Source organism: Arenicella sp. 4NH20-0111 (assembly GCF_040366405.1).
In the GTDB taxonomy this organism is placed as follows: domain Bacteria; phylum Pseudomonadota; class Gammaproteobacteria; order Arenicellales; family Arenicellaceae; genus Arenicella.
The window spans coordinates 173015-230685 of sequence record NZ_BAABWF010000005.1 but is presented as its reverse complement, the minus strand read 5'-3'; the positions used below and the strand labels follow the sequence as shown (position 1 = coordinate 230685).

The 57671-nt window shown below is 45.7% G+C and carries 54 protein-coding genes and 1 tRNA gene (2 of these 55 running past the window's edge); 17 read left to right on the top strand and 38 right to left on the bottom strand.

Going from position 1 to position 57671, the window contains the following annotated elements; genetic code table 11:
- A protein-coding gene (locus tag ABWW54_RS12540; RefSeq protein ID WP_353412645.1) for a nitroreductase family protein crosses the window boundary here: on the top strand, positions 1-258 show its 3' end. Its footprint begins 309 nt before the window's first position; only the last 258 of its 567 coding nucleotides appear in the window; its start codon lies off the left edge, out of view; the stop codon is at positions 256-258.
- 101 nt (positions 259-359) lie between these two features.
- On the opposite strand, the gene ABWW54_RS12535 is transcribed toward ABWW54_RS12540, so the two are convergent.
- The 4 genes from ABWW54_RS12535 to ABWW54_RS12520 all read right to left on the bottom strand — a co-directional run bounded on the left by ABWW54_RS12535 (position 360) and on the right by ABWW54_RS12520 (position 3222).
- Complete coding sequence (locus ABWW54_RS12535; RefSeq protein ID WP_353412644.1) at positions 360-680, bottom strand: 2Fe-2S iron-sulfur cluster-binding protein; 321 nt, start codon at positions 678-680, stop codon at positions 360-362.
- A gap of 102 nt (positions 681-782) precedes the next feature.
- On the bottom strand, positions 783-1652 hold the full coding sequence (panC, locus tag ABWW54_RS12530) for a pantoate--beta-alanine ligase (RefSeq protein ID WP_353412643.1): 870 nt from the start codon (positions 1650-1652) through the stop codon (positions 783-785).
- 82 nt (positions 1653-1734) lie between these two features.
- On the bottom strand, positions 1735-2526 hold the full coding sequence (gene panB / locus ABWW54_RS12525; RefSeq protein WP_353412642.1) for a 3-methyl-2-oxobutanoate hydroxymethyltransferase: 792 nt from the start codon (positions 2524-2526) through the stop codon (positions 1735-1737).
- 39 nt (positions 2527-2565) lie between these two features.
- Positions 2566-3222, bottom strand: coding sequence for a deoxynucleoside kinase (locus tag ABWW54_RS12520; protein WP_353412641.1), 657 nt, complete (start codon positions 3220-3222; stop codon positions 2566-2568).
- A gap of 113 nt (positions 3223-3335) precedes the next feature.
- On the opposite strand from ABWW54_RS12520, the gene ABWW54_RS12515 reads away from it, so the two are divergent.
- From ABWW54_RS12515 to ABWW54_RS12480, 8 genes are all read left to right on the top strand, one after another.
- Positions 3336-3965 carry a putative outer membrane beta-barrel protein gene (locus ABWW54_RS12515; RefSeq protein ID WP_353412639.1) on the top strand — a complete coding sequence of 210 codons (630 nt, stop codon included), beginning with the start codon at positions 3336-3338 and terminating at the stop codon, positions 3963-3965.
- Between the two features lie 78 nt (positions 3966-4043).
- Complete coding sequence (locus ABWW54_RS12510) at positions 4044-4769, top strand: VC0807 family protein (protein ID WP_353412638.1); 726 nt, start codon at positions 4044-4046, stop codon at positions 4767-4769.
- 143 nt (positions 4770-4912) lie between these two features.
- Entirely contained in the window at positions 4913-6985 is a 2073-nt protein-coding gene (gene metG, locus ABWW54_RS12505) for a methionine--tRNA ligase (protein WP_353412635.1), read from the top strand.
- 14 nt (positions 6986-6999) lie between these two features.
- Positions 7000-7638: an RnfABCDGE type electron transport complex subunit B gene (locus ABWW54_RS12500; protein ID WP_353412634.1), complete on the top strand. Its 639-nt coding sequence runs from the start codon at positions 7000-7002 to the stop codon at positions 7636-7638.
- 12 nt (positions 7639-7650) lie between these two features.
- A complete protein-coding gene (gene nth / locus ABWW54_RS12495; protein ID WP_353412632.1) occupies positions 7651-8289 on the top strand; it encodes an endonuclease III in 639 nt (212 codons plus the stop codon).
- Positions 8282-9403 carry an FIST C-terminal domain-containing protein gene (locus ABWW54_RS12490; protein WP_353412631.1) on the top strand — a complete coding sequence of 374 codons (1122 nt, stop codon included), beginning with the start codon at positions 8282-8284 and terminating at the stop codon, positions 9401-9403. Before nth ends, ABWW54_RS12490 begins: the two co-directional genes overlap by 8 nt.
- A gap of 172 nt (positions 9404-9575) precedes the next feature.
- Positions 9576-10625: an arsenosugar biosynthesis radical SAM (seleno)protein ArsS gene (gene arsS, locus ABWW54_RS12485; protein WP_353412630.1), complete on the top strand. Its 1050-nt coding sequence runs from the start codon at positions 9576-9578 to the stop codon at positions 10623-10625.
- Between the two features lie 9 nt (positions 10626-10634).
- Positions 10635-11705, top strand: coding sequence for a glycosyltransferase (locus ABWW54_RS12480; RefSeq protein ID WP_353412629.1), 1071 nt, complete (start codon positions 10635-10637; stop codon positions 11703-11705).
- A gap of 266 nt (positions 11706-11971) precedes the next feature.
- Here the strand turns inward: ABWW54_RS12480 and ABWW54_RS12475 are convergent, their stop codons facing one another.
- The 4 genes from ABWW54_RS12475 to msrA (ABWW54_RS12460) form a co-directional block, all read right to left on the bottom strand.
- Positions 11972-12613 (bottom strand): response regulator, encoded by a 642-nt coding sequence (locus tag ABWW54_RS12475; RefSeq protein WP_353412628.1) that lies wholly within the window; start codon positions 12611-12613, stop codon positions 11972-11974.
- A gap of 163 nt (positions 12614-12776) precedes the next feature.
- Entirely contained in the window at positions 12777-14189 is a 1413-nt protein-coding gene (locus ABWW54_RS12470; protein WP_353412627.1) for a sensor histidine kinase, read from the bottom strand.
- 115 nt (positions 14190-14304) lie between these two features.
- A complete protein-coding gene (locus tag ABWW54_RS12465; protein WP_353412626.1) occupies positions 14305-14691 on the bottom strand; it encodes a DUF423 domain-containing protein in 387 nt (128 codons plus the stop codon).
- A 3-nt stretch (positions 14692-14694) separates the two neighbouring features.
- Complete coding sequence (gene msrA / locus ABWW54_RS12460) at positions 14695-15339, bottom strand: peptide-methionine (S)-S-oxide reductase MsrA (RefSeq protein WP_502907810.1); 645 nt, start codon at positions 15337-15339, stop codon at positions 14695-14697.
- A gap of 152 nt (positions 15340-15491) precedes the next feature.
- Here msrA (ABWW54_RS12460) and msrA (ABWW54_RS12455) point away from each other — a divergent pair, with 152 nt between their 5' ends.
- Positions 15492-16121, top strand: coding sequence for a peptide-methionine (S)-S-oxide reductase MsrA (gene msrA / locus ABWW54_RS12455; RefSeq protein ID WP_353412624.1), 630 nt, complete (start codon positions 15492-15494; stop codon positions 16119-16121).
- 130 nt (positions 16122-16251) lie between these two features.
- Here the strand turns inward: msrA (ABWW54_RS12455) and ttcA are convergent, their stop codons facing one another.
- Positions 16252-17166 carry a tRNA 2-thiocytidine(32) synthetase TtcA gene (ttcA, locus tag ABWW54_RS12450; RefSeq protein WP_353412623.1) on the bottom strand — a complete coding sequence of 305 codons (915 nt, stop codon included), beginning with the start codon at positions 17164-17166 and terminating at the stop codon, positions 16252-16254.
- A 208-nt stretch (positions 17167-17374) separates the two neighbouring features.
- On the opposite strand from ttcA, the gene phoB reads away from it, so the two are divergent.
- The 4 genes from phoB (at position 17375) to ABWW54_RS12430 (ending at position 22213) form a co-directional block, all read left to right on the top strand.
- A complete protein-coding gene (gene phoB / locus ABWW54_RS12445) occupies positions 17375-18070 on the top strand; it encodes a phosphate regulon transcriptional regulator PhoB (protein WP_353412622.1) in 696 nt (231 codons plus the stop codon).
- 52 nt (positions 18071-18122) lie between these two features.
- Positions 18123-19424: a phosphate regulon sensor histidine kinase PhoR gene (gene phoR, locus ABWW54_RS12440; RefSeq protein ID WP_353412621.1), complete on the top strand. Its 1302-nt coding sequence runs from the start codon at positions 18123-18125 to the stop codon at positions 19422-19424.
- Positions 19425-19491: 67 nt separating this feature from the next.
- Positions 19492-20244 (top strand): sulfite exporter TauE/SafE family protein, encoded by a 753-nt coding sequence (locus ABWW54_RS12435; RefSeq protein WP_353412620.1) that lies wholly within the window; start codon positions 19492-19494, stop codon positions 20242-20244.
- A 118-nt stretch (positions 20245-20362) separates the two neighbouring features.
- Positions 20363-22213, top strand: coding sequence for a DUF885 domain-containing protein (locus tag ABWW54_RS12430; protein WP_353412619.1), 1851 nt, complete (start codon positions 20363-20365; stop codon positions 22211-22213).
- 147 nt (positions 22214-22360) lie between these two features.
- Here ABWW54_RS12430 and ABWW54_RS12425 read toward each other — a convergent pair.
- The 7 genes from ABWW54_RS12425 to ABWW54_RS12395 all read right to left on the bottom strand — a co-directional run bounded on the left by ABWW54_RS12425 (position 22361) and on the right by ABWW54_RS12395 (position 28847).
- A tRNA-Leu gene (locus tag ABWW54_RS12425) sits at positions 22361-22445 on the bottom strand.
- 22 nt (positions 22446-22467) lie between these two features.
- Positions 22468-22986 carry a preprotein translocase subunit SecG gene (gene secG / locus ABWW54_RS12420; RefSeq protein WP_353412618.1) on the bottom strand — a complete coding sequence of 173 codons (519 nt, stop codon included), beginning with the start codon at positions 22984-22986 and terminating at the stop codon, positions 22468-22470.
- Positions 22987-23065: 79 nt separating this feature from the next.
- Positions 23066-23854, bottom strand: a complete 789-nt coding sequence (tpiA, locus tag ABWW54_RS12415) for a triose-phosphate isomerase (RefSeq protein ID WP_353412617.1) — start codon at positions 23852-23854, stop codon at positions 23066-23068.
- 127 nt (positions 23855-23981) lie between these two features.
- On the bottom strand, positions 23982-25328 hold the full coding sequence (gene glmM, locus ABWW54_RS12410) for a phosphoglucosamine mutase (RefSeq protein ID WP_353412615.1): 1347 nt from the start codon (positions 25326-25328) through the stop codon (positions 23982-23984).
- A 15-nt stretch (positions 25329-25343) separates the two neighbouring features.
- Complete coding sequence (folP, locus tag ABWW54_RS12405; protein ID WP_353412614.1) at positions 25344-26177, bottom strand: dihydropteroate synthase; 834 nt, start codon at positions 26175-26177, stop codon at positions 25344-25346.
- Between the two features lie 25 nt (positions 26178-26202).
- A complete protein-coding gene (gene ftsH, locus ABWW54_RS12400; protein WP_353412613.1) occupies positions 26203-28104 on the bottom strand; it encodes an ATP-dependent zinc metalloprotease FtsH in 1902 nt (633 codons plus the stop codon).
- Between the two features lie 116 nt (positions 28105-28220).
- A complete protein-coding gene (locus ABWW54_RS12395; protein ID WP_353412612.1) occupies positions 28221-28847 on the bottom strand; it encodes an RlmE family RNA methyltransferase in 627 nt (208 codons plus the stop codon).
- 119 nt (positions 28848-28966) lie between these two features.
- On the opposite strand from ABWW54_RS12395, the gene yhbY reads away from it, so the two are divergent.
- Positions 28967-29263, top strand: a complete 297-nt coding sequence (yhbY, locus tag ABWW54_RS12390; protein ID WP_353412611.1) for a ribosome assembly RNA-binding protein YhbY — start codon at positions 28967-28969, stop codon at positions 29261-29263.
- A 36-nt stretch (positions 29264-29299) separates the two neighbouring features.
- On the opposite strand, the gene ABWW54_RS12385 is transcribed toward yhbY, so the two are convergent.
- Entirely contained in the window at positions 29300-30538 is a 1239-nt protein-coding gene (locus tag ABWW54_RS12385; RefSeq protein WP_353412609.1) for a winged helix-turn-helix domain-containing protein, read from the bottom strand.
- Positions 30539-30683: 145 nt separating this feature from the next.
- On the opposite strand from ABWW54_RS12385, the gene ABWW54_RS12380 reads away from it, so the two are divergent.
- Complete coding sequence (locus ABWW54_RS12380; RefSeq protein WP_353412607.1) at positions 30684-32159, top strand: S41 family peptidase; 1476 nt, start codon at positions 30684-30686, stop codon at positions 32157-32159.
- On the opposite strand, the gene ABWW54_RS12375 is transcribed toward ABWW54_RS12380, so the two are convergent.
- From ABWW54_RS12375 to ABWW54_RS12275, 21 genes are all read right to left on the bottom strand, one after another.
- Positions 32130-33227 (bottom strand): hypothetical protein, encoded by a 1098-nt coding sequence (locus ABWW54_RS12375; RefSeq protein WP_353412606.1) that lies wholly within the window; start codon positions 33225-33227, stop codon positions 32130-32132. The two genes, ABWW54_RS12380 and ABWW54_RS12375, sit on opposite strands and share 30 nt — an antisense overlap.
- Before the next feature lie 16 nt (positions 33228-33243).
- The gene (gene greA / locus ABWW54_RS12370; protein ID WP_353412605.1) at positions 33244-33723 is read right to left on the bottom strand and encodes a transcription elongation factor GreA; all 480 of its coding nucleotides are present in this window, start codon (positions 33721-33723) and stop codon (positions 33244-33246) included.
- A gap of 37 nt (positions 33724-33760) precedes the next feature.
- On the bottom strand, positions 33761-36982 hold the full coding sequence (gene carB, locus ABWW54_RS12365; RefSeq protein WP_353412604.1) for a carbamoyl-phosphate synthase large subunit: 3222 nt from the start codon (positions 36980-36982) through the stop codon (positions 33761-33763).
- Between the two features lie 25 nt (positions 36983-37007).
- Positions 37008-38147, bottom strand: a complete 1140-nt coding sequence (carA, locus tag ABWW54_RS12360; RefSeq protein WP_353412603.1) for a glutamine-hydrolyzing carbamoyl-phosphate synthase small subunit — start codon at positions 38145-38147, stop codon at positions 37008-37010.
- Positions 38148-38473: 326 nt separating this feature from the next.
- Positions 38474-39277, bottom strand: a complete 804-nt coding sequence (gene dapB, locus ABWW54_RS12355; RefSeq protein WP_353412602.1) for a 4-hydroxy-tetrahydrodipicolinate reductase — start codon at positions 39275-39277, stop codon at positions 38474-38476.
- Between the two features lie 48 nt (positions 39278-39325).
- Positions 39326-40657 (bottom strand): hypothetical protein, encoded by a 1332-nt coding sequence (locus ABWW54_RS12350; protein ID WP_353412601.1) that lies wholly within the window; start codon positions 40655-40657, stop codon positions 39326-39328.
- A gap of 96 nt (positions 40658-40753) precedes the next feature.
- Positions 40754-41911 carry a tetratricopeptide repeat protein gene (locus tag ABWW54_RS12345; protein WP_353412600.1) on the bottom strand — a complete coding sequence of 386 codons (1158 nt, stop codon included), beginning with the start codon at positions 41909-41911 and terminating at the stop codon, positions 40754-40756.
- A gap of 17 nt (positions 41912-41928) precedes the next feature.
- Entirely contained in the window at positions 41929-42228 is a 300-nt protein-coding gene (locus tag ABWW54_RS12340; protein ID WP_353412599.1) for a LapA family protein, read from the bottom strand.
- 96 nt (positions 42229-42324) lie between these two features.
- Positions 42325-42630: an integration host factor subunit beta gene (locus ABWW54_RS12335; RefSeq protein ID WP_353412598.1), complete on the bottom strand. Its 306-nt coding sequence runs from the start codon at positions 42628-42630 to the stop codon at positions 42325-42327.
- 306 nt (positions 42631-42936) lie between these two features.
- Entirely contained in the window at positions 42937-44607 is a 1671-nt protein-coding gene (gene rpsA, locus ABWW54_RS12330) for a 30S ribosomal protein S1 (protein WP_353412597.1), read from the bottom strand.
- A 101-nt stretch (positions 44608-44708) separates the two neighbouring features.
- Positions 44709-45371 carry a (d)CMP kinase gene (gene cmk / locus ABWW54_RS12325; RefSeq protein ID WP_353412596.1) on the bottom strand — a complete coding sequence of 221 codons (663 nt, stop codon included), beginning with the start codon at positions 45369-45371 and terminating at the stop codon, positions 44709-44711.
- A gap of 4 nt (positions 45372-45375) precedes the next feature.
- Entirely contained in the window at positions 45376-46698 is a 1323-nt protein-coding gene (gene aroA, locus ABWW54_RS12320) for a 3-phosphoshikimate 1-carboxyvinyltransferase (RefSeq protein WP_353412595.1), read from the bottom strand.
- Positions 46699-46749: 51 nt separating this feature from the next.
- Positions 46750-47631 (bottom strand): prephenate dehydrogenase, encoded by an 882-nt coding sequence (locus ABWW54_RS12315; protein WP_353412594.1) that lies wholly within the window; start codon positions 47629-47631, stop codon positions 46750-46752.
- Positions 47632-47635: 4 nt separating this feature from the next.
- Entirely contained in the window at positions 47636-48757 is a 1122-nt protein-coding gene (gene pheA / locus ABWW54_RS12310) for a prephenate dehydratase (RefSeq protein WP_353412593.1), read from the bottom strand.
- A 26-nt stretch (positions 48758-48783) separates the two neighbouring features.
- Positions 48784-49953, bottom strand: coding sequence for a phosphoglycerate dehydrogenase (locus ABWW54_RS12305; RefSeq protein ID WP_353412592.1), 1170 nt, complete (start codon positions 49951-49953; stop codon positions 48784-48786).
- 18 nt (positions 49954-49971) lie between these two features.
- Positions 49972-51054 (bottom strand): 3-phosphoserine/phosphohydroxythreonine transaminase, encoded by a 1083-nt coding sequence (gene serC, locus ABWW54_RS12300; RefSeq protein ID WP_353412590.1) that lies wholly within the window; start codon positions 51052-51054, stop codon positions 49972-49974.
- Between the two features lie 258 nt (positions 51055-51312).
- On the bottom strand, positions 51313-52467 hold the full coding sequence (locus ABWW54_RS12295) for a M35 family metalloendopeptidase (RefSeq protein ID WP_353412588.1): 1155 nt from the start codon (positions 52465-52467) through the stop codon (positions 51313-51315).
- A 99-nt stretch (positions 52468-52566) separates the two neighbouring features.
- Complete coding sequence (locus tag ABWW54_RS12290; protein ID WP_353412587.1) at positions 52567-53058, bottom strand: hypothetical protein; 492 nt, start codon at positions 53056-53058, stop codon at positions 52567-52569.
- Between the two features lie 18 nt (positions 53059-53076).
- Positions 53077-55659, bottom strand: a complete 2583-nt coding sequence (gyrA, locus tag ABWW54_RS12285; protein WP_353412586.1) for a DNA gyrase subunit A — start codon at positions 55657-55659, stop codon at positions 53077-53079.
- Between the two features lie 256 nt (positions 55660-55915).
- On the bottom strand, positions 55916-56251 hold the full coding sequence (locus tag ABWW54_RS12280; RefSeq protein WP_353412585.1) for a hypothetical protein: 336 nt from the start codon (positions 56249-56251) through the stop codon (positions 55916-55918).
- A gap of 94 nt (positions 56252-56345) precedes the next feature.
- Complete coding sequence (locus tag ABWW54_RS12275; RefSeq protein WP_353412584.1) at positions 56346-56765, bottom strand: hypothetical protein; 420 nt, start codon at positions 56763-56765, stop codon at positions 56346-56348.
- Between the two features lie 279 nt (positions 56766-57044).
- Between ABWW54_RS12275 and ABWW54_RS12270 the strand changes: the two genes are divergently transcribed.
- A protein-coding gene (locus tag ABWW54_RS12270) for an ArnT family glycosyltransferase (protein WP_353412583.1) crosses the window boundary here: on the top strand, positions 57045-57671 show its beginning. It continues 1272 nt past the right edge of the window; only the first 627 of its 1899 coding nucleotides appear in the window; its start codon is at positions 57045-57047; the stop codon falls past the right edge of the window.

The following is a 57671-nucleotide window of genomic DNA, read 5'->3' as shown; positions in this document are numbered from 1 at the left end:
GATAAAGTACCAGAAATCGAACAGATACTGTCCGCTGGCGCCGCTGCTCAGATGATGATGACAGCAGCCTTTGCACAAGGGCTGGGCGCAATATGGCGATCCGGGAGCATGATGTTCGAGACCACGATGCAGGAAGGATTGGGCCTAACGAAAGACCAGAAAATAATTGGGTTTCTTTACATTGGGCAAATAAAGGCCTGTAAAAAAGTCCCGGATTTAAAAGTAAGCGACTTTGTTGAAGTTTGGGGTAGCAACTAAACATATTACTGCTCACTACCCAAACTCTCAGCTCAATAAACGATAACCTTTGAAACACGATTACTTTTGAGCGTCAAAATGGAAGTACCTCAGCCAACACCCTAGAACTGACTTTCAGGCGTTGTGATGATCAGGCCATCCATCTCATCACTAATATGCACTTGGCAAGCCAACCTTGAGGCCTCGGTTACCTCTTCAGCAACTTCAAGCATCTCCGCTTCCAGGTCACCGGGCTTCCCGACCACCTTCAGCCATTCTTCATTCACAAAGACGTGACAGGTGGCACAAGCGCACGCACCGCCGCAATCGGCATCAATTCCCGGTATATCGTTCGAAGTCGCCACCTCCATGACTGTATCACCAGAGCTTGCTTCGACACTCCTTTCATTGCCTTGATAGTCGACAAATGTAATTTTAGGCATTCTATAATCCGATATATTGGGTTGTTTTTTCTGAGGAGGAATTTTACGAGTAAGCATCGCTCGGTTCAAGGTATTGGCTCAAATAACCAAGCGAAGCTCAGCTCAGTCTGTTAGCTCAATCTCAAGATTATCGATTAATCTCGCTTTGCCCAGTTGGGCGGCCGCGACGACGACCAATGATCGATCCCCTTTTTTAGCGGGCATCAAGTCAGATTGACGGGCAATTGTTATATATTGAGGCTTAAAACCCACAGCCTTAAGCCTCAATTTGGCCTCGGATTCTAATACGTTTAAACTCTTTTTGGATTTTACAGAGGCAAATTCAGACAACTCCTTCTTCAGCCATTGAAGCGTACCTTGCAGCGTCGCAGCCGCCTCCACTTGCTCGTCCGTCAGATACCCGTTTCGCGAGGACAGTGCTAAGCCCTGTTCGTTGCGCACAGTATCCACGCCGACTATTTGAATTGGATACGCCAGATCTTTGGTCATACAACGTATGATTGCTAACTGCTGGTAATCTTTTTTACCAAAGACCGCTACGTCGGGCTGAACCATATTAAATAAACGACTCACGACCGTCGTCACGCCATAAAAATGCTCAGGACGATCCTTACCACAATAGAGATCACCGATATTAGGAACATACACAACCGTTTGCTTTTCCAGCTCAGTTGGATACATGGTTGTTTGCTCGGGCAAAAATAGAACATCCACTCCCAATTCAGCGAGTAAGCGCGCATCCTCATCCGGGGTGGACGGGTAGTTGGCCAGATCTTCATTCGCCCCAAATTGCGTTGGGTTAACATAAATGCTCACCACAACAAAATCAGCCCGCTGTTGAGCAGCGCGCACAAGCTCCAAATGTCCGTGATGCAAATTGCCCATGGTGGGCACAAACCCAACCGTTTTTCTGTCCTTTCTGGCTGCCTGAACCGCAGCCCTCAATGATGATACGCGTTGTACCTTATTCAAAACCAGCTCCTAAATTTTCCAGTTTGCACAGGCGTATTCCAACCCGAACAACCAGATAATACGTGAATTAAGACTAACAGAGTTAATTAAAACTATGTTGCTCTGTGGGGAAAACCCCTTGTTTCACTTCCGCAACGTAGTTCGAAACGGCCTCCTGTACCGAACCAGCACCCTCCATGTAGTTTTTAGAAAACTTAGGGCTCTTTTTAGGATAAATACCGAGCATGTCCTGGAGCACAAGAACCTGCCCATCGCACGCTGGGCCAGCCCCTATACCAATTGTGGGTATACTCAATCGATCCGTTATTTCTTGCGCAAGCGTTTGCGGCACTGCCTCTAGCACCACAGCAAAGGCGCCAGCTTGCTCCACTCCCAAGGCGTCCTCAAGCAACTGCTTGGCAGCAACACCGCGCCCTTGCACTTTAAACCCACCAAGCTGATGAACAGATTGTGGCGTCAGACCAATATGCGCGCATACGGCGATGCCACGCTCCACTAAGAACTTTATGGTTTCAACCTGCAGTTCTCCACCTTCAAGCTTCACCGTGTGCGCACCGGCTTGCATTAATTTCACGGCATTTTCGTAAGCCTGCTCTTTATTCATCTGATAGCTTCCAAACGGCAAATCGCCAACTATCATCGAATTCGATGCTCCGCGAGCGACACATTGCGTGTGATAGCAACTGTCTTCGATCGAAACAGGGATCGGCGTCTCATGCCCTTGCATTACCATGCCTAAGGAGTCTCCAACCAAAATTGCGTCAACCCCTTGGGCATCTGCCAATGCCCCAAAACTATAGTCATAGGCTGTAAGCCATGTGATTTTATCTTTGTCTGCCTTCATCTTTTTCATGCTTGTGACGGTAACAGCCATAGTGAACTCCTGAATTGTTTTATCGGCGCTTAATATAGATTAAGCAGCTAGAGGGTTAAAGAAATGCTTTCCAGCCTGTATCTTTGCTATCTGAGACATGAGTGCCGCAAAATGCTGATCATTTTCAATCGGATTAAAGTCCGCCGCATTCACGATCAATAAGGGCGCTGCGGTGTAGTTATGAAAATAGTCTGTGTACGCGCTAGAGAGCCTTCCCAAATAGTCTTCGTTGATTCTTTGCTCAAAACCTATGTTCCGTTTTTTAATTCGTGACTTTAAGACTTTTACCGGTGCTTGAAGATAGACAACCAAATCCGCTCGAGTTTCAGGAATAGCCAAACTGTTAAATACTTGCTGGTATAACGCCAGTTCTTCACTATTTAATGTTAATCGAGCAAATATAGGATCTTTTTCAATCATAAAGTCCGCCACCAGCAGTCTGGCGACATTCTTAGCGTCCGCACCGAGCTCTGAGAGCTGACTAACTCGCTGCATAAGGAAATAAAGCTGAGTATGCAATGAGTAACGCTCAGGATCCTTATAAAACTTAGCCAGAAATGGATTTTCAGCTGGTTTCTCCAAAAAAAGCTCTCCCCCGAAAGTGTCAGACATCTTTTTGCTTAGCGATGATTTACCAACGCCAATCGGTCCCTCAATAACAACGTACTTCTTATCTAGGTTGATCGTTTTCAGCATAAACTACTCACTGAGTTAACTAATTAATCGCATTAGTATAAATAACTTTGACTCTATTAAGCTCCTTTTTTAGTATCATTGCGAATTCTGAGAACCCATACATCCACTCAATCATGTCATTTGCCAAGTTAGTCACTATATGCAGTATTCTAGCTGCCACTGTTTACCCACATCAGTCTTTCGGCGATTCGCCGAGTTTTACCTATGTAGGCACTCAATACATAGCTAATGGCGATTTCAGTGTTGGTGATGGCAACTTGTCTGCCGACCTAGGCTTAGATGGTTTCGCGCTTGACGCAAGCCTAGAATTGGGCATTTTTTTTATTCAGGCGTCACGCTATGAACTAGAGAGTGATCAGCTGCTTGGTGGGAGCATCGAAGATAATATAAGCACAGTGGCTGCTGGTATGACATTCGAGTTACCTCAATCTCAGCTATATGGTCTTGTTCGTGCCAGACGTGACGAACTCAAAGGAAGGCTTGGCAACCTCACAGAAGAATTGGATGGAACAACTGTTGGGGTGGAAGCAGGATTAAGAATAAACATCACTAATCGTTTTGAATTGAATGCGAATGTTGGCGTTCCGAGCATCGATGAAGGAACGAGTTATGGAGCTGGCGCCCAGTTTTTTATAACAAACAACCTTGGATTAACCTTTGACATTAGAAGCATAGAGCTTGAAGAGGGTGATGTAGAAGCTAAATTCGACACTACTTCCATCGGCCTGCGCTTCTCATTCTAGCTCTTGAGAGAGCCACACTTTAGCGCCCTTCTCCGCCTTTTTTGGCTCCCTATTTAGTACTATCCAGCGACAACACTAATGACCGAACAAGAATTACCAAACTCAACTACTAAACCATCCTCTCAAAAAGGGTCTGGAGGTCTTCTTGTCGACCTCATTTTTTGCGTGATTATACCAACGATCATTCTAAAAAAACTCAGTGGACACGACATGCTTGGGCCTACCTGGGCACTCGTAGCGGCACTCTCCTTACCATTAGGAATCGGAGTGTGGGAATTTATTCAGAAGAAGAAGGTCGGCTTCGTCCCAGCGTTAGGCTTCATTAGCATCCTACTAACAGGAAGCATCGGAATATTGAAGCTACCAAAGGAATACATAGCTTACAAGGAAGCGTTAATACCCAGCATCATCGGAATTGCGACGATAATTTCGGCCTACACTCGATTTCCATTGGTTAAAACCTTTCTGTTCAACGATGCGTTTATGGACACGGAAAAGGTAGACTCCGTCTTACTTCAGCAACAGAAAACAGGCGACTTCAACTCCGTAATGAAGAACGCAACGTGGATGTTAGCGAGCTCTTTTTTACTTTCTGCCATACTCAATTTTTTATTGGCTAAGTGGATCGTTGTGAGCGAATCAGGCACTGATGCGTTCAATTCAGAATTAGGAACAATGAACCTCTATAGCTACCCTGTGATTGTCTTGCCTTGCATGGTAATCACAATATTCACCATGATCTATGTATTCAAACAGATAAAGCGTTTAACCGGTCTCGAGCTGGAAGAGTTAATGCGGCAATAGGCATACCGATAGTAAGTCACTTCATCATCCATAATCATTGAGAAGCCGCCTCAAAACGGGTACATTAGCGGGCTTGATTTACAGCTATTTCACTAGGCAAAAAGGCTGTTCAAATAGACAAAACTTAGGTCTCAGCGCTCCATATGTCGAACTCAGAACCAAACACAACAGATCGTAATTCTCCTACACGTAATATTCTTGTTACAAACGCTCTTCCGTACGCTAACGGCCCCCTTCATTTGGGTCACATGGTCGGATTTATGCAAGCCGACATTTGGGTCCGCTATCAAAAGCTGCGTGGAAACCACGTAACTTATGTTGGAGGGGATGACCAACACGGCACTCCAATAATGCTCGGAGCCGAAAAGCAAGGAATCAGCGCATCTGAATTGGTGGATCAAGTTGAAGCCTCTCATAAAGAGTCTCTGAACGGATTCATGATTGATTTTGATAACTACACTGGCACCCATCATCGGGAGAACGAAGACTTAGTAAAAAACATCTATTCCGTTCTGCGTGACAAAGGGCACATCGATGTAAAGACAATTAAACAAGCCTACGACGAAGAGAAAGGCATGTTTCTGCCTGACCGGTACGTCAAAGGAACCTGCCCAAAATGTAACGCTTCTGATCAATATGGCGATAACTGCGAAGTCTGCGGCTCAACCTACGACACGACAGACTTAATTAAGCCTTACTCTGTATTATCGGGCAAGCCCCCGATTGAAAAGGAAAGCGAACATTACTTCTTTAAAGTCAGTGAGTTCGCGGACATGCTCAGTGACTGGAAAGATTCGGGCGCGCTGCAGCCTGAGATAGCCAACAAACTCGAAGAATGGTTTGAGAGCGGCATCATCGATTGGGATATCAGTCGCGACAAGCCTTATTGGGGTTTCGAAATACCCGATGCGCCAGGAAAATACTTCTACGTTTGGTTAGATGCGCCTGTGGGATATATGGCCAGCCATAAAATTCACTGTGAGAACACTCAGCAAGATTGGGGTAAATACTGGCTGGCTGAACAAAGCCAAGACACGGAACTCTATCACTTCATTGGGAAGGACATTGTTCGCTTTCATACTCTGTTCTGGCCCGCCATGCTAGAGGCAGCGGGTTACAGACGCCCTACCGGAGTCTTCGTCCACGGTTTTCTCACGGTAGACGGCGCGAAAATGTCCAAATCTCGTGGTACATTCGTGATGGCTGACACCTATCTGAAGCACCTAAACCCTGAATATTTAAGGTATTATTACGCTGCTAAGCTCAGCAACAGCGTTGTCGATATGGACTTAAATTTAGAAGACTTTTCCGCACGAGTTAATTCTGATTTAGTCGGAAAAATGGTGAATATCGCATCGCGCTGTGCAGGTTTTATTGTTAAACGCTTTGATGGTCAGCTAGCAGATCAAAGTGCCGCTCCCGAGCTGCACCAAGCGTTTGCCGATGCCAGCAACAGTATTGCGTCTCGTTATGAAAAACGCGAATTTTCTCAAGCCATGCGTGAAATCATGGCATTGGCAGACAAAGCCAATCAGTTCATTGACGAACATAAACCGTGGGTTTTAATTAAAGATGAAACGCAACTGGAACTGGTACAACAAGTATGTACAGCTGGAATCAATGCGTTTAGATCACTGTGCATCTACCTCAAGCCCGTACTTCCAGAGCTTGTGACGCAAGCTGAGGCATTCTTAAATATCGCTCCTTTAACGTGGGATGATATCCAAGCCCCATTGTTAGAGCACCCAATCAATAAATTTAAACCATTGATGACCAGAATTGAAAAGGACGCCGTCGAAGCAATGATAAATGAAAGTAAAAAGTCTCTAGAAGTTATAGAAGCGCCTGCAATCGATGCAAATACACCGCTCGGCTCAGACCCAATTTCAACTGAAGTTAGCTTTGATGATTTTGCAAAAATAGACCTCAGAATCGCTAAAATAGTGAAAGCTGAGCACGTCGATGGTGCCGATAAACTATTGCAACTAACCTTGGATTTAGGGGGCGAAACAAAAAACGTCTTCGCAGGCATTAAGTCTGCCTACAATCCTGAAGACTTGGAAGGAAAACTAACCGTGATGGTCGCGAATCTAGCTCCCCGCAAAATGCGCTTTGGGATGTCAGAAGGAATGGTTTTAGCTGCGGGCCCGGGCGGCTCAGATCTATTTGTTTTGAACCCTGATGAGGGTGCGCAGCCAGGCATGAGAGTTAAGTAAGAAGCATCAGTCAAATGAATCGTGACGACAAAATTAAGGCCATTGACGAATGGTTACCACAAACTCAATGCACACAATGCAGCTATCCCAGGTGCCACGACTACGCGGTTGCGATTGCCGACGGAGACGCCGATATTAATCAATGTCCGCCCGGTGGTGATGTTACCATCAGGGGATTAGCTAGCGTCACGGGTAAAATTGGTAAAAAACTCAATCCACAGTATGGAGAGCATAAGCCCAAGCGTGTGGCTGTTATCGATGAAACCGTCTGCATTGGCTGCGTCATGTGCATAAAAGCATGCCCCACCGACGCCATTGTTGGTGCTGCCAAACTCATGCATACAGTAATCGAAAAGGACTGCACAGGATGCGAGCTGTGTATTGAGCCCTGCCCAGTGGACTGTATAGACTTGTTAGAGCAACCCCATAACAGTGAATTAACCTGGCGTTGGGATGATTATTCGCCCGACGCAACCGCTCGCGCCAGAAAGCTCACCAACGCTAAACTAGAGCGAGAAGCTAAGCGTAGACAAGATAAAAGTTCAATGAGCAAACTCAAAGAACTGAGAAGAGAGAAAGGCCGTGATCAGATTAAAAGTGATATCGCAGCGGCTCTTGAACGAGTGAAACAACGCAATACCCCCTCATCGTAACCACGATATGGTATGAATAAAGATAAGCGCTACGAAATATTCAGACGGTTTCGAGAAGAAAACCCCAATCCTGAAACAGAACTTAATTACACTTCCGAGTTCGAACTATTAGTCGCCGTCACCCTGTCTGCTCAATCGACAGACGTGGGTGTTAACAAAGCCACGGACAAGCTTTTTCCGGTGGCAAACACCCCTGAAAGCATTTACGCACTAGGGATTGATGGCCTAACGTCCTATATTAAAACCATAGGCCTATACAATAGTAAGGCCAAAAACGTCATCGCTGCTTGCAAAATGCTAATCGACTTGCACGACAGTAACGTGCCTGAAAACAGAGAGGCGTTAGAGGCCTTACCAGGCGTTGGGAGAAAGACGGCAAACGTTGTTTTAAACACCGCCTTTGGCCACCCGACAATGGCCGTTGACACGCACATTTTCAGAGTGTCTAACCGAACCAAGATAGCGCCAGGAAAGACCGTTCTCAGTGTAGAACAAGCACTACTAAAATTCATACCTAGAGAGTTTTTAGTAGATGCTCATCATTGGTTAATTCTTCATGGGCGCTATACTTGTGTTGCACGGAAACCGAGATGCGGATCATGCATTATCAGCGACTTATGCGAATTCAAGGAAAAGCTAATTGATGACTAACTACCCCCTCAGTACTCACCGAGTCGGTACAGGAGCAAGCTACGGAGCAATTGTGGATGACGAGCACGCCAAACGCGCGGTCGAATCAGCCATCGCCAATATGGAAGGCGATACCATCGGCAGCGTATTACTATTTTTAAGCAGCTCCTATGCACATTCACCGCAAAATGCCATTAAAGAAGCCGCTAAAGCCGCGAGCACGCCACAAATTTTTGGTTGTTGCGCCTTAAGCTTGTTAACGGAAGAAGAATGGTTAATGGATGTGGAAGGAGCGGTGGCAATGGTTTTTCCGCCCGACCTCGCATTACAGCCATTGGCTGTAATGGAACGCCTTGACGTAAAGCCGAGTATGGTGTTGACCCTGAGCTCGCCAAACGCTTCGACGATCGCTGTAAACTCGACCGATTGCTCTCAACTCGGCTCAATCGCAAGCGACGAATACGGTCACGGTCCTTTTTCTGTGTGGGGCGCTGGCCGCATAGAAGAACACGAATTCAGTCTCACTGCCTTCCCTAAGAAACTTGAAGCTCACATTTTAATAGCAAATGGCGTTAAGCGATTATCACCTACGCTGCAAATTAATCGAGCACAAGCTCACTCGTTAAAGGAAGTTGATCAAGGGCCTGCGTTCGCAAGCATTCCTAGTCAACTGCAAGAAATGGCCGTCAAACAACCGTATAACCTACTCTGCGCCATATCAGAAAACAGTAATGTAGATAGTATTGAGCAGGGGTTCTACAAACTTCATCATGTTGTTTCCATTGATCAGAACTCCGGCATCATCCAACTCTCTGGCTCGCCCAAATCAGGTCGACACTTATTTTGGGCCATTCGAGATGCCGATCAAGCGAAAGCTTCCATGCAGGCACAATTGTCAACCCTGACAGAGAAGCTCGAAAGTGCTCCCATATTCGGGCTATTGTTTCCCAACATGAGTCGCGGAGCCGAATTTTTTGGAGGTCGCGATTTAGATCATGACTGCGTAGTCGACTCCCTACCAGACGTTCCCATCATTGGTTTTTACGGAAACGGAGAAATAACCCCAGGCTATCTAGATTCAAGTTTGATTCGTCGCTATTGCACTGTCTTGGCTGTCTATACCGAATCCAATTAGGGTGCATGATATGCTACCGATAGCGGGTCTAATGGTTTACTAACGTTAGCTATCTAGCACCGAGAGTGAGAGAGATGGTGATCTCTCTCACTAAGGCTGAGAAGCGCAAGCGACGACTTTCGTTTTGAGTTTTCTGCGACACCATCAACATTTGAATTAACCACTTAACATTATGGCATTAGCTGAAATACCAATAGAAAACGTCGAACTCGAGACTTCGACGGACAGCACGTTTAAAATTTCTGACGAGCTTCTTATTCCCGACACTGGGCCTAGGTTTAGTGAAGTTTTGAAGCAACACAATCTTTCATTGACACATGACCGTCCAAATGAATTGCAAATAAATCTCGGTAAACTCTGCAATCTTGCCTGCCATCACTGCCATGTGGATGCAGGCCCCAAACGCACAGAGATTATGAGTTGGGAGACGATGGAGAAGATACTCTTATGGGCCGAAGAAGCCAACATAGAGAAAGTCGATCTGACCGGTGGAGCACCGGAAATGAATCCTCATTTCCGTAAATTCTGTGCTCGCTTGCTAAGTCTCGGGATTCAAATTACATCAAGATGCAACATAACCGTCTTATACGAACCGGGCCAGGAAGACCTGGCAGAATGGTACGCCAAGAACAATATTCGTCTCGTGTGTTCCCTACCATGTTATACCGAAGACAATGTAGATGCTCAGCGAGGCAAAGGGGTATTTGATAAAAGTATTTCCGGCCTACAGTTACTCAATAGTCTTGGCTACGGACTGGATCCCAAGCTAAGTCTGGACTTAGTATACAACCCCGGAGGCGCCTTTCTACCCCCACCTCAAGAAAGCCTTGAGGCCGATTATAGACGAATGCTAGGGGATAATTTCTCCATCACGTTTTCCAATCTTCTGGCGATCACCAACATACCAATCAATAGGTTCGCGCACGCGTTGAAGCGCGACGGCGACATCGAAGACTATCAGCACTTATTGGTTGAGAACTTCAATCCTTCTACGGTAGAACAACTGATGTGTCGGCATCTTATCAACTTAGACTGGGAAGCTCGTATATTTGATTGTGATTTCAATCAAATGCTTAACATTCCCATGAGCGGGGGACCTCAAAGACATCTTTGGGATTTAGAGATAGACAAAATCGACGAAAAACCGATAGCGACTAATCGTCATTGCTTCGGTTGTACCGCCGGAGCTGGCAGCAGCTGTGGCGGAGTGCTGACTGACTGAGCAAAACCGATGGTAAAAACCTCAAACACCTCAATCACGGCAAAGAAAGTAGGTGACATTGGGGTGAGCGTGGTGATGCCTGTTCGTAATGGGGGCTTCTATCTTCGGCACTCGGTAAACAGTATTTTGAATCAATGTCATGAGAAGTTAGAGCTACTGATTGTTAACGACAACAGCACTGACTTAGCGCTAGAATGGCTGACATCATCGAATCACGATAAGAGAATAAGAATAATCGATTCTCCCGGCGAGGGGATCATTGATGCACTCAACTTCGGAATCGATTCAGCTACCCACCCAGTGATTGCTCGCATGGATTGTGATGACATTTCACAGTCAAGCCGGCTTACAACGCAACTGACCTACATGGTCGATAATCCAAACATTGACGTTATTGGTTCGACAATCAGTCTTTTCAAAGACCATAAAGAGATTGGGCAGGGTTATAAACTCTATCAAAATTGGATAAATAGCCTGTGCGACCAAAATTCAATCGCCAATAACATATTCATCGAGAGCCCGATTGCTCATCCTTCAGCAATGTTTACCAAACAGATGATTCAAGAACTTGGAGGCTACCAAGACCAAGGCTGGCCAGAAGACTATGACTTATGGTGTCGAGCCTATTTGAAAGGCATGAAGTTTGGAAAACCTCAGAGCAACCCTCTCGTGCAATGGCGTGACCATGATCAGAGAACGTCTAGGCAAGATGAGCGGTACAACCAAAGCAGTTTTCTTAATTGTAAGGCGCACTATCTCAGCCAGTTCCTTCACGCAAAGGGGGTTAATCAATGTTCTATATGGGGCGCTGGTCGCGTCGGCGCGAAACTCCATGACCTATTAGAAGCCAACAAGCTTTCGATCAGTCACTTTTATGATGTAAATCCCAAGCTACTAGGAACCACTAAGAAGGGAAAACCCATCCACCTAATATCCTCAAATCAGACGTTAACTCCGCCGAAACCCGGACAGGGTGTTTGTATTATTGCTGTCGGGTCGCGCGGTGCACGAGAAAAAATTCAACGTTTTTTGCAGCGTAACGCTTGGTGCATCCAAGAACATTATATTTTGGCGGCCTGACCAACAAGATCGAATGAATTTTTAGCCAGGCACAAAAAAGGCCCCTTTCGGAGCCTTAAAACCTAATAAGTGATTAAAGAAGTATATAAACCGAACTCTAGCCAATAAAGAGTTACCCAACCCTACCCAAAACTTAAGCTAATACCAGAGTCGGTTTATACGCCCTACCTAACCATGGGTTAACTTTAGCGAATCAGCTTTGATAAACCTATTGTCATAGGTAGGTAATTTAGTCAGACTTAAGTCTGAAGTTCAATGGAGCCGTACTAGTTTCTCGTCATTTCGTAGGCCTTAATAGCAGCCTGTACCCGATTGCTCACATGTAACTTGGTCATGATATTAGTCATATAATGTTTCACTGTTTTTTCACTTAAACAAATATCATTGGCTATGTCTCGGTTACTTAAACCCTTCGCGAGTTTTTCGAGTATTTGTCGCTCGCGATCACTAAGATCGAAATCCTCCACCGCGTTCTTCTTAGTATCCTCTTGGCTACGCATTAATAAGTTCACAGCTAAGTTAGGGGAAATATAAGAGTCACCATTATAGATGTCGCGCAAAATAGAGATCAATTCAGATGACGCAACCCCCTTTAGAACGTACCCCCTAGCTTGGGCGCGCAACGCCGCTTGCACATCGTGCTCTTGCTCCGAAACGGTTAACATAATGACTTTAATTGCCGGACACTTCGCCGCCAATTCTCCAGCCGTTTCAATCCCTCCACCCGGCATACTTACGTCAACCAACATCAAATCAGGCATGTGTTTTTCAGCGAACATCATGGCTTGCTCTTTACTGCCTGCTTGTGCAACGACGTCAAAATACCCACTCTCGAGCAAAGTTGTGACAACGCCCTCTCTGAATAAGGGGTGATCGTCGACGACCACAATTGTAATCCTCTCAGCCATTTTTTTAATCTCTTTATTGTTTTCGTGGTTAGCTGACTTAATACTCTAAATGGGCACTGTAGCTAGGTAAATCAGATGAAATATTTAGTGATGTGCCCGTATGCTACCTAATTTATTCAGCAATAGACAGTGTAGACTTTCCAGGTTAAGCGAATTGGATTGGCTATTGGTCTAAAAGACTTACCTTTAACTTCAGCGTCGTCCCCACGCCCAATTCACTGTTTATCGCCAATCTGCCGCCCAAGCTTTCAATTCTATCCTTTAAGCCCACCAATCCTAAATGTTTGCCATCATTAGTCAGTTGTGACTTTCTAAAACCAACCCCGTTATCCTTCAAGGTTATCTGCAAAGCATCATTTTTTATGTTAACCGTGAGTTTGCACCGCTGTGCTTGGCCGTGTTTTTGTGCGTTATTTAAGCCCTCTTGAACAAAGCGGTAGGCGCATATTTTTATAGGGAGTGGGATATCCCTCTCAATATCTTGATAAAATTCGGCCACTTCTACAGGATTCACAGCTGTATGTAAGACCACAACTTTACGCATACATTGCTCTAAGTCCATCGATTCAAGTTCTGGTAAAACCAGACCCGACGAAATACCTCGGATTTCCTCAAGCGACTCTTCTAACGCTTGTTTTATGGCATGAAACTCAGGCCCAATCAAACCACTCTCATCTTTATCTAGCGCCTGATTTAGGCGCATAACCGAAAAGCCGATCATTTGAGCCGGTCCATCATGAAGGTCGGCTCCCACTCGCCGAAGAAATTGCTCATTCAACTCAACCGCACGTGCACTGGCCGTGCGAATGCTTCTCTGCATGCTCTTATTGATTGTTAACAGGTTAGAAAGACTGGATATTTGCTTATTGAGTTTTTGTTCTTGCTCTTCAATGGTTTTAATTCCGCGTAAAAACGTCACGTACAGCAAGGCAAACAGCAAGGACGTACTCAAAATCAAAAACAACATCAATCTCAACGCAACGTAGCGCTCTGTCTGCTGTTGATTTTGATTACCCACGCTCACCAAAACAATGATTGGCCTGCGTTGAAGAGGCAAAATACTGGCAAAGACAGAAGGTTTAAAATTGCCAGTGACAACGTTTAACAGTGTTGAGGTGCTGAATAATTGCGGCGCTATAGCCACGCTGGGGTTACTTGGACTAAGCCCTCGACCAATAACCGTCTGCTTTAGTTCAGCGTGATTGCCACCAAACCAAATCAATTTACCGTCAGCGGAAAATATTTTCACTCCTTTAACATGAGAAATTCGGTTTACAGCCAATGTTCCCATGGCCTCTAGCGCCCTTTTCTGAGAGGCGTCACTTTTGGCGGAAATAGATCGTGCGATGGCCTCAAGTTGTCCGTGCACTCGTTCATGCGCGGCTGATAGCTCGTTTACTTGAAGGCGAAAATACCCACCTAAGGATAACAATATAGAGATCGTAAGAACGCCGATCATTCCAAACACTAAAAAACGAGACGTTAATTGTTGCTTACGCTTCTCGATACTCTGCTCGATTGATCCGTTTTCGGCTTCAACTGTAATATGTTGACTATGTAGAACTGTATCGTTCATACGTATTTTTGCTCTTCATCATTAGGAGGCACGCGATACTATCGCGAAGTGGGTATATCCCAATGTTACATGACCGGCGAACTTTATGCTAAACGTGGTTAATGATTTTACTAAGTTAGATACGCTTATCAGTGAGCACACCCTTAATCAGCACCGACCAAGCTACAAGCAGTAAAAACCCACCAACTGGCGTAATGGCACCAAGCCAGCTGACGTTTGTCAAAGCGAGAATATAGAGTGAACCGCTAAAAACTAAGATTCCGAGAAGCATCGTAACAACGACAATCAATACCACGCTCTTAGACAACTCTATTTGTCCCGCCAAAATACCGACAAACAAAAGGCCAAAGCCATGGTAAAACTGGTATCGATTGGCCAGCGCGAACACATCCTGTCGATTATTCTCCGCAATGATATCGGCCAGCGCGTGCGCACCAAACGCACCGAACAATACCGCCAAAAGGCAAACCGTCGCACCGGAAATAAACGCAATTTTTCTCATTGTCTAAATCGGACAAGTAACACCAGTGCCGCCGATTCCACAATACCCGTTAGGGTTCTTCGCTAAATATTGCTGATGATAGTCTTCAGCATAATAATACTCAGGTGCAGAAATAATCTCAGTCGTGATCTTGCCGTGGCCAGCTTTATGGAGCTCATTTTGATACTCAGTTAACGTAGCATTGGCGATCTGGCCTTGAGCATCGCTGGTATAATAAATCCCAGAGCGATATTGGGTTCCCTTATCATTTCCCTGCCTCATGCCTTGCGTGGGATCGTGCAACTCAAAGAAAGACGTTAGCAAAGATTTAATACTAATCAGCGCAGGATCGAACACCACTTTGACCACTTCATTGTGTCCAGTCAAACCAGTACACACCTCTTCATAACTCGGGTTAGGAGTCAAACCGCCCATGTAACCGACGGATGTGCTCACCACACCAGCCATTTGCCAATACTTACGTTCAGCCCCCCAAAAGCAGCCTAACCCTAAATACACCACCTCAAGTTTAAGATCATTATCGCCGTAAGGCTCACTCAAAGGCATTCCGTTCACATAATGTTTATTCGTGAATGCCATCTTCTCAGCTCGGCCGGGAAGAGCTTGATCAGCCGTTGGAAGTGATAATTTAGTGTTTAACACGGTCATTCTCCAATGTGATGTTTTTAAATATCGTGTAAATATAGGTTCGCTGTCGCCGTTTACAAGTTACTGCGAGGCCTTACCGATCATTTTCATTTACTCTGTCTCTAAAGAATATCACCTAGCTTGTATAACAACCTTCAACACGACCAAAAAACATGAATAAAACTATTTTGCTGTTTTCCGTTATGACGCTCGTCGCAGGGGGACTATTCACCCCAATGATGCATGCTCAAGATGATGATATTAGAAAGGTCGACAATAAGTCTGAATCGGCCCTATTTGCAGGCGGTTGCTTTTGGTGCATTGAGTCGGACTTTGAAAAACTGAACGGCGTCATCTCGGTCGTTTCTGGGTACACGGGGGGCTCGAAAGAAACGGCGGACTATAAGACGGTAAGTTATAACGATACAGGGCATTTTGAGGCCGTGAGAGTTGATTACAACCCTGAAGCAATCAGCTATCGAGAACTTGTCGAGTATTTTTGGAGACATATCGACCCGACTGACCCTAATGGGCAGTTTTGCGATAAGGGTAGCTCATATAAATCGGCGATCTTTTACAGCTCCGACTCTGAAAAAGAGGCCATCGATTTATCGCTCAACGAGCTGAAAAATAGCAAGCCCTTCTCTGAGCCTATCGTCACGACAATAGCAGCGGCTAAACCATTCTATTTAGCGGAAGATTATCATCAAGACTATTACAAGAAAAATCCGATTCGATATCGATTCTATCGATCTGGCTGCGGGCGTGACGCGAGGGTGGAAGAACTCTGGGGCAAAAAATAGACAGCTAATTTACCCACAAGCCTATCTCTAGGCAAGTTCTGATCTTGCGAGGCAAAGACGTGTTTGCAACTCAATATCGGGCTCACTTATTAAGCCCAAGCTCGATATAAACCCTGAGAAAGCTCAGACACTAAGCATCATCTTGTTTTGCGCTCGCTAACTCTACGTTTAGCGTTGATCTATTAATCAGCGTCTCCATCGGCGACGCATCAAAAGCAATATCAAGTTCGGTCAATTGATCCACGCTGTCTGTTGTCAGGCCCTGGAAATCAAAAAGCCCGCGATCTGTCAAATGAGAAGTTGTAATTCGAGACATGGACTTAAACACATTCACAACTCTTCCGGGTTGCTCCCTATCCCAAGAGGCCAACATCTCTTTAATTTTTTTACGTTGCAAATTCTCTTGAGTTCCACACAAGTTACAAGGAATGATTGGGTATTGATTGTTCAATGAAAATTCAGCGATGTCTTCTTCCCGGCAATACGCTAAAGGCCTGATAACAACGTGCTTGCGGTCGTCGCTCACCAACTTGGGCGGCATACTCTTCATTCTTGCACCATGAAACATGTTCAAAAAAAGCGTTTCCACCATATCATCGAGATGGTGGCCCAACGCAATCTTAGTGGCACCTAACTCTGTCGCGGTTCGATACAAAATCCCTCTGCGCAAACGGGAGCACAGAGAACACGTGGTCTTACCCTCGGGCACCTTATCCGTAACGATACTGTAAGTATCTTCTTCGACTACTCGATACTCTACCCCTAAGCGATTTAGATACTCCGGCAATATATGCTCTGGAAAACCTGGCTGCTTTTGATCTAAATTTACCGCGACAATACTAAAGTCGATGGGTGCCCTAGACTGTAAACTCAATAGAATGCTCAACATCGAATAACTGTCTTTGCCTCCAGAGACACAAACCATAATTCTGTCTCCGTCAGAAATCATATTGAAATCCGCAATCGCCTCCCCCACTTTTCGATGGAGGCGTTTAGATAACTTATTATCACTGTATCTCTTTTTGTGATGCTGTTTCGCGGTCATTGCCTAAGTATGATGGTTACCAGTTGAATGTCGGCAATTTTACGCGATTCCAACCCCTAATTTAAGTAACATAATTCGACTTGTCATATTTCTTGTGAACTCATCACTTTTGTGTCATCTCAATGTAATATATGCTGGTTTTAATTACGATGTTCTTACGGCTGGGTAAACCGCCGTGTAATTAAGATTTACTCAATCCATAGGTAGCATGATGAGTTCTCATATTTTAGTGGTAGACGATGAAGCCGCGATCCGTGACATGGTTCGAATGGCGTTGGAAATGGAAGGCTTCACCGTGTCAGACGCAAGCAATGCACATCAAGCGTCCAAAATTTTGGAATCGGAGGACATCGATCTCATATTGCTAGATTGGATGATGCCAGGCATATCCGGCGTGGACTTTGCGGGCAGAATACGTCGCGAAGGAAATGCATCTGTGGGAATAATCATGGTAACCGCCAAAGACGATGAAAACGACCTCATTCGTGGTCTTGATGTCGGGGCTGATGACTACGTCAAAAAGCCGTTTTCAACTAAAGAACTCATATCGAGAATTAACGCCGTACTTAGGCGACTATCAGATAATGGCGTCACCTCGGACATAGTCAGCGCTGGCAAGATCACGATAGACTCCACCGAACACAGAATATCAATCGATGGCAGCAACGTGGATTTTAGCCCCACCGAGTTCCGTTTACTGCACTTTTTGTTGACCCACTCAGATAGAGTATTCGCCCGCGACCAGTTATTGGACAGCGTTTGGGGCAACCAAGTATACGTTGAAGATCGCACCGTCGATGTGCATATCCGTCGATTACGAAAAGTTCTAGAACCGTTCGAGTGCGACAGCTACATCAACACTGTTCGTGGTGTCGGTTACCGATTCTCGTTGCCAACGGCTTAGAGTCCCAACATTTTGATCAATCAATAGTCAAATAACTTACGAAAGCCCAACCATGAAGCGCGATCTCTGGAAATACGCAACCATTCTGTTAAGTGCCAGTTTACTGGGCTACGCGGTGGGAGCCACATTGCTGGTAACATTGTTTTTTGCAATCGCAATTATTGTATGGCAACTACACCGCGTAAATTTAATTCAACAATGGTTGGATAACCCAAAAGATAACCCGATGCCGGAGATGGGTGGGCTGTTTTATGTATTGCATAAAAAACTATCGAAACGCAACGCGCAGTACGGGAAACGCAAGAGGCAGCTTAGCGCCTATTTGACCCAATTTCGCAAGGCTGTCAGTGCACTGCCCGACGCTATCGTATTAATAGATGCTTTTGGAAAGATTGAATGGGCAAACGGTAACGCCGCCACGTTACTGGGGATTAGATGGCCAGAAGATGCCAATGTTCGCTTTGGTGATCTAATCAGATACCCCGAGGTTGAATCGATGCTGTTAGATGCGCAGGCATTAAGCTCGAGTTTGGAAATCAACTCCCTGGCGCATAACCATCAAACCATCAACCTGAAGTCGGTACCGTATTCTAAGTCCACACGGATGATTATCGCTCGGGACGTAAGCCAGTTAATTAAGGTTAACCAAATACACACTGACTTTGTCGCCAACGTTTCTCATGAATTAAAAACTCCGCTAACCGTTTTGAAAGGCTATGTCGAGATTATTCAGAGCGCGAAAGACTTGCCCACCAAATTTAAGAAACCCTTGGAGCAGATGCACCTCCAGGGAACGAGAATGCAGTTTATCGTCAGCGACCTACTTTACTTAGCGAAGCTTGAAGACAAAGCAAACTTAGCGCCTCATACCGACGTCGAGGTTACCCATGTTATCAATGCGATTATCGAAGCACTTCAGCCTTTGCTGGAAAACAAACGGCACAAAATCGAACTAGACATTGATCATCACGCTCGTATAAGAGGGGCAGAAACTGAGTTACACAGCGCGTTCTCAAACTTGATTGCAAACGCTATTAACTACACCGAACCTAATGGAAAAATCCACGTGCGCTGGGCCGCCGATTCCAGCGGCGCTATTTTTAGTGTGCGCGATAATGGACTGGGTATTCCGCCGCACCATCTAAGCCGATTGACCCAGCGATTTTACCGAGTAGACACAGACAGATCTAGAGAGGGCGGCGGGACCGGCTTAGGGCTTGCTATCGTTAAACACGTACTTCAACGCCACAATGCTGAGTTGGAAATTAACAGTGCAGAGGGCGTTGGAAGTACTTTTGCCTGCCACTTTCCCGACGCACAAATAGTACTCGTTGACCAAGCCCAAACAGGATAAGATGCGTTAACGGTATTAACACGACAATTGAGTCGCGTTTCATAAAAAGCAAACTATACCCGTCTACATGATAGATATACTTTCGTATCAATTTACTGTTTCCGGGCTGCTGATATTGGGCCTAGTGGCGCTATTAGTCGGCATGGCCAAAACAGGCGTTGCGGGCGCAGGAATGATCGCAGTGCCTTTGCTTGCAATGGTGTTTGGTGGCCGTGAGTCCACCGGAATTATGCTTCCTATGTTGATTATCGCTGATGTATTGGCCGTCCGACACTATCATAATTCCGCCAATTGGGAACACCTTAAAAAGCTACTTCCGTTTGCTGTTATTGGCGTATTTCTGGGCACCGTCATAGGAGGCATGGTCAACGATAAGGTATTTAAACTGGCGATGGCGGCTATCATTTTTGCTTCACTTGGCATCATGATTTGGCAAGAAAGAACCAAGGATATTGCCATACCAGACAACCAATGGTTTGCAAAAGGAACCGGGGTGCTTGGTGGCATTACGACCATGATTGGCAATCTTGCTGGTCCAGTGATGGCCGTATACCTACTCGCTATGCGCTTTCCAAAAGAGCAGTTTATTGGTACCGCTGCGTGGTTCTTTATGACCATTAATGTAATTAAGCTGCCCTTTCATGCCTTCGCATGGAAAACCATAACGCTACACAGTTTGGCACTGAATCTACTATTTTTACCAATGATTGGATTAGGAGCCTATATAGGCATCAAGATTATCAGCCTTTTACCTGAACAAGCATTCAGGCACTTTGTTATCGCAATGACCGGGGTTGCTGCAATCAGCATGTTGTTCTGAAAAACAGCCGACTGCAGGTTTAGCTGAAGTCAAAACGATGACCGGAGTAACAACGTTTGCTCAATGAAGGCACAAATGGCAATATCGAATCATTAATCACTCTCGGGAATAAAATAAAATGATAACTCGTCGAGCTCTTTTCAAAGCCTCAGCAGCCTCTACTCTTGCACCCCTTAGTGTAGGTGCAACCCAATCATCAGCCGACGAAAGTCCTCGTCTTGAAAAATCAAACCAGAGCTTTAGCGTACTGATGAGTCAGGCTACCAATTTATTACTGGAATCTTACCCAGAAAGTGCTTCGAGCGCTGGCGTAGACACTGGAAAATTGAGCCATTTAAAATCCAGACTCACCGATCGTTCCATTGCAGGGCAAGATAAAATTAAGAACAACGTTCAATCCATGTTGCGCAAACTTGACGCGGTTGATAATACGCAACTCTCATCCAAAGATTCGCTTGATTTGAATGCCGTGCGTACTGTTTTTCAAATGACGGTGGATGGATTCGATATTCCCTATGGTGAAGTTGCTCTGCTTAATTCAAACTGGTCTTATCGGAACAGCCCTTACGCGGTTGCTCAGAACACGGGTGCCTTTGTGGAAATCCCAAGCTTTCTGGACTCGTCTCATTCGATAAAAACTGAATCTGATGCCTCTGCTTACCTAGAACGCATTAAAGCCTATGCTGACCAGCTGGACGGTGAATCTGAACGCGTTTCGGCTGATGGTAGTCGTGATGTGATTTTGCCTGACTTCTTAATGGCGAAAACACTAAATCAGCTGAAAGCCAGTCTAAATAGCTCCGCCAAAGATTGGGGCCTAGTCACGACGCTGACTGACAAAAGTTCGCAGTTAAACTTGGATCCATCGTTAAGTGCTGCTGCATTAGAGCTTGCAAATATGCGGGTTAAACCGGCGATGGCGCGCCAAATAGCCGCCCTTGAGGCGCTTGCCCCTAAAGCCAAACCACACGCTGGCGTATGGGCGCTGCCTGATGGCGATGACTACTACAAGTGGGCACTGCAAGCAGGAACCACCACCACAATGTCCCCCGATGAAGTTCATCAAATGGGCATCGACGAGTTAGCTCGCTTACATGGGCGTATGGACCCAATTCTCAAGTCAATCGGATACAGCAAAGGCTCCGTAGGCGATCGCATGACCGCACTAGCAAAAGATAAGCGCTATCATTTTTCCGACGGTGACAAAGGGCGACAGGAAATTCTGGCGTTTATCGATTCGACTTTATTAGACATACGAAAACGGATGCCCGATGCCTTTGAAACTTTGGTGCCAGGATTTCTGGAAGTCACCAGAATTTCACCTGAAGTCGAGGCTGGCGCTCCTGGCGCTTATGGAGGACCCGGTTCAGTGGACGGGAAGAAGCCAGGGCATTATTGGATAAACTTAAGAACACCCGCCTTACACAATAAATTCTCCTTGGCTGATTTAACCTACCATGAGGCCATTCCTGGCCATGTATGGCAAGGTGAATACACCTTCAAACAGTCGTTACTCAGATCACTATTGGCATTTAACGCTTACTCTGAAGGTTGGGCCTTATACGCAGAACAAATCGCTGACGAATTAGGCGTATATGGAAAGTTCCCTGTTGGTCAACTCGGCTACCTACAATCACTGGCGTTTCGAGCTTGCAGGTTGGTTGTCGATACTGGACTTCATGCCAAACGCTGGACACGAGAAGAAGCAAATCAATGGTTCGTCACCAACAACGGATCAAACCCAGAGGAAGTCAGAGGCGAAGTCGATCGTTATTGCGCGTGGCCTGGCCAAGCCTGTGGCTACAAAGTTGGACACACCACCATTGTAAACCTAAGAACTAAGGCACAAGAAGCACTCGAGGATAAGTTTGATTTTCGCAAGTTTAATGATGCAGTAGTACTTAGCGGAAGCGTGCCGATGACGGTATTGGAAGACAACATCAACAAGTTTATTTCAGACTCTCATTAAACGAACGCAATCGCAGGCTTAGAGGGCTTGCAAACGTCGGCCTAGTCGTTCCCATTTAGAACACTAGGCAGCCGGCAATACAGGAAGCTTAGCCTGTGATACCAGAAATAAAAAAGCCGACTGAATAGTCGGCTTTTTTATTTAATTTGGTGCTCAGAGCGGGACTTGAACCCGCACGGCTCTCGCCACTACCCCCTCAAGATAGCGTGTCTACCAATTCCACCACCTGAGCAACTTTTCATTCAACTAATTCTTTACTGATCTTTACTTTCGTCTATGGCTTCTTCAATAACGTCTTGAGCACTGGTCGCACTCTCTTGTGCAGCGTCGACTGCTTGTTCTACAGAGTCAGTGACAGCACCTGCGGACTCTTCCAGAACAGACTCAACAGCATCAGAGGCCTCATCAACGGGAATCGAGGGCAAATCGGATGAGCTGGAATCAACGTCTGAAGTAGCTTCGGCAATGCTTGGTAAGTCAGATGCCAAGTCAGTTACTTCTTGGATGACACTTTGATCTACAACGCCATCATCAGAATTCTTTTGAGCGTAAACATAGGCCAAGCTCAAACTACTTGCGAAGAACACAAAGCACATCCAAGAGGTGCTCTTGGTGAGAAAGTTCGCAGAACCACGGCTTCCGAACATGCTCTGAGAGCCGCCTCCGCCGAATGCCGATCCCATATCACCTTTAGGTTGTTGGATCAGTGTCAAGCCAATCACCGCTACCGCAGCGAACACATTGACAATCAATAAAATAATTGTGATATCCATCGTTACTCTTGTAATTTGGTTTTTGAAAGTATCGGTTCGAATCCCGAACTTTCAAGGCCTAACAGACAATAATTCTATTTTAAGCCAGTTTTTGTGCTGCTTCACAGATTCCTGCAAAGCTCTCTACATCCAACGACGCCCCGCCAATCAGGCCGCCATCAATGTCGGTCTGAGCAAAAAGTTGCTCAGCGTTGTCAGGTTTGACACTTCCGCCATACAACAGCTGAATTTCTTCTGCCACTTTAGCGTCATGATCTCGCAATAAATTACGAATAAATTCATGCACTAATTGAGCCTCCTCAGGGCTGGCGGTCTTACCCGTACCAATTGCCCAAACAGGCTCATACGCAATCACAGCACCCTTAAAGCCGGCAATACCTACTTTACCCAAAACGGCTTGAATTTGTCTCGCGACAACAATTTCCGTTTTGCCAGCTTCACGTTCTTCAAGGCTCTCACCAACGCAAAGAACAGGCACTAGTGACGAGTCAAAAGAGCGACATGCTGAGAACTTTTCAGCCACCAACACATCAGACTCTTGATAATACTCTCGTCTTTCTGAATGCCCTAGCAATACATATTCACACCCAAGATCGGCAATCATTGGCAATGAAGTTTCACCAGTGAATGCCCCCTTAAGGTGAGAGCTCACGTTTTGGGCGCCAACAGCTATCGATACACTCTGACTATTTGACTGTTCAACTGCCAACCCTAAATAAGGCGCAGGTGGACAAACCAAAATGTCATAGTTCGGCGGGTTCTGTCCGGCTGCGTGACTAGCGCGTGCTGCTACGCCTGAAATAAGCTCAGCAGTGAAACTCAAACTGCCATTCATCTTCCAGTTTCCAGCCACCAATAATCGCCGCATAAATTACCCCAAAAAATGGTTTAAGCACTCAGATTTAAGTGAGGGCGGATATTAGCATAGCCTCCCACACACTTCACTATTATTTTATCTACTAATTACCAGCCCAACGATGACATTGCCGTCGGATCTACAGCTGTTGTTCCACGGCAGTGGAAATTTTCTGGCAAGCGCTCTTCACTTGCATCAAATCTTGCCCCTCAACCATCACTCTAATGACCGGCTCGGTACCGGAAGGTCTTAAAAGAACTCGACCTGTATCCGCTAGCTCAACCTCCACTTCAGCGACGGCTGCCTTCACAGCCTCCAGCTCTACCACCTCCGAAGCATGCGTACCTTCAGGCAATCGAACGTTAATCATGTCTTGTGGGTACATCGGCATCTGAGAGGCCAGTTCGTGCAATGGTTTTTCCATAAACTGAACTTGAGTTAAAACCTGAAGTGCCGAAACCAGCCCATCACCCGTGGTGGTTTTATCTAGACAAATAATATGACCCGAAGATTCCCCGCCGATAACCCAATCGTGTTTTTTGAGCTCTTGCATCACATAGCGATCACCCACCTTTGCTCGCACAAACGGTATATTTCGCTCAGCCAACGCTTTTTCCATCCCAAAATTACTCATCAAGGTGCCAACAACGCCACCTTTTAGGCGACCTTGCTCTTTCTGACTAATGGCAATAACAAATAACAATTGATCGCCATCAACTACATTCCCTTCACTGTCGACCATCAACACTCTGTCAGCATCTCCATCAAACGCAATGCCAACATCACACTTCTTATCAAGCACGAGTTTCTGCAAACCTTCGATATGAGTCGAGCCACAATTGTTATTAATATTAAAACCGTCAGGCGTATTGTTTATTACCTCGATCTCTGCACCGAGTTCGTGAAACACCGTAGGTGCGGATTGATAGGCAGCACCATTTGCGCAATCAAGAGCCACTCGCATACCCTTGAAGTCCATTCTCCGCGGAATTGTGCCTTTACAAAACTCGACATATCGGCCCACAGCGTCATCCATTCGATACGCCTTACCCAATTGCTCTGACGGCACCACTTGCATTGGTTGGCCCATGAGCGCTTCTATCTCATCCTGAATCTCGTCGGAAATTTTAGCGCCACGAGGCGAAAAAAACTTAATTCCATTATCAGAATAATGGTTATGCGAAGCACTGATCACCACACCGGCATTGGCCCTTGCTGTTTGAGTTAGATAGGCAATGGCTGGCGTGGGCAGTGGACCTAACATGACCACATCCATCCCAGCTGAAGACAACCCTGCTTCCATTGAAGACTCGAGCAAATAACCGGATACGCGAGTATCCTTTCCAACAAGAACGCTCCCCTTCCCATAATGTTTCTTTATCACCGTGCCCAGCGCCCACCCTAAATGAACAATCGTTTGTGGGGTAATAGGCTCAGAACCTACAGGCCCTCGAATTCCATCCGTACCGAAAAATGGTTTACTCATAATCTTTACCGTTTATTATTTTGCGTCCGATACCGCTTCAACCATGCGAATCGCGTCATACGTGGCTCGCACGTCGTGTACACGGACTATTTTAGCCCCACTGAGCACAGACTGCACCGCCAACCCCAGACTGGCCGGCACTCTGTCTGCAACCTCTCGGCCCAATTGTTTCTGAATGAAAGACTTCTTTGAAACCCCAATCAGGATTTCACACTCTGTCGAAGATCGTATTTTATCAATATTTCTGAGCAGCAGCAGATTATGAGCCAGAGTTTTCCCAAAGCCAATCCCAGGATCAAACAGCAGGTCCGAACGCGCTATTCCCGCCTCAACGGATGACTCAACTTGCTGATTACAGAATCCCACTACCTCAGACACCACATCAGTGTAATTTGGCTCGGCCTGCATGGTCTTAGGACGACCTTGCATATGCATAATGCATACAGGAACGCTTAACTGAGCGACAACGCTAAGAGCATTATCGGCACGCAACCCATAAACATCGTTAACCATTTGCGCTCCAGCTTGCACTGCTGCCTTCATCACTTTTGGCTTGTAAGTGTCAATTGATATGGGTGTGTCAGTACAGCTCACGAGCTTCTCGATAACCGGTAGCACACGATCCAGCTCTTCTTGTACTCCCACAACCTCAGCACCTGGCCGAGTCGACTCACCACCCACATCGAGGATATCAGCCCCTTCCTGCGACAACCTCAAACCATGTCTGACCGCATTATCCAAGGAGTCGTACTTACCACCATCAGAGAATGAATCGGGCGTGGTATTAATAATGCCCATTATCGCGGCCGATTTTCGACGCAATAATGGGCGAACCAAGTTACCTACCATTTAGAGAAACCCTAAAAATCCAAGTTTAGGATTCGCTTGCTGGCTTATCTAATTGTGGCTCTACTTCAGACTTATCTTCGTTGTCATCCCCAGAATCCTTATCCTTCGGAGTCGGTAAATCAGATGGCGCAGTTGGAGTTCTGCCTTCCATAATATCCGCTATCTGAGTTGAATCGATGGTTTCCCAGTCGATCAGGCACTTAGTCATCAACTCAACCTTATCGCTATTTTCTTCAAGAATCAGTTTAGCGCGATTATATTGCTCTTTAAGGATACGAGATTGCTCAGCATCAACGGCTTGAGCCGTTTGATTACTCATCGTTTTACGGATACCAGCCATCATTTCTTTTTCGGTATCGGCAAAGACTCTCGGCCCAAGCTCGTCACTCATACCCCAGCGAGCAACCATGTTGTACGCCATATCCGTTGCCACTTCAAAGTCATTTGACGCGCCCGTGGTCATTTGCTTCATAAATATTTCTTCGGCAATACGCCCCCCCATTAAGACAGCGATTCGAGCAAGTAAGTACTCGCGGTCATGACTGTATTTATCCTCTTGAGGTAATTGCATTGTCACGCCCAAAGCTCTTCCACGAGGAATAATGGTCACTTTGTGAACAGGGTCAGTATTGTCCTTAAGAACTTCAGCAACCACAGCATGACCAGATTCATGATAAGCCGTGTTTAACCTCTCATCCTCGGGCATCACAATGGACCTGCGTTCAACACCCATCATGACTTTATCTTTAGCCAACTCGAAGTCATCCATTTCGATTAGCTTTTTGCTAGCGCGAGCAGCAAACAGGGCCGCTTCGTTTACCAAATTTGCTAGATCAGCGCCGGAAAATCCTGGGGTGCCTCGTGCAATGATAGCCGGATCAACAGAACGCCCAATCGGCGTTTTACGCATGTGTACCTTCAAAATCTGTTCCCGACCACGAATGTCGGGTAGAGGGACGTTTACTTGGCGATCAAAGCGGCCCGGGCGCATTAACGCCGAATCCAACACGTCAGGTCGGTTGGTGGCGGCGATCACGATAATCCCCTCGCCTCCTTCAAATCCGTCCATTTCCACCAACAATTGGTTTAACGTTTGCTCACGCTCATCATTACCTCCGCCGATACCAGCCCCACGCTGCCTACCTACGGCGTCGATCTCATCAATAAAGATGATGCACGGCGCGTTTTTCTTTGCTTGATCAAACATATCGCGAACCCGTGAAGCCCCCACACCGACGAACATCTCCACGAAATCAGAACCTGAAATTGAAAAGAACGGCACTTGTGCTTCACCAGCAATCGCTTTAGCAAGCAACGTTTTACCCGTGCCAGGGCTTCCTGTCATCAAAACACCACTTGGCATTCTGCCGCCTAGTTTTTGGAATTTAGATGGGTCGCGTAAAAATTCAACAACCTCCTGTACCTCTTCCTTAGACTCTTCAACGCCTGCAACGTCATCAAACGTTACTCGGTTGTTCTCTTGGTTGAGCAATCGAGCCTTGCTCTTACCAAAGCTCATTGCGCCCTTACCACCGCCACCCTGCATCTGACGCATCAAATAAATCCAAACGCCAATAAACAGCAATATTGGAAGGGTGTTTACAAGTATCGCCTGCCAAAGGGATCGCCCTTCAGGTGCTTTAACTTGGAACTGTACGTTGCGATTGATTAACGTATCGATGAGCTCAGCGTCATAAGCCGGCATCACGGTATAGAAACCCTTGCCTGAAGTGTCCTCGCCTATGATTCTGCGTTCTCCCTCATCTAACACCAAGTTACTAACGGAACCCGATGTCACCATCTCCATGAACTTAGAATAAGTAACTTCACTAGGAGCGTTGACACCGCTACTTCCACGATCTGCCATGAACGAGCCGATCATCAAAAGTACCAATCCGATGATTACGTAATTAGAGATTTTATTCACTGGTAATACCTAGTCCTATTTTTACTGCTGTATCTTGTAACTGGCCATACACTCGAGTGTATCAGTAGCCATGAGATGATTGTGAGAACGAATTGACGATAGTGGGTAGATAATTGTTAACTCGCTAAACGATTTTTAGCCAAAAAATAAAATTCTCGGCTTTTGGGCCTTGATGCAGCGGGTTTTCGCACCACACCACTTCTATAACGCCCTTTAATCTCTCGACGAAAATAATGGGCGGCAGAGCCTTCAAAGAGCTTAACTAGAAGATGACTGTTTTGCTTTAAACGTTGCTCGCAAAAGTACAGTACAGAATCCAACAGCCCTTCATACTGCGCTTCATCAACGCTTCTTACCCCTGTAATGTTGGGGGCCATATCAGAGATTACAAGATCTATCTTCCTTCCATCCAAGATTTTATCGACTTGTTCTAATACATGCTCGTCTTGAAAGTCACCTTTAATGAAATCAACATGTTCTAAATAGTCCATTTCCAAGAGATCAATTGCGATCACAGTTACCTTTTGACCGAACTTGCGACTGATGTACTGAGACCAACCGCCAGGTGCTGAACCAAGGTCGACCACAACCATACCCGGCCTGACGAGCTTATCTTGTTCGTCGATTTCTTGAAATTTATATACCGCTCGCGAACGATATCCCTGACTAACGGCTTTCTTCACCCAGGGGTCATTAACATGCCGCCGGACCCATTCGCCAGATTTGTTGCCTTTTCGTGCCATTTCGTCTCGAATAAAGGTGTTTTTATTACAAAAGTGAGTAGAATTACGCGCCTGAAACTCGCCTACGGGCTGAGGGTTGCACACGAATAATTCGACGCGGCCCGCTATTATCTCATTAAATGACACTAACTGGAAAACAAAAGAACTATTTGCGTGGTGTTGCGCACAATTTAAACCCAATTGTAACTATTGGGGGCAAAGGCCTCACCGATGCTGTGATGAATGAAGTGGAACTGGCTCTCAATCAACATGAGCTGGTGAAGATCAAACTTCCCAGCAACAGCAAGTCAGAAAAAGTTGCGTTAGTTGCTCAAATTACTGGGCAATCAAACAGTGAGCCCGTCCAACTTATTGGACGAGTTGGGGTAATATATCGCGCCAACGATGAACCTAAAATAGTTCTCCCGAGCATTTAGCTCAAGCATCACTTATCCGTCCAAGATAAAACGAACCTACTCACACGCAGTCAAGGGCCCGATCCTAGAAATAAATTGTTCGCAAAGTGCCTTTGCACCAGCGAGGTCCTCTTTAGACCTAAGCAAAGCCACTAGCGAACTTGTGGCACCACGATCTAGTGGTGCTAACTCCAGCGTCACACGAAACCAATGCTCTGCATTAGCGATGGCACCCTGACCTACATACAACTGTCCAATGAGCATCCCCACTGCCGGACGCCATGGGCCAACGTGCTGTGGTTCAGCATCATACCTATCCCCCATCACCTCAAACGCTTGAGTAAATATCGGGATTGCCTTTTGCGGCCTATCCCAAATCAAGTAGATTTCTCCCAAGTTAATTAACGAACGCCACTCTCGGCTATCGCTCTCAATTGCTCGAAGGTAGATATCAACGGCCTCCTGCAATTTACCTTGTGCAGAGTAGACAAACCCCAACGCTTTGAGTGATTCTGGTCGATCAGGTGCCATCCTTGCGGCACGCTCAGCGAGCGCTTGAGCTCTATCCAGCACAGCCAGCGCTTCTGAACCGCTGAGCTGCCCAGACTCTAGTGCGTATTTAATCGACGCTTGTCCGTCTATTGGGGGTGAATTGTCAACTGGCCACCTGACCACTCGCTGCACGAGTGCATTCGCTAAACCAGCATGAGCTCGCACATCATCAGGCGAATCGCTAAGCACCGTTTCATAGAGGGAAATAGCCGCTTCATTAGCATCATGAGTGAACTTCATATAAAAGTCATCGGCACGATTCAGTGAATCCGAGTAAACACGGCTATTCGACCAGTTGATACTCGTGACTAAAGCAACCACAACGCTGAATATGACCAACAGTAGCACCCAACTCTTTGCACCGCCAAACCTGAACAAGGAGTGTGAGTCGACATTAACACCTTCGGCCTTAATACTGAGTGCGTACCCCTTTTTAGGGATGGTCTGTATATATCTAGAGTTTGAAGCACTATCGCCCAGAACCGATCTGAGCCTAGAGACTGTCCGTGCCAGCGTATCTTCGCCTACAACAACATCTGGCCATAGCGTTGATATTAATGACTCTCTGCTAACCACGTCATTGCCGGCATTAACCAACATAACCAATAACTGCATGACTTTAGGTTCTATTGACTTAATCTGAGAATTGCCAAGACTTTTCAATTGATTTCGATCTACATCGACCAACCATTCGCCAAGTCTAAATATTCGATCCACGCTTAAACTATTATTTTTTGGAGTCACTGTTGTATTTTACGCTAAATTTGAAACGTGCTCGAAACATCTTGATTGTCAGCTTTTCGTCAGAAAAGCGTAACTCTTTCGCCATGGGAATACAGACATTCATTAGGCAAAATACAAACATGAATCATGCACAACTACCATAAATATGAAGCACCCTATTCTTTGCCTTATTGCGCTCGTTGCAATCGTCATCACAACGACTCTACATTCTTCTGATGCAATAAAGGAGGAACCCTTGATCCTCCCCGATAAGATCAAACAAGACTTTAACCAGCTGTACGATCAGCTGCAAAAATCTCATATTAACCTATTCGCAAACCGAGACAAGCCGGCCTACGACCATCTTTTTGAGCACACTCTCCAAAAACTTGATGCTCCGTTAACTCCGCTTCAAGCACAAATTCTATTCCAAAAGTTCACCGCAGCGGGCGACATTGCACACGCAAACATCGCCTTTCCTAACGAAGCCTACACATCTTATCGTGAATCTAATGGAACAGCTTTCCCGATCTACGTTGAAATTATAGATGGGCGTTGGTTTACTACTCTGGATTACTCCTCACATAACTTAGTGAAAGGTACAGAGATTTTAACCATCCAAGGAGTCGACGTAACAGATCTATTTAAAACGTTAAAAGCCCATATTTCGGCAGATACTGACGCCATTGCATCGTCGCTGTTAGAATTTCAATTACCTCAATACCTGTGGCTTATCGATATTGAAAACAGCCGTTTCACCAAAGAATTCAATCTGACGATAGTGCAAAATCAAATACGGAAATCCATCATCGTGAAGGCGCTCTCGAAAGATCAACTGCTTGCCAGCAAGACCGTGGAGAGTAACCCCACAAAGAATGAATCAAAAATTAGAGAATTCGCCACCCTAAAGGACAATATTAGCTACCTGAGACCAGGCCCATTTTACAATGCTGAAGACATCGACAATCTTTGGGATAACTCTCAATTCACACAATTCATTGACGACGCCTTTGCTCACTTTATCGACACTGAAAGTAAACAGTTAATAATAGACTTACGAAACAACCCTGGCGGCAACAATTCATTCAGTGATCATCTAATTGCGTGGTTCGCAACAGAGCCGTTCAAGTTTGCATCAACGTTTTTGGTGAAGTCGAGTTTGCAAGCGAAACTGTCTAATGAACAACGGTTGAATGATATCTCAGACGATAACTCAGCATCACATCAATTGGCTAAGCGCTATGAAAAAACTCCGTTTGGAGAAACTTTTGAATTTCCTATTCCGTTAACGAACCCACGCAAAGGTAGACGATACGAGGGCGAAGTCTATGTATTAATAGATCGACATAGCTACTCGAATGCGGCATCGGTTGCCGCGATAACACAAGATTATGGTTTTGGCATCATTGCAGGAGAGGCAACCACAGACTTCGCGACAACTTATGCGTCCATGGAGACATTCACATTAAAACACACAAACATCGAAGTCGGCTTTCCTAAAGCACACATTATTCGGCCTTCAGGGACGATTGAGCCTGGGCCTGTAGAACCAGAACTGGTCTTAGACAAGCTAAATGACGAAGACGATCCGATGCTGCAAAGGTTGATATCGCTACTGCAATACAGAATCAGAGGTGGGTAAATACATCTTTACCTCAGAGTAAAGAGCTTTCTTGTCTGAATAAGACACCATATTTTCAGGCAATTTAACCAGCTGTGGGTAAACCCAACCCCAAAAATCAGCCCGCGTTAAAGGTCGAAGTTCGTAGCTAGCCTCAATGGGCAGAGTCAGCATCGGTTCGACCTTTTCTCGATTGTATGCACGTACGACCAAACTTGTTTCGGTGTAATTCTTAACGGCCTCAGCGAGACCAATCGGAGACATGGCGAAGTGCTTTTCAATGCGTTGAGCCAAGGTGGATTCAGAGATCACATCATCTAAGAATGCGGATAACTGATTTCGGCGTTTATTGTCCGCAAAGAAATAATGAAGAAGAACGTAGGCCTGAGAATCGAGCCGATTTCGTTTCAACAGGCTGAGCTTCTCGTTTTTCATCGAGCGTCTAAATTTACTGCTCGACATAATTGAAATAATATCGATAGGTATAAAGCCCCCTTGACGACCATAGAGTGTGGCTAGCCTCGCCCCCATGGCCTCTAATTCTCCGATTCTAAAAGCCTTGGGGTGTTCAACGTATCCAGCCAAATAAGACGCAAGGGAAGATCGATACCATTGTGGCGCGGCATCCAATAGCCCAAGATCAGCAAGTAAGTTAAACGCCAGCGCTCTGAATACCGTGGCCCTTCCAGTATTACTTTTACTCAAAGACTCGCCAGTAAAACCGCGCATTTCGGCAATAATAGATGTTCCAGTCACCGGTGAGCCGAATGTATAGCTAACCAAGTCTTTAGGCATGCCCAATGCTCGCCACGTACTTCGCTTTTTTGTGAGGAGGATTCTGGCTTTGCTCGACGAAGCCTTGTTCTTTGCCCCTAGTAACAACGAAGAAAAGGCCCTAAAACGCTCTAGTTGCTCAGCAATTTTAAGCACTTGTTTGGGCTTGGCGTCACTGACTATTTCAAAACTGGGGCTTGTAACCTGTGTCCATTTTCTTTTGTCCAATCTTTTATGGCTAATCGGTTCCGCTTGAGAACTGGGCGAAACCCACGCCCAGCTTACAAACAAAAGAACAACTAATCCCTTGCGCATTTTAGATTGAAACCCTTTAGGCGTCGTAGCTAACGTGCACTACCTCATAGGTTTTTTCACCAGCTGGTGCTTGAAAAGTAAATTCATCTCCTTCTAGTTTGCCTATCAGGGCTCGGCCAATCGGGGAGCTCAATGAAATCTTTCCCTGGTCAATATCTGCTTCCAAATCACCAACAACTTGATAAGTCACTTCCTTTTCACTGTCTACGTCATAAAGCTTGACCAAGGCACCAAAGACAACCTTGCCGCTCACACTCAGCTTCGAAGGATCGATGACTTCCGCCACTCCTAAATTGCCTTCAAGCTCTTTAATTCTGCCTTCAATAAAACTTTGTTGCTCACGCGCAGCGTGATATTCAGCGTTTTCCGACAAATCGCCATGAGCCCGCGCTTCCGCAATGGCTTCAATTACTTTTGGTCGTTCAACGCTCTTTAAGTTTTTAAGTTCAGCTTGTAGTCTAGCCGCCCCTTTGGCGGTGAGTAATACTCGATCCATGTTAAATTCTTAATGATTTTTGGTAAGTTAATTCAAATTATTTGATTGATTGATGGAGGTCTTGCAACTTGCTAACCCTCATCTCACACAATGCTTTGTGGGCGGCTACCATAGCACGAGCAGACGAAATATTGGTGTAGTACGTGACTTTACGCATCAACGCCTCACGACGAATTGTGTAAGAATCTCTTACAGACCCTGTAGTCGATGTGGTATTTATCACCAAATCGGCTTTATCATCGATAATCAGGTCCACTATGTGTGGCCTGCCTTCAGCCACTTTATTAACCGCTTGGACTGGTATCCCGGCTGATTCGAAGGTCGCAGCGGTGCCACGCGTCGCTACTATATCAAAACCAGCGCTGCTTAAGTACTTAGCTAACTCGACCGCAACTTCTTTATCAGAGTTCCTAACACTGAATAGCGCCGTCCCGGTTTTCGGAATATTCGAACCCGCCCCCTGCTGAGCCTTATCATAAGCTTCTCCAAACGTTCGGCCAACCCCCATAACCTCACCCGTAGATTTCATTTCAGGGGTTAACAATGTATCAACGCCAGGAAATTTAACGAACGGAAATACGGCCTCTTTTACTGAATAGTAGTCAGGAATAATTTCATCACCTATCCCTTGCTCATCGAGAGTTTTACCGGCCATACAGAGAGCAGCCACTTTTGCGAGCGGCCGCGACGTAGCCTTAGAAACAAACGGTACCGTTCTGGATGCTCGGGGATTAACCTCAAGTACGTAGATCGTCTCTCCCTTGATTGCAAACTGCACATTCATCAGTCCAACCACGTTTAGCGCCAGTGCCATTTGCGTCGTTTGCTCACGCAATTTAACTTTAATCTCTTCGGTTAAACTAAACGGAGGAAGCGAGCACGCGGAGTCGCCAGAATGTACTCCGGCTTCTTCAATGTGCTCCATAATTCCGCCAATGACCACACGAGAACCATCACAAATAGCATCGACATCGACTTCAATAGCGTCGTTTAAAAATCTGTCCAATAGCACAGGAGATTCATTTGAAACTTGAATTGCCGAATGCATGTAGTTTTTGAGGCCTGCACTATCGTGCACAATCTCCATAGCACGACCACCCAGTACGTATGAAGGACGAACCACTAAGGGATACCCAACTTCCTCAGCAAGTTCCAATGCAGTTTCTTCGCTAGACGCTATGCGGTTTGGCGGCTGCTTCAATTGCAACCTATTTAGCAACGCTTGAAACTCTTCACGATCTTCGGCGTCATGAATGGCTTTTGGTGAGGTACCAATTATGCGAGTGCCCTGAGCTTTGAGTGGTCGAGCCAATTTCAGTGGCGTCTGCCCACCATACTGTACGATCACGCCAGTCGGATCTTCTTTATGAACAATTTCGAGCACATCTTCTAACGTCAATGGCTCAAAATACAGCCTATCGGAAGTATCGTAATCCGTGGATACTGTCTCAGGATTACAATTAACCATAATGGTCTGATAACCGTCCTCACGAAGCGCCATTGACGCATGAACACAGCAGTAGTCAAATTCAATGCCCTGGCCGATACGGTTAGGACCGCCGCCCAACACCATGATCTTTTTCGTATCATTTGGCTCCGACTCGCACTCTTCCTCGTACGTTGAGTACATATAGGCCGTTGCAGTCGAAAACTCAGCAGCACACGAATCAACTCTTTTATAGACGGGTCTAATCTCTAGTTGGTGCCGCTTGGCTCGAAACTCATCTTCAGACACATTCAGAAGCTCAGATAAACGTACATCCGAGAATCCTTTGCGCTTCCACGCAAATACTTGATCACTCTGAAGTGACGCCAAAGACGATTTTCCGACCATGGACTCAACGGCAATAAGGTCTTCAATTTCAGCCAAAAACCACGGCTCAATGCCCGTCGCTTCATGCACATCTTTTACGCTCAAACCTTCGCGAAACGCCTGCCCGATATACCAAAGTCGATCTGCTTTTGGCACGCGCAGAGCTTCACTTAAGCGTTGCTCACGAGCGGCACCTTCCAGATCAGTTAACTGCGGCTCAAACCCATGGCTGCCTATCTCCAAGCTTCGCATCGCTTTTTGCAGCGACTCCTGAAAGGTACGCCCAATAGCCATCGCTTCGCCGACGGATTTCATCTGAGTCGTTAGCGTGCTATCCGCTTGCGGAAACTTTACGAAATCGAAACGTGGAATTTTAGTAACCACATAATCGATACTTGGCTCGAAAGAGGCAGGGGTCAAACCACCGGTAATCTCATTCCGCAACTCATCGAGCGTATATCCGACGGCAAGCTTAGCCGCAACCTTCGCAATGGGAAAGCCTGTCGCTTTTGAAGCAAGTGCTGAGGAACGAGAAACACGCGGGTTCATCTCAATGATTATCATACGGCCCGTTTTCGGGTCCACGGCAAACTGAACGTTAGACCCTCCGGTATCAACGCCGATTTCTCGTAATACCGCTAACGAGGCGTCACGCATAATTTGATATTCTTTATCAGTCAGAGTCTGAGCAGGAGCCACCGTGATGGAGTCACCAGTATGAACGCCCATCGCATCAAAGTTTTCAATTGAGCAAATAATGATGCAGTTATCTTCTCGATCACGCACCACCTCCATTTCATACTCTTTCCAACCAAATATGCACTCTTCGATCAGCAGCTCATTAGTAGGGGATGCCTCTAAGCCACGCTCACAGATCTCAACAAACTCTTCTTTATTGTATGCAATGCCTCCGCCGGTTCCGCCCATGGTAAATGAAGGTCGTATGATTACGGGCAGCCCTAAGTCTTCCAATATTTCAAAAGACTGCTCCATGGAATGGGCGATATCACCTCGAGCGATTTCCAGCCCGATTTTTTCCATAGCCGTCTTAAATTTATCACGGTCTTCTGCCTTATCTATGGCTTCCTTAGTAGCGCCGATCATCTCTACATCGTACTTAGCTAACACACCTTCACGCTCAAGATCTAATGCACAATTAAGCGCGGTTTGCCCCCCCATCGTGGGCAACAACACGTCAGGCCTTTCAGTTTCTATGATCTTTTCAACCGATTGCCAACTGATTGGTTCAATGTAGGTCGCATCAGCAAAACCGGGGTCGGTCATGATTGTAGCGGGGTTTGAATTAACTAAGACAACTCTGTAACCCTCTTCTTTTAGGGCTTTGCACGCTTGCACTCCAGAATAATCAAACTCACAGGCTTGTCCGATAATGATCGGCCCGGCACCAATGATTAGGACGGTTTGAATGTCATTACGTTTTGGCATTTCTTTCTTCCTCTTTTGGTGAGACCTATTGGCCTGATTTCATTGATTCAATAAACAGTTCAAACAACGGCGCCACATCCCTAGGTCCAGGGCTGGCTTCAGGATGCCCTTGAAAGGAAAAAGCAGGTGCATCGATTCTTTTAATGCCTTGAATAGTGCCATCAAAAAGCGACCGGTGCGTTACTGTCAAATTTGATGGGAGCGAGTCTTCATCAACCGCGAAACCGTGATTTTGACTAGTAATCATCACCTTTTTACTCGCTAAATCCTGAACTGGGTGATTGGCTCCATGATGTCCAAACTTCATTTTTTGAGTCTTCGCACCAGACGCCAACGCTAATATCTGATGACCTAAACAAATACCAAAAATAGGTTTGCCAGCGGCGATAATCTCTTTAGTTGCTTCGATAGCGTAATCGCATGGCTCTGGGTCGCCAGGCCCATTTGATAGAAATACACCATCGGGGTCTTGCGCCAACACATCGGCCGCCGATGTCTCAGCCGGCACGACGATCACTTCACAACCTAACTCAACCAATATTCTTAAAATGTTATGTTTAACACCAAAATCATAAGCGACAACCTTATATTGCCCATTAGGTTTGTCGCTGTAACCAGATCCTAAATTCCACTCAGCTTGTTGCCAATGATAGGCTTGCTCGGCGGTCACAACTTTGGCAAGATCCATTCCCTTAAGACCTGGAAAGTTGCGCGCAGCCTCAACAGCCAGCTCCGCATTAATGTCCTCACCGGCAACCAAGCAGCCACCTTGGGCGCCTTTTTCTCGTAATATACGCGTGAGCTTTCGGGTATCGATATCAGCTATCGCAACCGTTCCGTTTTCCAGCAAATAGTCATCGAGATTTTGCGTATTCCGCCAGCTGTTCGCTAATCGGGGCAAGTCACGAATAATAAGCCCGGCGGCATGCACCTTGGCCGATTCAACATCTTCTTGGGTGGTGCCTGTGTTACCAATATGAGGATAGGTCAATGTCACCATTTGCTGAGAATATGACGGATCCGTTAGTATCTCCTGATACCCTGTCATCGAGGTATTAAATACCACCTCGCCAACCGATTGGCCTTTAGCCCCTATGGATTGTCCCCAGAAAAGAGTGCCGTCTTCTAATGCGAGTAATGCGGTATGTTTAACGTTAGTTTTCACGTAAATGCCCATCGATGTTTAGTTTTTATGACCAAAATCACCTGCTTGCTCAAATTTTACTTAAAAAAAGGGAGAAGCCCGAACTATGGGCTTCTCCCTTTTGGAAGTTTTTTGTTGGCTGTTGCGGTGGCCTTTTCATCGGGGCGTATTCTAAGCGAAAGGCTTTAGAACATGCAATGTGAATGGGGGTATTTATTGGTTTATTTTTCCATATTGCCCGATATGTAAGGACATCAACTTCATCAAACGCTCGCGCATCTTCCCGAACCACCAACCTGTAAGCTATTAAGGCTGATAGCCAATAGAACTCATCAGAAATCTAAACGCTAGTTTAAACCCAACACATCCTGCATATCATATAGACCAGCAGGCTGTTCAGCCAACCATCTTGCCGCCCTTACTGCCCCTTTTGCAAACGTCATTCTAGAAGAGGCTTTGTGCGTAAGCTCTATACGCTCTCCTTCGCTTGCAAATAAAACCGTGTGATCTCCGACCACATCACCACCTCGAACGGTTGAAAACCCAATTGTTTCTCGATCCCGAGGTTCGCCAATCCCTTCCCGTCCGTATATTGCGCACTGATCCAGATCTCGCCCTAGAGAATCGGCAATTACTTCGCCAAGACGGACCGCGGTTCCGGATGGAGAATCCACCTTATGGCGATGGTGTGTTTCAATAATTTCTATGTCAGACTCATCAGCCAATATTGGCGCCATTTGTTTTAACAGGTGCAGACACAGCGTAATGCCAACACTGGTATTAGGCGCCAAGATAACAGGAATATCCAACGCAGCATCTGAGATAATCTTCTTTTGCTCAGCGGAAAACCCAGTGGTTCCGATCACGACGGGTTTCTTTTTCTCGCGCGCTATTTCCAGGTTCGCCAAACATGGATCGATGAGCGTGAAATCTATCAAGACATCAAAGTCAGACTCACTCAAAGACTCCTCTATCGGAATTCCAACACTTCCTATGCCAGCCACTTCACCTGCGTCAGCGCCAATCAGAGAACTACCAGGACGCTGAACAGCGCAAGACAGAATCATGTCTTCAGTTGCATGAATAGCTTGAACTAGGGTGCGCCCCATCCGGCCGGTGACGCCAGTAATGGCTAAATTTAAAGCAGACATAAATAAAAGTTGAAAGTAAGAGTGAATTGAACTTAGTAAAGGAGGGTTTTATCTAAAAACGTCTTTTATCTTCCCGAACATGCCCTCGTCTTGCGAGGGAGTCTTAAATTTTTTCTGTGCAATCGCTTCAGGGGAAACCAAAAGCTCCAGCTCCTTACAGGCATTCATCATTCCATAGACGACAGCACGGCTTTCGCCGGTTTTTTGCATTAAGCTGTAGGCTGTCTCGGGCCCAACAAACAACATTGTGGTCAATTTCAATAGTGAATTGTCGAGTTCAAGCAGCTCAAAATGAGGCCAAGACATCAGCATAAATTCTTGCGAATCTGTGGCATCAGAATCCAACCGCTCATTATTACAAACCAATGTATTGATCCAAATTAACCGTTCGATCGGGTACGCTTTAAAGTCAGCACCAGGCTTCCAATCCGATGCAATGTCGACACCGGTAAGCTCAGAATTACGCAATATTTTAATCCACTTTCCAGGCTCCATTGTGGAATAGACTTTACGTTCACCAGGGCGAATAAAAAATAAAGTCTGCGCTCCAGCGATCACTTCTTGCTCTGTCATCCAAAGATCAGCCGTCAGTTCAATAGCAGCTCCTTTAGCGATTTTTTCTCGAACAACTTTTCGCTCTTTCGCGCCCAATTCTGGCATCTCGAGCTGAGAAGGGGTTTCAACCGACTGCGATCTAAACTCTTCGAATTCAGAATCACTCATATCCCAACGCTCTAGTGAATTCGTTTCAATTACCAGAACACTGTTGTTATTATTACTTTCATCATCCGTAACCAGGACAACCGCCTTTGGCAGTTCAGACTCTTGTTCGTTAAACCCTTTAACGTCATCCGCTACTTTTTCATAATCACTGTTTGTAAAACTGTGATAATCGATGCTCATCTTATCTAACGAAAAGTTGTAATCAGACGCATCACTAAAACTTCGAGAAATCTCCTCATCATCATCCAGTTCGGAGTCTTCATCACCCTCCTCACCAATCTCAAGGGCAAACTTAGTAGGAAGCACTCTTTGTTCTTCTAAGAGCTCACCCCCTACTCCATCAAAACTAACGTGAGACAAACCCTCTTTAAAATCACTCCACTGAACAGGCCTCAGTACGTAATTCTCGCCGGCGAGGTTTGGGTCATCACCGACCTTTATGGACGGAATGGCCGGCATCTTTTTCTCTTCTTCAGTCAATTCATAGCCAGCATCGACAATCATGATGTCGGCGGCGTCTAGGGGAACATCAGGGTCCTGTACTACCTCAATGTCGTAGCTCAAATCATTTTTGGCTAAATTCAAAAATGACTTAAACAAAATCTGTTCTTTCTTCTGAATTCCCTTGAAGATAATTTTTTTAGTTTCGGCGGTCACGTTATAGTCTTTCTAATCGTTAATTTGCATACCCTTAAGCTGATGTTGAGTCAGTCTCACTTTTCCCTACCAATTCTAGCAAGCTAATTTCCTTAATCATCGAAAACTCTCCCACTCTCCACAATTTGGGCAATACCAATATAGAGATTTTGTATCAAACCCGCACCCGGTACAAGTATACTCAATCTTCTTACTTTTTGCTCGATTCAACAGCTCTTTTAATAGCTCAGACTTACTTCGATCAGAGACCAATCGCGAGACCACGGCATGATGCAAATGATTTGCCACCGGCCCACTCAATCCTTCCCCTTCCACTCGCCTTAAAATATGGAGCTCAGCGGCCTCGGAACCAAACACATCAACAAGCGCTTCATACCATAGCTTAAAATCCTGCCCATGCTTGGGTATGGACTTCATTGTCAATAGGTGCTGCTCTAATCCCTCTCTGTCACCCTCTTCCTGATAACATTTAATCACTTTCCCTGAGACCAACTGCAGAGAGGTTGCATTCTCGGATCTCAACTTGCTCCAACGGTTAATCGCTTCAGCGAAATCACCCTGCTGATAAGCCAACTCTCCCCGCAGTAGAATTGTTCTAGCGTTCCCTTTAACTTGCTTCTCTGAAGCCTGTAGCATATTCAATGCGACCGAGTAATCTAGGTTCTCAATCGCAATGTCAGCCAACTCACAATAGTAATGAGCGATTTGCTTTAAATGCTGGCTACGCTGGCTGGGGCGATGCTCTTTAAGGATGTCGATCGCTTGCTGCCATTCTCGTTCCTGCTGATATATATTGCACAAACCGTTAATTGCAGCCGTATGGTGATTTTCAGATGACTTAAGCTCGTCGAACAAACCTTCTGCGCGATCAAGCCAACCCGCCTTGTAGTAATCTTGAGCAAGCTCATAGATTGCCTCGAAGCGCTGCCTCTCCGTCAAATTTGGCCTAGCAATTAGATTTTGATGTAGCCGTGTAGCTCGGTCTACCTGACCTTTTCGACGAAATAACCCACCCAAGGCCAAGTGCAATTCTACGGTTTCACTGTCTACTTCAAGTGCCTTAATGAAAGCCTCGATAGCTTTATCTGTCTCTTCATTAAGAAGGAAATTTAATCCTTTGAAATAATCCTTATTGACCTTGGACTTCTTTGTGAAGCCAAAACGCCGATACAACCAACGCATACCCAACGCACCCAAACAAAAGGCCAGCGCGAAGGCCGGCCAAGTCCAGTTCCATTGATCAAGTAGGTTCAACTAAAACCCTTTTGCATCTATGCGTCTACAGAGTCCGTGGAAGCGGCCCTCAATCCCTCGACTTCTTTCTCAACTTTATTGAGCTTTCTTTTCGCACGCCCAGTCTTAAATTTCTGACCAATCAAAGAAAAACCCACCAGAGCCGCTCCTGTAAACAAACCGGATACAAAGGTACACAAAATCAACGTGGCCAATTTCATCGACCACTCAATACCGAAATAGTATTTCACGGCTATCGCGCCAGGATTCTGCACATTTACAGAAATGGCAAAAATGGTGAAAATAACAATGATTACTATGGCGAAAATGAGTTTCATGGATTTCTAGTGGTTTTGTAATATCAATTAGGTTGGCATTCTAAAATACTTCGACTTTTAGGTTGAGCATTATTTACTATGATGCCCTTAAACGCGCTACGAGTTAATCGAATCGACTCGCTCTTTAAGTTCTTTGCCGGGTTTAAAATGTGGTGAAAACTTATCTTCCACTTCAACAGACTCACCCGTGCGCGGGTTTCGACCCGTGCGTGCCGGCCGATAATGAAGGGAAAAGCTCCCGAAGCCGCGTATTTCGATTCGTTCGCCCTCTTCAAAAGCATCGCCCATTCGGTCAAGCACGGTCTTAACCGCAAGTTCAACGTCTCTTCGATCTAGGTGCGGTTGTTTTTCCACTAACGCCTCGATCAACTCAGAGCGCGTTATTGTAGATGTTTTACTCATAGATAACCCTATATTTCATATGCTATTACGTGATTGCGGCACGACTCCTTTAACAATAAAACCCCTTCGCGCGCCCAACTTACCCAACAGAATGACCCCTGTTGTAATTCATTAATTTAGTATAGAGACGGTTTCGCCTTTCTTCAACACCAATACATGCAAAAAGTAAGCTAAGTTACTGATATTATTCCATTAATGTCTAGTAATATGGCTTTAACAACACATTTGACCAGTAATAAATAAAAAAGCCGCCGCGACCAAGCATGGCTGCGGCGGCTCATTAAAGCCTAAATGACAATAATGGTCTTACTTATTTAGCTGCTCTTTGAGCTTCTCAGCAAGTAAACTATTTCCTGATTCCTCAGTGCCACGAGCATATTCTTGAATCGCTTCACTCTCATGTTGTGCTTCAAGTGCTTTGATTGACAGTGAAATCCGGCGAGTCTTACGATCAATCGCAGTTACTTTAGATTCAACCGTGTCACCAACTGCGTATAGCGCAGAAGCATCAGCAACGTGATCACGGGAAATCTCCGCAGCACGCAAATAACCTTCTACACCAGCGGCGACTTCAATCGTCAGCCCTCGAGCATCCGCTTCAGTCACCTTACCGTTCACAACAGCGCCTTTACCGTTGGCTGCCACAAAATCAGAGAATGGATCACCTGATACCTGCTTAACGCCAAGAGAAATTCGCTCACGATCAGAATCAACCGCTAAAACAACGGCTTCTAATTCATCGCCTTTTGAATAGTTACGAATGACTTCTTCACCGTCTTCATTCCAAGACAAATCACTTAAGTGAATAAGACCATCAATGTTACCTTCCAAACCGATGAACACACCAAAATCGGTGATTGATTTGATTCGACCAGTAACTTTATCGCCCTTCTTATGTGTAGCAGCAAAGCTATCCCATGGGTTAGCACGACACTGTTTCATACCCAATGATATACGACGACGCTCTGGGTCAATTTCAAGAACAATAACTTCAACTTCATCATTTACTTGACATACTTTGCTCGGATGAATGTTCTTGTTAGTCCAATCCATTTCTGAAACGTGAACTAAACCTTCAACACCGTCTTCCAATTCAACAAAGGCACCATAGTCAGTAATGTTTGTTACTTTACCGTAGTGACGAGTATCAACCATGAAGCGACGTGCTAGATCTTTCCATGGGTCATCACCCATTTGTTTGATACCTAGAGAAACACGGGCTTTTTCTTTGTCGAACTTAAGAACTTTAGCTTCGATATCTTGACCAACTTCCAAGATTTCAGATGGGTGCTTAACGCGCTTCCAAGCCATATCAGTGATATGTAGAAGTCCGTCGATACCACCCAAGTTGATGAAAGCACCGTAATCAGTAAGGTTCTTAACGATACCTTTAACGATTTGGCCTTCTTCAATGGTTTTAAGCAGTTCTTCACGCTCAGCACCAAGTTCGTTCTCAACCACAGCGCGGCGAGAAACAACAACATTGTTGCGAGCTTTGTCTATCTTGATAACTTTCAACTCAAGGTCGCGGTTTTCAAGATAAGCAGAATCTTTAACAGGACGCACGTCTACCAATGAACCTGGTAGGAAGGCGCGAACATTTTGCAATGAAACGGTGAAACCACCTTTTACTTTGCCTGTGATCTGACCAACCACAATGTCTTCGTTTTCATGTGCTTTTTCTAGCTCAGCCCAAACACGAACACGTCGCGCTTTATCATGGGAAAGCTTAGTGCGGCCATAGCCGTCTTCAACACTCTCAATTGCGACTTCAACGAGGTCGCCGATATGAACGTCGTACTCACCTTCTGTTTTTGCAAATTGAGATAGTGGGATTTCAGCCTCAGATTTAAGGCCTGCTGTAACCATAACGTAATCACCGTCTACAGAAACAACTTCAGCTTTGATAACCTCACCGACGGTCATGACGGTGTCTTTTAGGCTCTCTTCAAACATTTCAGCGAAAGATTCGCTCATAATTTATACCTTTTAAGTGTCTCTCATCATGCTGTTCCTAATGAACTACGGAAAATGAGACGCACTATTTAAACTCGCACCCGGTCCGACAGGGGAAAGCGTTAATCTATAAGATCCATAATTCGTGTAACGACTTCGTCAATAGAAAGATCAGAAGTATCCAGTATCGTTGCACCATCCGCTGGCTTCAGCGGAGACTCTTCACGACTGGAATCTCGGACGTCACGCGATTGAATCGACTCTAACAGGCGCGCGAGATTAACATCGAAGCCTTTAGATTTCAATTGATCATAACGTCTTTTTGCCCTTATTTCTGCACTGGCTGTCAAATAGACCTTAAAATCAGCATCAGGGAAGACGGTAGTCCCCATATCCCTTCCATCTGCAACCAAACCAGGCGATTTACGACAGCGACGCTGCATCTGCAAAAGCGCTGCGCGCACCTGGACTATCGGCGCAATTTCACTCGCCAGTTGACCTGCCTCGTCGGTTCGGAGCGCATCCGTAATAATCTCACCGTTTATTTCTATCTGGGCCGAATCATTCGATTGTATGTGGCACACAAGCTCCATTGAATCCGCAAGCTGAACTAATGACACGATGTCATCAGATCGCACACCCTCTGATTTAGCCAACCATGCCAAACCACGATAAATCGCGCCACTATCAAGATAATGCCATTCTAGCGTAGCCGCAATTTTCTGACCTATCGTTCCCTTGCCGGAACCACTTGGGCCATCCAAAGCTAAAACTGGCACGCTCATCAGTTCACACGGCCTCGATCGACAACCCTGCCTCAGAGGCTAGGTCGACAAAATTAGGGAAAGAGGTAGCCACGGTTTCAGCACCATTAATGACAACACTATTAGAGGATACTCCGCCGGCAATGGCAAAAGACATCGCGATTCTGTGATCGTGGTGACTTTGCACCTCTCCTCCCTCAATAACACCACCAGTCACGACCATGCCATCGCGTCGTTCCTCTACCTCAACGCCTACGCTTCTCAGCCCTTCAACCATCACAGCTATCCGATCAGATTCCTTCGCCCTGAGCTCTTCAGCACCAGAAACAGTCGTCACACCCTCAGCGCACGCTGCTGCGATACAAATAACGGGAAACTCGTCTATCGCTAATGGCACCAAATTTGGATCTATATCACAACCTTTAAGCCCCACGTACGTCACCTTAATGTCGGCGACAGGCTCTCCTCCAACAGCCCTGACATTGAGAAGCTTTATGTCAGCCCCCATGGCTTTTAGAATATCGATAACTCCCGTTCTGGTTGGGTTTATGCACACGTGCTCTAGTGTGATTTGTGAATCTGGCACAATTGAAGCCGCCACCATAAAAAACGCCGCAGACGAAATATCAGACGGTATGTCTATATCGGTAGCGGTTAGACTACCGCCGCCCCTCAACCTAATTGTGCTGGACTTTTCATTATTTTTCTCAGTCTCGCATTCATAACCGTATGCTTTGAGCATTCTTTCAGTGTGATCACGAGTTGGCGCGGGCTCAGTCACACTCGTTTCTCCGTCTGCGTAAAGACCAGCCAATAGAACGGCAGATTTGACCTGCGCACTTGCCATTGGCAGCTTATAATCTATTGGCTCTAAGGATTCGACCCCGCGTATATGTATAGGAGGACAGCCATCCTCATCAGTAGCACAGCGCGCGCCCATGGAGGTCAGAGGCACCGTTACTCGTCGCATAGGCCGACTGGAGAGAGACTCATCTCCAACCAGCTTAGAAGCAAAATTTTGAGCAGCCAGAATGCCGCACATCAACCTCATGGCAGTGCCAGAATTCCCCATATCCAAGTCGGATTCTGGCGCACTCAGCCCACGCATGCCCACTCCTTCTATAGTTAACTTACCATTATCAGGACCCTGGGCCTCTACTCCCATTGCACGAAACGCTGCTAACGTGGCTAGCACGTCTTCGCCTTCTAACAAGCCCGTGATATTACTTGTACCTGTCGCAAGAGAAGAAAACATCACCGATCTGTGCGACATCGATTTGTCGCCCGGAACTCTGATTGATCCGCGCAGTCCCTTGCTAGCTTTATTCGTGCTAAGTTTTAAACTCATTCTACTCTTAAATATTAGTTAAATAATTATCTATACGCGGCTAAAACGGAGTTAGGTCTTAGCCATTACTTCAGCTTTTTTCAATAAACCTTGATCGCGAGCTGCTTTCGCATTACCAAAGTAATTCAATATAGCAGTTTGATCCATATTGGCAACGTCATCACTGATTTTGTCGATCTGCGATCGAAAGCCTTTTAGGGCCTCTAAAACTTCATCTCGATTGGTAATACATATATCACGCCACATCTCAGCATCACTTGATGCTATACGAGTGAAATCATAAAATCCCGCCGCTGCCATATCGAACAACCGCTCTCTGTCCTGCTGCTCATTCAAAAAGTTAACTAAACTAAATGCAATAACGTGTGGCAAGTGGCTGGTTTTAGCAAAAATTGCATCGTGCTCTTGCAAACTCATATGCAAGACTCGTGCGCCTAACTCCTGCCACATTAATGCAATACGCCCGCTCAACAAACTGGAAACTTCTTCAGTGTCAGTGATGATAACGTGCTTATCATTAAACAAACCAAGCTTAGATGCAGCAACCCCCGAATTTTCTCCACCAGCAATCGGGTGCGCGAAGACGAACTTATCGAGCAAAGAGGGAACCTCTTGCTTAACCCTAGAATAAAGATCGGTTTTAACGCTGCCAACGTCAGTCAATATCGTATTTTCGTCAATACCTTTGGCTATTTCCTCAAGTATCGGCAGCATCGCTTGCATGGGAGTCGCCAGTACGATTAATTCAGCATCAAGGCACCCCTCACGGAGAGATTGAACCGCGTCAACAATCCCGGAGTCGATTGCTTCTTGAGCTGTAGCCTCCGATCTACAAACGCCAACGATCTGCGTTGCTAATCGTTTTTGCCTTAAGTCTTTTGCTAACGAACCGCCAAGCAATCCTGTGCCGATTATGGTTACTTTTTTAAACATGCAACTACAACACGCCAACCGGGTAAGACCCTATCAATTTAAAATAAGCTGACTTAGACTCTAGCTCATCAAGCGCCTGACTCACCTTTGACTCATTTACATGACCAATCAAGTCAATGAAAAACACATATTCCCAATTTGTCTGCCTGGACGGACGAGATTCTATCCGACTCATGTCGACACCCGCGTCGTACAGAGGCTTTAACAACTCAAAGAGGCTTCCTACCTTGTTTGGTGCCGACACCATGATGGTGGTTTTATCTTCCCCACTTTCTGCGTAACTGTCGTTACCAATAATCAGAAACCGCGTCGTGTTATTACGTTCATCCTCTATGCCAGAGGCCAATATCGGAATGTTATAAAGTCGAGCCGCCATATCACTCGCTATCGCGGCCACTGAGTTGTCTTTAGAAGCAATAATTGCCGCTTCAGCGTTACTACTCGCATTACATATTTCTGCTTCAGGTAAATAACGTTCAAGCCATTTACGGCATTGCGCCAAAGCCTGTGGATGAGCGTAGACTTTTTGAACACTCGGCAACCCATCCGCGTGACTCAGTAACTGATGGCTTATTGGCAACTGAACTTCACCACACACCTTTAACTCAGAAGAGGAAAAGCAATCGAGAGTGTGAGTGATTACTCCTTCGGTGGAATTCTCAACCGGCACAACGCCAAACTGAGCTTTGCGCTGCTCGACCACCCGAAAAACATCACTGATGGTTTTCACATCTACGGACTGAACAGCGTTACCAAAATGCTTTAGCACCGCCGCTTGAGTATAAGTACCTTCAGGCCCCAGATAAGCAACGGTTAAAGGCATTTCAGCGGCCAGCGAAATCGACATAATCTCTCGCATTAAGCGAACCATATCGTCGTCGCCAACCAAACCATCGAGCTCTTCGCGCAACTTACTATTGCGCTCGCGTACGCGCCGTAATACCTGAGCTTCACGTTCAGGGCGATAAAAGGACGCATCAGCATCAACCGCTGTTTTCGCCCGCGCAATCTCGCCTGCGACCAACACTCGATTTTGAATCAAGCGCTGAATTTCCTGATCACAAGCATCAATCTGTTCACGCAACTTCAGTAATTCAGCGGAGTCTTTTTGGATTTTATCGCTCATTCGATTTCAACAATGATATAGATCAACTAATCTTGTATGGCGCGGGCTATCATAACCCCGTCCAGCTGCTTAATAGTACTGACAACACGTTGAGGGATCTCGGTATCCGAGTCCACAATAGTGTAAGCAATTTCACCTCTAGATTGATTGATCATGTCATGTATATTCAAGCCCGCCTCAGCCATAATCGTGGAAATTTGACCAACCATATTTGGCACATTGGCGTTACAAACAACCAACCTGTGAGCGGTTCCGCGAGGCATAGAAACGTTAGGAAAGTTCACCGAATTTTTGATATTGCCATTCTCCAGATAATCTTTAACCTGTTCGGCAACCATGATGGCACAGTTGTCTTCGGCTTCACCAGTGGATGCGCCAAGATGCGGCAACCCAATTACTTTTGGAGTCTTCTTAGTACGATTATTAGGGAAATCGGTAACATAAGCACCCAATTTTCCAACATCCAATGCGTCACAAATCGCCTCATCATTAGTAATCCCACCTCGAGCCAGATTTATTATGACCGCGGTTGATTTCATTTTACCGACATTGTCCGCGTTTATTAAGTCTCTTGTAGCATCAATTAATGGGACGTGAACCGTGAGGAAGTCAACCTTAGCTAACATTTCCTCTACGCTATTTGCTCTAGAAATTTTAGACGACAACTGCCAAGCGCCATCAACGGTTAAACCGGGATCAAAGCCAACAACGTGCATGCCTAAGTCGATACAGGTATTCGCCACCATTCGACCAATTGCCCCTAAACCAACTACGCCGATAGTGCGCCCAGGTACTTCAAAGCCCCCGTATTTTTTCTTGCCAGCCTCAACGAGCTTAGACAGCTCCGCATCTTCTCCTTCCAGAGCTTCAGTGTACTTTACGGCTTCAGTGATATTTCTAGCAGCGATAAAGATTGACGCAATAACGAGCTCCTTCACCGCGTTCGCGTTGGCGCCGGGCGCGTTAAATACCGGCACTCCAGCATCGCTCATCTTATCCAAAGGAATATTATTGACACCCGCTCCGGCTCTACCCACAGCCTTTAAGGACTTGGGAATCTCCATCTCATGCATTTTGTAAGAGCGCAAAATAATCGCGTCAGGTGAATCAACATCGTCCGCGACGGAATAAGAATCAGCAGGCAATTTAGCCAAACCAATAGGCGAAATATTATTAAGAGTTTGAATTTTGTACATAATAGATACCGAATACGGTTATTGGTTCGCGGATTTAAAAGAATCCATAAAATCGATCAGAGCGTCGATAGCGTCTAAACCAAGAGCATTGTAAATACTGGCACGCATGCCACCCACCGATCGATGCCCTTTGAGGGCATGCAACCCAGCCGCGTGAGACTGCTCTAAAAAGGCTGCATCCAACCCACTATCAGCCAAGATAAATGGCACATTCATCCAAGATCTATTCGCCACCGCAACTGGGTTAGTATAAAAGCCGTCACTCGCATCTATATATCCGTAAAGCTTCTCGGCTTTTTCACGATTAATACTGGCCATTGCTTCGACCCCACCGTTTGCTTTCAACCAAGCAAAAACCTTACCCGCTAAATACCACGCAAACGTGGGAGGGGTATTGTTCATACTGTCACTGTCGGCCATTACCTTATAGTCCATCAAGCGCGGCGCATCATCGGGGAAATTACCCACCAAATCATCTCGAACAATCACAATTGTGATTCCAGCCGGGCCAATATTCTTCTGCGCGCCCGCGTAGATCACGCCGTATTTAGATACATCAATAGGCCTAGATAGAATAGTGGATGAAAGGTCTGCACAGATGGGTTTTTCTGTATCTGGCAACCAATCAAACTCAACACCAGCGATTGTTTCATTGGGCGTGATATGAACGTAAGCGGCATCATCGCTCAGAGTCCAGTCAGAAACATCCGGCACATGCTTGTAGCCCTCCTCTGAGGTATCGCACACTGTATTTACCTCAACAAAACGCTTTGCATCGGCGATTGCTTTTTTACTCCAGTGGCCTGTGTGGGCATAATCAGCCTTACCACCCAAAAACCTTAAGTTTAAAGGGATCGCTGAAAATTGAGATGTGGCCCCACCTTGTAGAAAAAGCACTTTGTAGTTATCCGGAATGCCCATCAAATCGCGCAGATCTTGTTCCGCCTTGGCAGCCGCCGCCATGAACGGTTTTCCACGATGTGATACTTCCATGACTGATGCTCCCGCACCATTCCATTCAAGCATCTCAGTTTGCACTTCTTTTAATACGGCTTCAGGTAGTGCCGCGGGTCCGGCACTGAAATTAAAAATACGACTCATGATAAGTCCTCGAAAAGTTTAGAATTTTTTCTTCGATCAGACTCAGAATCGCTTAACGGCCAAAAGAGTGACTCAAGTACAAGATTGACTAGCCACGGCAAAGCATTTAATTCAGGCTTCATTCGAAATGTGGAGGGGGTGCCTAAAAACTTAGTACGCACCCAGTTTGAATTGTTTGGGTGCGCTATTTTACACAAGCCTTAATAAAATCCCTATCTATTTCGGCTTGTTTTAATGATTTGCGAATATTAACGAAATCTATTCGTCCAGCAACAACTGTAAAATGACTGACATTATAGACTTAGCAGAGTTCGATTCAGGCTCTGGATCTGGTGTGGGGTCAGTTTCAGGGTCCGGATCAGGATCTGCCTCTTGATCTGGGCTGGGCATAGATAAGGCTGGTGTATTTTCAGCGAAATACTCATGGCTATCAGCGTTCTGCACTGCTCTGCTGGGATTAGTTCTCGCCAAAGACCTAGCACCAGACTGGCCATACACGTGATCATCAGTACCACCAAGCACATTGAAATGGCTCAGCTCATGAATGATTGTACCCGCTTTTGAGTCAGTACCAGTTTGAGGCGCACTCCAAAACGCTTGCCCCAAATAAACATCGTAAGGTTGGCTGGGGTACACATAAGCGAATGCACTCGCAGAATCATCACAAATAAATGTCAATACCCGTCCGCTAACAGCAGAATAAATACGATTAAAGTGGTCTTGCACAGTATTCCACCGTGCTTCGGTATATGCACCAAACCACTCCGCATAACGCTGAGCTTCAACACGCTTTCCCACAGGGGTGTTTTGCAGATCATCCCTTGCTCGTCTCGCGATGCTCTCAGCGGAACCTAGGGCAGAGTTTATCAGACTAGCGCGCGCAGAAGAGCAACTTTGCACAACAGGCGTTTGTTTAAACTGGACTGGTCGATCTTGCTTTAAGGTAAAAGAAACGACTTTATTCGCAAGATCTCCTGACTTATTAAGGGCACCCCTAGCGTCAATTTCATATAACCCCTTGTAATCTATATCGTACCCCGTCAAGACATCAACAACAGCATTGACGACCTCGCCAGGAGCCATATAGAAATAATCTTTTTCACGGGGTAGAGGGCGCTTATAGACACGCCCAGTATACGGAAGCTCCAAGCCTTTATGCTGAACTTCTAACATGTCCGAATCAATTCGCCCACCAAGCACTGTCTCCCAACGTAATATCTTCACGACTCGATCAGAGGTATTCGTGTAAGAAACATTTATCAAAATTCTATCGGACACTTCAAACTCAGAAACATCTTGCGAAACAGAAACCTTGATTCCAGAGGGCAGCGAGGCCAGAGCGCTGGTAAATGTAAGCGCCAACAGGCAAAAAACTATCGGTAGAGACAACAATAAACGTATATTCTTTTTCATGTGATTTCTTCTATTTTTCTGATGCCGCTATACGCACTCAATTGCGCCATCCAAACGCCTGCACTACAATAATGTAGCCACAGATTCGCATCCAACCGGCTACTCGCAGGCCGCCATACCTTTCGAAGCTTTAAAGGTTGTAGAGACAATATTCTCTTCGCCAGCGGACTTTGGATCCAGCCTACTCAAATCATAGCCAACAAAGTAAGTTTTATCAGCACAAAAACGGTAAGTTTTTGTAAGATCAAGCTGAGCTTCGCCCGACTCTCCGGGCTTAACCGTTAGGTAGTCAGCCGCCGTTGGCGCCACTCTTTTCATCACTAGCCCCAGGTACTCCATTTGCTCACCACTCCCGACCTCATAGACCTGAAGGAATCGCCCAGCAATTCGCGAATCAAAAGGTGTATTCCAAGGCAAGAAAACAAATGGCTCTGAGCCTTTATTTTCCACTCTAGCATTCAGCGTCACCACGCCAGATGTCAAATCATCGGAATCTATACTTAAATCCAACTCAATTTCTGAACTACTCATTCCCATTACAAGCCCCGCGACACCCACCAAAGCTAAAAAAGGCAAGAAAACCTTGATCATAAAACCCTCGCGCGGCGACTACTCCGCCACATCTGCTTCAGACTCATCATCCGATTCATCTTCGGATTCCGCTACTTTTTCGACGCTGATCAATTGTTCACCTTTCGAAACACCGATCACCTTCACACCCTGCGTATTTCTACCGACGACTGATACTTCAGCCACGCGAGTACGGACCAAGGTGCCGCCGTTAGTAATGAGCATAGCCTCATCGTCTTCTTCAACCAAAATAGCGCCAACGGCATTGCCGTTACGCTCGCTGGTTTGGATAGAAATAACACCCTGTCCGCCACGCCCTTGAGCGTTGTATTCAGATAGGGACGTCCTCTTACCAAAGCCGTTTTCGGTCAGCGTTAAAACGGCCGAATCCTGATCGTCTGAATTACAAATAATCATGGCATTAACAGAATGCCCCTCGGGCAACTTAATTCCTCTAACGCCGCGTGCGGTTCTACCCATCTTCCGAACGTCATCTTCAGGAAAACGAATAGCTTTACCTGATGTCGTAAACAGCATTACTTCTTGATTACCATCGGTAAGACCCACACCAACGAGCTCATTACCTTCGACCAAGTCAAGCGCTATAATTCCGTTGGCTCGCGGACGTGAAAAATCCATTAAAGAAGTCTTTTTCACAGTACCATCACTGGTCGCCATAAATACGTGATGCCCTTCGGTGTACTCCTTAACGGGCAATATCGCTGTAATATGCTCATCAGAATCAAGCGGCAACAAATTTACAATCGGCTTCCCGCGCGCATTTCGCCCAGCTTGTGGTAACTCATACACCTTGAGCCAATAAACCTGCCCTTTATCCGAAAAACACAAAATCGTATCGTGAGTGTTCGCCACAAACATACGTTCGACGAAATCTTTATCTTTAGTTTTTGTGGCACTTTTTCCCTTGCCGCCACGCCTTTGAGCTCTGTAATCACTCAAAGGTTGAGACTTGGCATACCCTTCATGCGACAGAGTCACCACCAAATCTTCTTCAGCGATCATATCTTCCAATGTCAGGTCAAGCTTGTTCTGCAGAATTTCGGTTCTACGTTCATCACCATACTCTTCTCGAATAGCAATCAACTCTTCTCGAATAACTTCCATTAGACGATCAACGTTCTCTAGAATATTAATGTATTCGGCTATCTTTTGAAGAACCTCTCCGTACTCCTCTCGAATTTTATCTTGTTCAAGACCAGTTAAGCGGTGAAGCTTTAAATCCAGAATAGCCTGCGCTTGTTTTTCCGACAGCAAATAACTGTCACCATGCAAGCCTAATTCTGGATCCAAGCCAATCGGCTTACAAGAAACGTCTCCCGCTCGGGAGATCATGTCGGCAACCACTCCGGGAGCCCAAGTTTTCTCAAGCAACTTTTCCTTCGCTTCCGATGGACTGGCTGAGTTCTTGATCAACTCAATCATTGGATCTATATTGCTTAGAGCAATTGCCAGCCCCTCTAGAGTGTGTGCCCTTGCGCGCGCCTTTCTCAGGTTATAGATGGTGCGCCTAGTCACCACCTCGCGTCGATGCTTAATGAACTCCTGAATCAGTTCTCGAAGATTAAACAGTCTTGGCTGATTATCAATCAAAGCCACGGTATTAATACCAAACACCGTTTGCAATTGAGTTTGCTGGAACAATTTATTCAAAATAACTTCAGCAACTTCACCGCGGCGAACCGCGATAAACATTCTCATTCCGCTTTTATCGGACTCGTCGCGAAGTTCAGTAATACCATCTATTTTCTTTGTTTTAACCAGCTCAGCTATTTTCTCAAGCAATCTGGCCTTATTGACCATGTAGGGAAGCTCAGTCACGATAATTGACTGCCTGCCATTCGACTCATTTGTCTCTATGTGAGTACGAGCGCGCATGTAAATTTTTCCACGGCCAGTCTGATAGGCATCCTTGATGCCCTTTGCGCCGTTAATAAAGCCGGAAGTAGGAAAATCCGGGCCAGGAATGTGCTCCATCAGTTCATCGATCGATATGTCTTCATTATCAATCATGGCAACACAGCCGTTAATCACTTCAGTCAAGTTATGCGGAGGTATGTTTGTTGCCATCCCCACCGCAATGCCCGACGAACCATTCACCAGAAGCGCGGGTATTCTCGTAGGCATGACAGTAGGCTGCAGCTCACTCTCATCGTAATTGGGAGTGAAATCTACTGTTTCTTTATCTAGATCCGCGAGAATTTCATGCGCAATTTTCTCTAAACGTATTTCTGTATAACGCATTGCAGCGGGAGAATCACCGTCAACGGAACCAAAGTTACCTTGGCCATCAACCAACGGGTATCGCATAGAAAAATCTTGCGCCAAACGAACAATCGTATCGTAGACAGCAGTATCTCCGTGAGGGTGATATTTACCAATCACGTCGCCGACGATACGAGCTGACTTCTTATAGGGTTTATTAAAGTCGTTATTGAGTTGCGACATCGCAAATAAAGCGCGTCTATGCACGGGCTTTAAGCCATCACGAACGTCAGGGAGAGCTCGTCCCACGATAACGCTCATGGCGTAATCTAAATAGGATTGGCGCATCTCCTGCTCTAAATTAGCAGGGATAGTTTCTTTGGCAAATTGGTCGGTCATTTAAATAATAAACTCTTTTTTAGGCTCTGATAATTCTACCAGCATCCATGGTGAATCAAAGATATATCACACCACTTTACGGTAGATTTCTAGAAAGCTTACTCGCTTGATGGGCTGGTAAAATGTTACTTGGCTCTCACAACGCTAAATACAAAAAAAGCCGATGCGACAAATATCACATCGACTTTCTGAAGTGCATGCGGCTTTCTGCGCCAACACAAGGAGGGCGAAACCCGCCACAACTCGATATTTCGTTCTAGGTAGGACTAGTCACGATAACGTAAGTTGGTGTAGTGTAATCGGCCGTATTTTGGCTGCAAGTAGATAGACTAGAATCAGCAAGGCGAACCAAAAGGTCTGCTCCACTAGCTTGCGCAGTCAATACCAAAGCAGCTTCAGTGTTGTCTCTAGCACAGAAGAACTTCTCAGAACCATCATTTAGGTTATATGCCAATTTTCCATCACAACGGATATCCCATTTCAATGAAAATTTAACAGTACCAGCACAGTTTGCAGCAGCAAAAGCGTTTCCGCTCAATGCTAAAGCTGACATTACAGTAGCGGCAGAAACCACTAATTTTCTTTTCAACATTTGTTAAAGCTCCGGGTTTTATTTTAATAAGCTGAGCAAAGTATATATCAAAATTCACTCAAGGCAAAACAACAATCGCCGAGTTTTAGCAAATTTAATATCCATCCATTTGACTTTCCAAGATTTCAGCCACATCTTTGTATTCTTGTTTAAGCTCAGGAGCAGGCTTAGGTGAAGCCGCCCTACCCTCGACAATTTCTATGGCCTCTTTAACTTGAGGGCTAAATTCGGGGTCGGTAGGGAAAAACTCTTCGCCAGCATAACTCTCTTCACTAGACTCGGTCGTAATCAGCTCACCAACATCCTCTGTGGAAGGAGCTTCCTCCAGAACTTCAGGCTCGATCATCTCGACAACTTTAACAGTAGATACTTGAGAATCAACTGACTTATCTAAATCATTGACAGAAGAGTCTAGCTGCTGACTTTTTTTCGACGTAGAATCACTATCCTCGACCCGATCACAACCAGCAAGAATCGATACAATCAACACAACAAAGAACCATTTTTTATTCATTTACACAATTTCTTAAATCCACTAATTTGATCGCAATTAGAGCACAAATTGAATAAAAAAGAGCTATCAAGGCTCAAAATAAATATTGTTTAATTTTGAAATGGGCCACCAATAAACGTTGAGCCCTCCAAGCGCAACTCAAGCATTTCGACTGCTACGCAACGCTCAATAGACAGTTTCAGCAACAATCAATATACTCCCCTGCTCAAGCCTCCTATTTGAATAGCACCCTCTCAACTTTCAACACGAGCAGAATAAATTAGTTCACGAAAAATGAATATGAACACTCAAAACACCCAATTCGGCAATAATCTGACTTTAGTGGTATTTATCGCCGGCCTGATGGTAGGGTTCTTTGGCTTTTTCGACCGATTCCCTCTGTTCAATGATGAAATCATTAACACCTATAAAGCAAGCCTTGGGTTAACCTTTGATTACGCGATGCGTCCTCTGACCTATTGGATAAACGCCCTGGCCTACGATTATCTCGGCCCTTCACCAAAGAGCCTGTTAATTGCTTCAGTATTTTTATTCGCTTTTTGTTCTCTAGCACTATTTTCTAGCGCCAACCGCGAGTTTGGATCAATAGTTGGACTAATTGCCGCCATACTATTTTTGACGAATGATCAGATGCTGACGTCAGGAATAAGGGCTATGCCACACATCCACTCAGCTGCGTTTACATCTTTCGCATTGCTTGCATTATCAAACGTATGGTCAAGCAAATCGCTTCCAGCCACTTACATTTTTGGTCTGCTACTTGGATTGTTGATAGTTTTAGCGGTGGCGACTCACCCAACGGTTGCGGGCTTCAGTCTAAGTGTCTTCTTTTGGGCATTTGCAGGTCTATTTCTTAGAAATACTTGGTTAAGACCGCTTTACCCCTCCAATATCCCCACAACCACT

Coding starts and splice junctions, on each gene's coding strand:
- ABWW54_RS12535 (WP_353412644.1), bottom strand. CDS start 680: ATGCCTAAAATTACATTTGTCGACTATCAAGGCAATGAAAGGAGTGTC.
- panB (WP_353412642.1), bottom strand. CDS start 2,526: ATGGCTGTTACCGTCACAAGCATGAAAAAGATGAAGGCAGACAAAGAT.
- ABWW54_RS12520 (WP_353412641.1), bottom strand. CDS start 3,222: ATGCTGAAAACGATCAACCTAGATAAGAAGTACGTTGTTATTGAGGGA.
- ABWW54_RS12515 (WP_353412639.1), top strand. CDS start 3,336: ATGTCATTTGCCAAGTTAGTCACTATATGCAGTATTCTAGCTGCCACT.
- ABWW54_RS12510 (WP_353412638.1), top strand. CDS start 4,044: ATGACCGAACAAGAATTACCAAACTCAACTACTAAACCATCCTCTCAA.
- metG (WP_353412635.1), top strand. CDS start 4,913: ATGTCGAACTCAGAACCAAACACAACAGATCGTAATTCTCCTACACGT.
- ABWW54_RS12500 (WP_353412634.1), top strand. CDS start 7,000: ATGAATCGTGACGACAAAATTAAGGCCATTGACGAATGGTTACCACAA.
- nth (WP_353412632.1), top strand. CDS start 7,651: ATGAATAAAGATAAGCGCTACGAAATATTCAGACGGTTTCGAGAAGAA.
- ABWW54_RS12490 (WP_353412631.1), top strand. CDS start 8,282: ATGACTAACTACCCCCTCAGTACTCACCGAGTCGGTACAGGAGCAAGC.
- arsS (WP_353412630.1), top strand. CDS start 9,576: ATGGCATTAGCTGAAATACCAATAGAAAACGTCGAACTCGAGACTTCG.
- ABWW54_RS12480 (WP_353412629.1), top strand. CDS start 10,635: ATGGTAAAAACCTCAAACACCTCAATCACGGCAAAGAAAGTAGGTGAC.
- ABWW54_RS12475 (WP_353412628.1), bottom strand. CDS start 12,613: ATGGCTGAGAGGATTACAATTGTGGTCGTCGACGATCACCCCTTATTC.
- ABWW54_RS12470 (WP_353412627.1), bottom strand. CDS start 14,189: ATGAACGATACAGTTCTACATAGTCAACATATTACAGTTGAAGCCGAA.
- ABWW54_RS12465 (WP_353412626.1), bottom strand. CDS start 14,691: ATGAGAAAAATTGCGTTTATTTCCGGTGCGACGGTTTGCCTTTTGGCG.
- msrA (WP_502907810.1), bottom strand. CDS start 15,339: ATGACCGTGTTAAACACTAAATTATCACTTCCAACGGCTGATCAAGCT.
- msrA (WP_353412624.1), top strand. CDS start 15,492: ATGAATAAAACTATTTTGCTGTTTTCCGTTATGACGCTCGTCGCAGGG.
- ttcA (WP_353412623.1), bottom strand. CDS start 17,166: ATGACCGCGAAACAGCATCACAAAAAGAGATACAGTGATAATAAGTTA.
- phoB (WP_353412622.1), top strand. CDS start 17,375: ATGATGAGTTCTCATATTTTAGTGGTAGACGATGAAGCCGCGATCCGT.
- phoR (WP_353412621.1), top strand. CDS start 18,123: ATGAAGCGCGATCTCTGGAAATACGCAACCATTCTGTTAAGTGCCAGT.
- ABWW54_RS12435 (WP_353412620.1), top strand. CDS start 19,492: ATGATAGATATACTTTCGTATCAATTTACTGTTTCCGGGCTGCTGATA.
- ABWW54_RS12430 (WP_353412619.1), top strand. CDS start 20,363: ATGATAACTCGTCGAGCTCTTTTCAAAGCCTCAGCAGCCTCTACTCTT.
- secG (WP_353412618.1), bottom strand. CDS start 22,986: ATGGATATCACAATTATTTTATTGATTGTCAATGTGTTCGCTGCGGTA.
- tpiA (WP_353412617.1), bottom strand. CDS start 23,854: ATGCGGCGATTATTGGTGGCTGGAAACTGGAAGATGAATGGCAGTTTG.
- glmM (WP_353412615.1), bottom strand. CDS start 25,328: ATGAGTAAACCATTTTTCGGTACGGATGGAATTCGAGGGCCTGTAGGT.
- folP (WP_353412614.1), bottom strand. CDS start 26,177: ATGGTAGGTAACTTGGTTCGCCCATTATTGCGTCGAAAATCGGCCGCG.
- ABWW54_RS12395 (WP_353412612.1), bottom strand. CDS start 28,847: ATGGCACGAAAAGGCAACAAATCTGGCGAATGGGTCCGGCGGCATGTT.
- yhbY (WP_353412611.1), top strand. CDS start 28,967: ATGACACTAACTGGAAAACAAAAGAACTATTTGCGTGGTGTTGCGCAC.
- ABWW54_RS12380 (WP_353412607.1), top strand. CDS start 30,684: ATGAAGCACCCTATTCTTTGCCTTATTGCGCTCGTTGCAATCGTCATC.
- ABWW54_RS12375 (WP_353412606.1), bottom strand. CDS start 33,227: ATGCGCAAGGGATTAGTTGTTCTTTTGTTTGTAAGCTGGGCGTGGGTT.
- greA (WP_353412605.1), bottom strand. CDS start 33,723: ATGGATCGAGTATTACTCACCGCCAAAGGGGCGGCTAGACTACAAGCT.
- carB (WP_353412604.1), bottom strand. CDS start 36,982: ATGCCAAAACGTAATGACATTCAAACCGTCCTAATCATTGGTGCCGGG.
- dapB (WP_353412602.1), bottom strand. CDS start 39,277: ATGTCTGCTTTAAATTTAGCCATTACTGGCGTCACCGGCCGGATGGGG.
- ABWW54_RS12340 (WP_353412599.1), bottom strand. CDS start 42,228: ATGAAACTCATTTTCGCCATAGTAATCATTGTTATTTTCACCATTTTT.
- ABWW54_RS12335 (WP_353412598.1), bottom strand. CDS start 42,630: ATGAGTAAAACATCTACAATAACGCGCTCTGAGTTGATCGAGGCGTTA.
- rpsA (WP_353412597.1), bottom strand. CDS start 44,607: ATGAGCGAATCTTTCGCTGAAATGTTTGAAGAGAGCCTAAAAGACACC.
- cmk (WP_353412596.1), bottom strand. CDS start 45,371: ATGAGCGTGCCAGTTTTAGCTTTGGATGGCCCAAGTGGTTCCGGCAAG.
- aroA (WP_353412595.1), bottom strand. CDS start 46,698: ATGAGTTTAAAACTTAGCACGAATAAAGCTAGCAAGGGACTGCGCGGA.
- ABWW54_RS12315 (WP_353412594.1), bottom strand. CDS start 47,631: ATGTTTAAAAAAGTAACCATAATCGGCACAGGATTGCTTGGCGGTTCG.
- pheA (WP_353412593.1), bottom strand. CDS start 48,757: ATGAGCGATAAAATCCAAAAAGACTCCGCTGAATTACTGAAGTTGCGT.
- ABWW54_RS12305 (WP_353412592.1), bottom strand. CDS start 49,953: ATGTACAAAATTCAAACTCTTAATAATATTTCGCCTATTGGTTTGGCT.
- serC (WP_353412590.1), bottom strand. CDS start 51,054: ATGAGTCGTATTTTTAATTTCAGTGCCGGACCCGCGGCACTACCTGAA.
- ABWW54_RS12295 (WP_353412588.1), bottom strand. CDS start 52,467: ATGAAAAAGAATATACGTTTATTGTTGTCTCTACCGATAGTTTTTTGC.
- ABWW54_RS12290 (WP_353412587.1), bottom strand. CDS start 53,058: ATGATCAAGGTTTTCTTGCCTTTTTTAGCTTTGGTGGGTGTCGCGGGG.
- gyrA (WP_353412586.1), bottom strand. CDS start 55,659: ATGACCGACCAATTTGCCAAAGAAACTATCCCTGCTAATTTAGAGCAG.
- ABWW54_RS12280 (WP_353412585.1), bottom strand. CDS start 56,251: ATGTTGAAAAGAAAATTAGTGGTTTCTGCCGCTACTGTAATGTCAGCT.
- ABWW54_RS12275 (WP_353412584.1), bottom strand. CDS start 56,765: ATGAATAAAAAATGGTTCTTTGTTGTGTTGATTGTATCGATTCTTGCT.